At 46.3% G+C, this 57,671-nt stretch carries 53 protein-coding genes (2 of these 53 running past the window's edge); 24 read left to right on the top strand and 29 right to left on the bottom strand.

Annotation, left to right across the window (positions count from 1 at the left end; all coding sequences use genetic code 11):
• On the top strand, positions 1-737 hold the 3' portion of the coding sequence (locus ACLIIY_RS21100) for an AI-2E family transporter (protein ID WP_005436229.1). The gene continues 415 nt to the left of window position 1, outside the view; only the last 737 of its 1,152 coding nucleotides appear in the window; its start codon lies off the left edge, out of view; it ends in the stop codon at positions 735-737.
• Positions 738-930: 193 nt separating this feature from the next.
• A complete protein-coding gene (locus ACLIIY_RS21095; RefSeq protein ID WP_020195365.1) occupies positions 931-1,602 on the top strand; it encodes a DUF2057 domain-containing protein in 672 nt (223 codons plus the stop codon).
• A gap of 64 nt (positions 1,603-1,666) precedes the next feature.
• Here the strand turns inward: ACLIIY_RS21095 and ACLIIY_RS21090 are convergent, their stop codons facing one another.
• The 3 genes from ACLIIY_RS21090 to ACLIIY_RS21080 form a co-directional block, all read right to left on the bottom strand.
• Entirely contained in the window at positions 1,667-2,503 is an 837-nt protein-coding gene (locus tag ACLIIY_RS21090) for a DUF481 domain-containing protein (RefSeq protein WP_009706464.1), read from the bottom strand.
• Positions 2,504-2,629: 126 nt separating this feature from the next.
• Positions 2,630-3,073, bottom strand: a complete 444-nt coding sequence (locus tag ACLIIY_RS21085; protein WP_027726627.1) for an RDD family protein — start codon at positions 3,071-3,073, stop codon at positions 2,630-2,632.
• A gap of 121 nt (positions 3,074-3,194) precedes the next feature.
• Complete coding sequence (locus ACLIIY_RS21080) at positions 3,195-3,959, bottom strand: ferredoxin--NADP reductase (RefSeq protein ID WP_434529317.1); 765 nt, start codon at positions 3,957-3,959, stop codon at positions 3,195-3,197.
• 209 nt (positions 3,960-4,168) lie between these two features.
• On the opposite strand from ACLIIY_RS21080, the gene ACLIIY_RS21075 reads away from it, so the two are divergent.
• Positions 4,169-4,621: an acyl-CoA thioesterase gene (locus ACLIIY_RS21075; protein ID WP_005453229.1), complete on the top strand. Its 453-nt coding sequence runs from the start codon at positions 4,169-4,171 to the stop codon at positions 4,619-4,621.
• A 182-nt stretch (positions 4,622-4,803) separates the two neighbouring features.
• Here ACLIIY_RS21075 and ACLIIY_RS21070 read toward each other — a convergent pair whose 3' ends face one another.
• Complete coding sequence (locus ACLIIY_RS21070; protein ID WP_434529316.1) at positions 4,804-5,022, bottom strand: VF530 family DNA-binding protein; 219 nt, start codon at positions 5,020-5,022, stop codon at positions 4,804-4,806.
• Positions 5,023-5,154: 132 nt separating this feature from the next.
• On the opposite strand from ACLIIY_RS21070, the gene ACLIIY_RS21065 reads away from it, so the two are divergent.
• Entirely contained in the window at positions 5,155-6,084 is a 930-nt protein-coding gene (locus tag ACLIIY_RS21065) for a LysR family transcriptional regulator (protein WP_045390768.1), read from the top strand.
• Here ACLIIY_RS21065 and ACLIIY_RS21060 read toward each other — a convergent pair.
• Both ACLIIY_RS21060 and ACLIIY_RS21055 read right to left on the bottom strand, forming a co-directional pair.
• On the bottom strand, positions 6,081-6,371 hold the full coding sequence (locus ACLIIY_RS21060; RefSeq protein WP_005436210.1) for a putative quinol monooxygenase: 291 nt from the start codon (positions 6,369-6,371) through the stop codon (positions 6,081-6,083). The genes ACLIIY_RS21065 and ACLIIY_RS21060 overlap by 4 nt on opposite strands.
• Positions 6,372-6,376: 5 nt before the next feature.
• Positions 6,377-7,030 carry an oxygen-insensitive NAD(P)H-dependent nitroreductase NfsB gene (locus tag ACLIIY_RS21055; RefSeq protein ID WP_009699979.1) on the bottom strand — a complete coding sequence of 218 codons (654 nt, stop codon included), beginning with the start codon at positions 7,028-7,030 and terminating at the stop codon, positions 6,377-6,379.
• Positions 7,031-7,225: 195 nt separating this feature from the next.
• Between ACLIIY_RS21055 and ACLIIY_RS21050 the strand changes: the two genes are divergently transcribed.
• Both ACLIIY_RS21050 and ACLIIY_RS21045 read left to right on the top strand, forming a co-directional pair.
• The gene (locus tag ACLIIY_RS21050) at positions 7,226-8,662 is read left to right on the top strand and encodes a helix-turn-helix domain-containing protein (RefSeq protein ID WP_434529315.1); all 1,437 of its coding nucleotides are present in this window, start codon (positions 7,226-7,228) and stop codon (positions 8,660-8,662) included.
• Positions 8,663-8,791: 129 nt separating this feature from the next.
• The gene (locus tag ACLIIY_RS21045; RefSeq protein ID WP_434529314.1) at positions 8,792-11,449 is read left to right on the top strand and encodes an alpha-amylase family glycosyl hydrolase; all 2,658 of its coding nucleotides are present in this window, start codon (positions 8,792-8,794) and stop codon (positions 11,447-11,449) included.
• Positions 11,450-11,568: 119 nt separating this feature from the next.
• Here the strand turns inward: ACLIIY_RS21045 and ACLIIY_RS21040 are convergent, their stop codons facing one another.
• Positions 11,569-12,735, bottom strand: a complete 1,167-nt coding sequence (locus ACLIIY_RS21040) for a D-alanyl-D-alanine carboxypeptidase family protein (protein WP_045416179.1) — start codon at positions 12,733-12,735, stop codon at positions 11,569-11,571.
• Positions 12,736-12,988: 253 nt separating this feature from the next.
• On the opposite strand from ACLIIY_RS21040, the gene ACLIIY_RS21035 reads away from it, so the two are divergent.
• Positions 12,989-14,284, top strand: coding sequence for an alpha/beta fold hydrolase (locus ACLIIY_RS21035; protein WP_434529313.1), 1,296 nt, complete (start codon positions 12,989-12,991; stop codon positions 14,282-14,284).
• A gap of 100 nt (positions 14,285-14,384) precedes the next feature.
• Here the strand turns inward: ACLIIY_RS21035 and ACLIIY_RS21030 are convergent, their stop codons facing one another.
• From ACLIIY_RS21030 to ACLIIY_RS21015, 4 genes are all read right to left on the bottom strand, one after another.
• Complete coding sequence (locus tag ACLIIY_RS21030; protein WP_005441955.1) at positions 14,385-14,873, bottom strand: GNAT family N-acetyltransferase; 489 nt, start codon at positions 14,871-14,873, stop codon at positions 14,385-14,387.
• A gap of 231 nt (positions 14,874-15,104) precedes the next feature.
• Positions 15,105-15,347, bottom strand: a complete 243-nt coding sequence (locus ACLIIY_RS21025) for a glutaredoxin family protein (RefSeq protein ID WP_005529518.1) — start codon at positions 15,345-15,347, stop codon at positions 15,105-15,107.
• A gap of 25 nt (positions 15,348-15,372) precedes the next feature.
• Entirely contained in the window at positions 15,373-16,305 is a 933-nt protein-coding gene (locus ACLIIY_RS21020; RefSeq protein ID WP_434529312.1) for a ribonucleotide-diphosphate reductase subunit beta, read from the bottom strand.
• A gap of 49 nt (positions 16,306-16,354) precedes the next feature.
• Complete coding sequence (locus tag ACLIIY_RS21015; RefSeq protein WP_434529311.1) at positions 16,355-18,613, bottom strand: ribonucleoside-diphosphate reductase subunit alpha; 2,259 nt, start codon at positions 18,611-18,613, stop codon at positions 16,355-16,357.
• A 466-nt stretch (positions 18,614-19,079) separates the two neighbouring features.
• Here ACLIIY_RS21015 and ACLIIY_RS21010 point away from each other — a divergent pair, with 466 nt between their 5' ends.
• Positions 19,080-20,060, top strand: a complete 981-nt coding sequence (locus tag ACLIIY_RS21010) for a rhodanese-related sulfurtransferase (protein WP_009706477.1) — start codon at positions 19,080-19,082, stop codon at positions 20,058-20,060.
• A gap of 78 nt (positions 20,061-20,138) precedes the next feature.
• Here ACLIIY_RS21010 and ACLIIY_RS21005 read toward each other — a convergent pair whose 3' ends face one another.
• The 3 genes from ACLIIY_RS21005 to ACLIIY_RS20995 form a co-directional block, all read right to left on the bottom strand.
• Positions 20,139-21,308: a DUF1501 domain-containing protein gene (locus ACLIIY_RS21005; protein WP_434529310.1), complete on the bottom strand. Its 1,170-nt coding sequence runs from the start codon at positions 21,306-21,308 to the stop codon at positions 20,139-20,141.
• 8 nt (positions 21,309-21,316) lie between these two features.
• Positions 21,317-22,705 carry a DUF1800 domain-containing protein gene (locus tag ACLIIY_RS21000; RefSeq protein ID WP_434529309.1) on the bottom strand — a complete coding sequence of 463 codons (1,389 nt, stop codon included), beginning with the start codon at positions 22,703-22,705 and terminating at the stop codon, positions 21,317-21,319.
• 78 nt (positions 22,706-22,783) lie between these two features.
• The gene (locus tag ACLIIY_RS20995; RefSeq protein ID WP_009706480.1) at positions 22,784-23,089 is read right to left on the bottom strand and encodes a DUF6482 family protein; all 306 of its coding nucleotides are present in this window, start codon (positions 23,087-23,089) and stop codon (positions 22,784-22,786) included.
• Between the two features lie 109 nt (positions 23,090-23,198).
• Here ACLIIY_RS20995 and ACLIIY_RS20990 point away from each other — a divergent pair, with 109 nt between their 5' ends.
• From ACLIIY_RS20990 to ACLIIY_RS20980, 3 genes are all read left to right on the top strand, one after another.
• Positions 23,199-24,680, top strand: a complete 1,482-nt coding sequence (locus ACLIIY_RS20990) for a deoxyribodipyrimidine photo-lyase/cryptochrome family protein (protein WP_434529308.1) — start codon at positions 23,199-23,201, stop codon at positions 24,678-24,680.
• An 80-nt stretch (positions 24,681-24,760) separates the two neighbouring features.
• Positions 24,761-25,261: a fasciclin domain-containing protein gene (locus tag ACLIIY_RS20985; RefSeq protein WP_434529307.1), complete on the top strand. Its 501-nt coding sequence runs from the start codon at positions 24,761-24,763 to the stop codon at positions 25,259-25,261.
• Between the two features lie 41 nt (positions 25,262-25,302).
• A complete protein-coding gene (locus ACLIIY_RS20980) occupies positions 25,303-25,992 on the top strand; it encodes a flavin reductase family protein (RefSeq protein WP_038881353.1) in 690 nt (229 codons plus the stop codon).
• 17 nt (positions 25,993-26,009) lie between these two features.
• On the opposite strand, the gene ACLIIY_RS20975 is transcribed toward ACLIIY_RS20980, so the two are convergent.
• Both ACLIIY_RS20975 and ACLIIY_RS20970 read right to left on the bottom strand, forming a co-directional pair.
• On the bottom strand, positions 26,010-26,882 hold the full coding sequence (locus ACLIIY_RS20975) for a patatin-like phospholipase family protein (protein WP_434529306.1): 873 nt from the start codon (positions 26,880-26,882) through the stop codon (positions 26,010-26,012).
• 182 nt (positions 26,883-27,064) lie between these two features.
• A complete protein-coding gene (locus ACLIIY_RS20970) occupies positions 27,065-27,706 on the bottom strand; it encodes a MarC family protein (protein WP_005437917.1) in 642 nt (213 codons plus the stop codon).
• A 212-nt stretch (positions 27,707-27,918) separates the two neighbouring features.
• On the opposite strand from ACLIIY_RS20970, the gene nfsA reads away from it, so the two are divergent.
• Positions 27,919-28,641, top strand: a complete 723-nt coding sequence (nfsA, locus tag ACLIIY_RS20965) for an oxygen-insensitive NADPH nitroreductase (protein ID WP_434529305.1) — start codon at positions 27,919-27,921, stop codon at positions 28,639-28,641.
• A 78-nt stretch (positions 28,642-28,719) separates the two neighbouring features.
• Here nfsA and ACLIIY_RS20960 read toward each other — a convergent pair whose 3' ends face one another.
• The gene (locus ACLIIY_RS20960; protein ID WP_045414361.1) at positions 28,720-29,616 is read right to left on the bottom strand and encodes a hypothetical protein; all 897 of its coding nucleotides are present in this window, start codon (positions 29,614-29,616) and stop codon (positions 28,720-28,722) included.
• 460 nt (positions 29,617-30,076) lie between these two features.
• Here ACLIIY_RS20960 and ACLIIY_RS20955 point away from each other — a divergent pair, with 460 nt between their 5' ends.
• The 3 genes from ACLIIY_RS20955 to ACLIIY_RS20945 all read left to right on the top strand — a co-directional run bounded on the left by ACLIIY_RS20955 (position 30,077) and on the right by ACLIIY_RS20945 (position 33,958).
• Positions 30,077-31,195 carry a polysaccharide export protein gene (locus ACLIIY_RS20955; protein WP_078610011.1) on the top strand — a complete coding sequence of 373 codons (1,119 nt, stop codon included), beginning with the start codon at positions 30,077-30,079 and terminating at the stop codon, positions 31,193-31,195.
• A gap of 102 nt (positions 31,196-31,297) precedes the next feature.
• Positions 31,298-31,735, top strand: coding sequence for a phosphotyrosine protein phosphatase (locus ACLIIY_RS20950; protein WP_045414366.1), 438 nt, complete (start codon positions 31,298-31,300; stop codon positions 31,733-31,735).
• Between the two features lie 54 nt (positions 31,736-31,789).
• Positions 31,790-33,958, top strand: coding sequence for a polysaccharide biosynthesis tyrosine autokinase (locus ACLIIY_RS20945; protein WP_434529304.1), 2,169 nt, complete (start codon positions 31,790-31,792; stop codon positions 33,956-33,958).
• 74 nt (positions 33,959-34,032) lie between these two features.
• Here the strand turns inward: ACLIIY_RS20945 and ACLIIY_RS20940 are convergent, their stop codons facing one another.
• Together ACLIIY_RS20940 and ACLIIY_RS20935 are read right to left on the bottom strand one after the other, a co-directional pair.
• A complete protein-coding gene (locus tag ACLIIY_RS20940; protein WP_434529303.1) occupies positions 34,033-34,404 on the bottom strand; it encodes a hypothetical protein in 372 nt (123 codons plus the stop codon).
• A 4-nt stretch (positions 34,405-34,408) separates the two neighbouring features.
• Positions 34,409-34,717, bottom strand: a complete 309-nt coding sequence (locus tag ACLIIY_RS20935) for a monooxygenase (protein ID WP_199455141.1) — start codon at positions 34,715-34,717, stop codon at positions 34,409-34,411.
• Positions 34,718-34,827: 110 nt separating this feature from the next.
• Here ACLIIY_RS20935 and ACLIIY_RS20930 point away from each other — a divergent pair, with 110 nt between their 5' ends.
• The 3 genes from ACLIIY_RS20930 (at position 34,828) to ACLIIY_RS20920 (ending at position 38,594) form a co-directional block, all read left to right on the top strand.
• Positions 34,828-35,718 carry a LysR family transcriptional regulator gene (locus ACLIIY_RS20930; RefSeq protein WP_434529302.1) on the top strand — a complete coding sequence of 297 codons (891 nt, stop codon included), beginning with the start codon at positions 34,828-34,830 and terminating at the stop codon, positions 35,716-35,718.
• Between the two features lie 138 nt (positions 35,719-35,856).
• Positions 35,857-37,056: an MFS transporter gene (locus ACLIIY_RS20925; protein ID WP_434529301.1), complete on the top strand. Its 1,200-nt coding sequence runs from the start codon at positions 35,857-35,859 to the stop codon at positions 37,054-37,056.
• Positions 37,057-37,322: 266 nt separating this feature from the next.
• Positions 37,323-38,594: a DUF1835 domain-containing protein gene (locus tag ACLIIY_RS20920; protein ID WP_434529300.1), complete on the top strand. Its 1,272-nt coding sequence runs from the start codon at positions 37,323-37,325 to the stop codon at positions 38,592-38,594.
• Positions 38,595-38,630: 36 nt separating this feature from the next.
• Here the strand turns inward: ACLIIY_RS20920 and ACLIIY_RS20915 are convergent, their stop codons facing one another.
• A complete protein-coding gene (locus ACLIIY_RS20915; protein WP_199436275.1) occupies positions 38,631-39,227 on the bottom strand; it encodes a TetR/AcrR family transcriptional regulator in 597 nt (198 codons plus the stop codon).
• 281 nt (positions 39,228-39,508) lie between these two features.
• Between ACLIIY_RS20915 and ACLIIY_RS20910 the strand changes: the two genes are divergently transcribed.
• The 4 genes from ACLIIY_RS20910 to ACLIIY_RS20895 all read left to right on the top strand — a co-directional run bounded on the left by ACLIIY_RS20910 (position 39,509) and on the right by ACLIIY_RS20895 (position 44,151).
• The gene (locus ACLIIY_RS20910) at positions 39,509-40,315 is read left to right on the top strand and encodes a TonB-dependent receptor (protein ID WP_199481891.1); all 807 of its coding nucleotides are present in this window, start codon (positions 39,509-39,511) and stop codon (positions 40,313-40,315) included.
• A gap of 12 nt (positions 40,316-40,327) precedes the next feature.
• On the top strand, positions 40,328-41,452 hold the full coding sequence (locus ACLIIY_RS20905) for a BamA/TamA family outer membrane protein (protein ID WP_434529299.1): 1,125 nt from the start codon (positions 40,328-40,330) through the stop codon (positions 41,450-41,452).
• 9 nt (positions 41,453-41,461) lie between these two features.
• Complete coding sequence (locus ACLIIY_RS20900; RefSeq protein ID WP_434529298.1) at positions 41,462-42,526, top strand: DUF4056 domain-containing protein; 1,065 nt, start codon at positions 41,462-41,464, stop codon at positions 42,524-42,526.
• A 320-nt stretch (positions 42,527-42,846) separates the two neighbouring features.
• Positions 42,847-44,151, top strand: a complete 1,305-nt coding sequence (locus ACLIIY_RS20895; RefSeq protein ID WP_005437888.1) for a dicarboxylate/amino acid:cation symporter — start codon at positions 42,847-42,849, stop codon at positions 44,149-44,151.
• 98 nt (positions 44,152-44,249) lie between these two features.
• Here the strand turns inward: ACLIIY_RS20895 and ACLIIY_RS20890 are convergent, their stop codons facing one another.
• From ACLIIY_RS20890 to ACLIIY_RS20875, 4 genes are all read right to left on the bottom strand, one after another.
• A complete protein-coding gene (locus ACLIIY_RS20890; protein ID WP_434529297.1) occupies positions 44,250-44,624 on the bottom strand; it encodes a YkvA family protein in 375 nt (124 codons plus the stop codon).
• Between the two features lie 222 nt (positions 44,625-44,846).
• On the bottom strand, positions 44,847-45,971 hold the full coding sequence (locus ACLIIY_RS20885) for a M20 family metallopeptidase (protein ID WP_434529296.1): 1,125 nt from the start codon (positions 45,969-45,971) through the stop codon (positions 44,847-44,849).
• Positions 45,972-45,980: 9 nt separating this feature from the next.
• Complete coding sequence (locus ACLIIY_RS20880) at positions 45,981-46,448, bottom strand: YjiG family protein (protein ID WP_005374849.1); 468 nt, start codon at positions 46,446-46,448, stop codon at positions 45,981-45,983.
• Positions 46,448-47,188 (bottom strand): nucleoside recognition domain-containing protein, encoded by a 741-nt coding sequence (locus tag ACLIIY_RS20875; protein ID WP_005437881.1) that lies wholly within the window; start codon positions 47,186-47,188, stop codon positions 46,448-46,450. The genes ACLIIY_RS20880 and ACLIIY_RS20875 overlap by 1 nt, the downstream gene beginning before the upstream one ends.
• A 422-nt stretch (positions 47,189-47,610) precedes the next feature.
• On the opposite strand from ACLIIY_RS20875, the gene ACLIIY_RS20870 reads away from it, so the two are divergent.
• Positions 47,611-47,934: a hypothetical protein gene (locus tag ACLIIY_RS20870; RefSeq protein WP_078610023.1), complete on the top strand. Its 324-nt coding sequence runs from the start codon at positions 47,611-47,613 to the stop codon at positions 47,932-47,934.
• Positions 47,935-48,026: 92 nt separating this feature from the next.
• Positions 48,027-48,743: a DsbA family protein gene (locus ACLIIY_RS20865; protein WP_434529295.1), complete on the top strand. Its 717-nt coding sequence runs from the start codon at positions 48,027-48,029 to the stop codon at positions 48,741-48,743.
• Positions 48,744-48,855: 112 nt separating this feature from the next.
• Here the strand turns inward: ACLIIY_RS20865 and ACLIIY_RS20860 are convergent, their stop codons facing one another.
• The 5 genes from ACLIIY_RS20860 to ACLIIY_RS20840 form a co-directional block, all read right to left on the bottom strand.
• Positions 48,856-50,916: an alpha-amylase gene (locus tag ACLIIY_RS20860; protein ID WP_434529294.1), complete on the bottom strand. Its 2,061-nt coding sequence runs from the start codon at positions 50,914-50,916 to the stop codon at positions 48,856-48,858.
• Between the two features lie 180 nt (positions 50,917-51,096).
• The gene (gene mtgA / locus ACLIIY_RS20855; RefSeq protein WP_434529510.1) at positions 51,097-51,711 is read right to left on the bottom strand and encodes a monofunctional biosynthetic peptidoglycan transglycosylase; all 615 of its coding nucleotides are present in this window, start codon (positions 51,709-51,711) and stop codon (positions 51,097-51,099) included.
• 226 nt (positions 51,712-51,937) lie between these two features.
• Positions 51,938-54,166, bottom strand: a complete 2,229-nt coding sequence (glgB, locus tag ACLIIY_RS20850) for a 1,4-alpha-glucan branching protein GlgB (protein ID WP_434529293.1) — start codon at positions 54,164-54,166, stop codon at positions 51,938-51,940.
• Between the two features lie 226 nt (positions 54,167-54,392).
• Positions 54,393-56,573: a 4-alpha-glucanotransferase gene (malQ, locus tag ACLIIY_RS20845; RefSeq protein WP_434529292.1), complete on the bottom strand. Its 2,181-nt coding sequence runs from the start codon at positions 56,571-56,573 to the stop codon at positions 54,393-54,395.
• 117 nt (positions 56,574-56,690) lie between these two features.
• Positions 56,691-57,671 carry the 3' end of a glycogen/starch/alpha-glucan phosphorylase gene (locus ACLIIY_RS20840; RefSeq protein ID WP_009706505.1) on the bottom strand. Its footprint extends 1,473 nt past the window's final position, so 981 of the gene's 2,454 nt are visible here — the last part of the coding sequence; the start codon falls outside the window, past its right edge; the stop codon is at positions 56,691-56,693.

Raw genomic sequence — 57,671 nt, 5'->3', positions numbered from 1 at the left:
CAACCAACCTAGAAAAAGCCATCCAAACCTTTATGCCTCAAATTAAGGCGGGTCTGACTTCTCTGCTTGGTATGGTCGGTGGCGCACTGGGTAGCTTGCTACTGTCAATCATCTCTCTAGCAATTGCCGCTGGCTTTATGACTTACTCTGAGTCTTTGGCTTCAGGCTTGAAAACCATTGCAGTTCGTACTGCAGGGGACAATGCGAAAAGCTGGACAACGCTAATTGCTGCGACCATCAAGAGTGTGTTACTTGGCGTAGTTGGTGTAGCCGCTATTCAAGCACTATTGATTGGTGCGGGCTTCTTCATCTTTGGCGTTCCGGCAGCTGGTTTACTAACACTGGTGCTGATGATTCTTTGTATCGCACAGCTACCTGCTCTATTGGCAGTTCTGCCAGTCGTTGGCTACATGTACATGACGCAGGACACCAGCACAGCAACCATGTTTACTGTTTGGGTTGTGGTTGCAGCGTTGTCTGAAAACCTATTCAAACCAATGCTAATGGGACGTGGGGTTGATGTACCAATGCCAGTCATTCTACTAGGTGCCATCGGTGGTATGTTGTTCTACGGCATCGTTGGTCTGTTCTTAGGTGCGGTTATTCTTGCGATTTGGTACGAGCTATTTGTGTGGTGGTTGAACATTGAAAAAGCTCAACAACAGCAAGAAGCGTTAGCGGAAAATGCCGAACAAGCTTCAGAACAAAACGAAGCTGGACATGGCGCTGGTATCTAATCGTTCTATCAATTGAAACAAACCGCTGCCCTTTGCAGCGGTTTGAGCTATTTAGCTCACAGTTTCATAGTTTGGTATCCGATTAAAATGACGTTCTTGTTAAATTTTCAATCTTCTTACATTCGGGAGTTGCAATCGAACAATGAACGATGCACTCTCGATGACCACTAATTCAGTGCTTAGGATAAAAACAATGAAATTGATCAAGCCTTTAACTTGCGCGCTTGCTTTGGCTATGAGTGGCATGGCATTCGCGGATGTGACAGTAACCGTTCCTGACGACGTTTCTATTTTGGCGGCTAACGGCGAGAAGGTGAAACTATCTGGCGGCTTCTTTGCTTCAGAAAAATCATTCACGCTACCTGACGGCGTAAACCAAGTTGTGTTCCGCTACGCACCTTACTTCAGCCAAGGTAATGATCGCCTAAGCGTTGAGAGTGACGTTATCGTAACTCGCTTCGACGCAACGGACGCTGAACTAAGCCTACAAGTTCCTGAATATCGCGACCTTCGCCAAGCAGAAGACAAAATCAAAGACCTAGATTGGAAACTGGTTGATGCTTCTGGCAACGCAATTGCGGTAGAGCAAGACAAGCTAATCAAGCCTGGCATGCAAATCGGTCGTGATTACGTACGTGAAGTGGAAGACTACAACAAGACTGGCGGCGTCGCGGCAGTTGGTGTTGTAAGTGCAGCGGTTATCCAACCAGCAACACTTCCTGCAAAGATCCCAGCAGACATGAAGCAAACTAAGCCTGCGACAATGAAAGCAGATTCAACAGCTGAAGAAATGCTGCATTTCTGGTACCAAAAAGCAGACGCTGAGACACAAGCGCGCTTTAAAGACTACATCAACCAGCAATAATCCCGTTGGTTTAGTCGTACAGACTAGATGCAAAAAGCCACACTCAAGTGTGGCTTTTTTATTATCAGAATTTATACGCCAAGGTCAGCATCGGCCCATAGAATCGGTAGGTAACATCGAGCGCTGAATTGTCGCTTTCATAATCCACCCCGACTTCGTAATAGTTGAATGACCCAGTCATACTAAACTGGTCGGTGAAGAGGTATTTCGCGCCAAAATCGACTTCTAACAAGTATCCCTCAATATCGTCTACTGCTAGATAAAAGACTTGGGCGTGACTTTTCAAAATCCAATCTTGATTAAGCGAATACTCCGCCCGAATGCCTAAATCAGGCAACGGTGCCGTAACATCACTCAGTACCGTCTCGTCGACAAACATCACCGGAAACTCATCAACGCCACTTGCCTTAGCGCCAAGCTTGCCGTCCAAACCCAGCGACAGCCACATCACGTGTAATCCGGCCAACACATCGACTGCCCACTTGTCACTGGTGTAAAACTGGTAACCATAACCTAGGCGCGCAATATCGATATTCAGCTCTGTAGTCAGCTTTGAACCCGCCTGAACCGCGTAAGTCGTTCCATCTACCGTGACTTCAAAAGGCTTAGTCACTGCAGTGCGGGTCGCTTCTCGGTGTAGGCTTCGCCAATCCACATAGACGCTGTGTTTTTTATTGAAGTAATACTCGACCTCAACATAAGGCAGCACAGTAAACTCTTTCAAATCGAGATCCGATTCGAAATCAATAGTGCGTATTTGATCGAGGTAAGGGTCGTAAGCGTTCAGTTTGGTGTCAGTGCGAGAGAAAAATCCGCCCGCTTCAATCTCCCACTCACCAGCAATAGTGGCAAAGGAAGTAAGCGTGGCAAGGCACACTGTCCAACCAGCTTTGTTCATCATCCTTGAATCCTAAGCGATTGAATTTATGTCTGAAGTAAGTGTAGTGGTAAGAATAGAAATATGGAAAGTTGACTCGCTCGCAACTCTGTGTGAAACAACCGCTTTAATACAAGATCAGCGAGTAATTTAGCAGTTGACGACTTTGGTGCCAGAGAGCATGTCGTGTAACAAGCGACGTTCTGGGTGGCAAAAGAGTAAAATGATGTTCACTAGTGGCGTAAATGGAATCAGCATTTCAATTAAGTAGCTGATGCACAATCGAAGTGAAGCGGTGACTTTCGTCGTGTCGTGGCCGTTCTTCATCACCACTTTAATCCCCACTAAACGCATACCTATGGTTTGCCCTTCGCGAAGTAAATTCCAATTCACTAGCATCAACATGGGGATGGTAAGTACGTAGCTCGCCTTCGTATCCTTTACCAACTGAAGGTTCTCACTCACAGAGAGTTCAAAGTCGTTCACAAATGAATTGATGGTCAACGCAATCAGTAGTACTAACCCCGTTACGATCATCAGATCGATAAGACCACCAATCATCCTTCGTTTTCTATTGGCAATTGAACACCACATACCTTATCCCCTCAAATGCAAGCTGATGCATTCTAGGGATGAGGGTAAGTGTGCTCAATTAAGAGAAGTCATATTTGTGACCCTCTCTCAGAAGTGAGATGGTCTAAAAATTAATCAGCGCTTACCAATATCTCTCGTAAATGATATTGCCACCCGTTCGGGCACGATACTTTTCCAAGCCTATCTCTTGCAGTACTGGAGAGGTGTCTTTGATCATCTCAGGATTGCCACACATCATCACAAAGCTGCTTTCTTTAGAAAACGGTAAGTCCGCACGATTAACGAGTTCTCCCGACGCAATCAGATCTGGAATGCGGCCTTGAAGCTTACCCGGAACACTCTCACGGCTGACAATCGGCACATAACGAAGACGACCTTCATATCGCTGTTGGAGCTGCTCAATCAGGTATTTGTAAACTAAATCTCTTTCGTAACGCACACCATGCACCAACACAATGTGATCGCTGTGTGGGAGTAGATTGATGTCGTCTAACAAAGAGAGAAATGGGCCAATGCCTGTCCCCGTGGAAAGCAGCCATAGATCGTTTGCATGTTTTGGAATGGTATCGTGGATAAGATCGCCATGGGCCGCTTCACCAACATAAATGCTATCGCCGGTTTGAAGCTGCTGCAGCCTTGGCGTCAGTTGCCCTTCTGGGTTCGCGACAACTAAGAATTCGAGCCATTCAAACTGCTCACTGGGCGCATTCACCACCGAGTATGCACGGCTAATGGGATTGCCCTGTTCGTCGAGCAAGGCGAGTTTGGTAAATTGTCCGGCTTTGAAGGAGAGAGGCGCACCGGAAACTCGTAAACTGAACAGCTCACCTGTCCAGTCGATTCGTTTTTCTACTTTGGCAAGATTGAAACCTTTCAGTTCTGTCATTGGACATCTCCTTTTGGTTACGCTTACTTAAACCTACGCCTCACAACTGACTATGTAAAGTTTTTAGTTTACAAAAATAAGCATCTAATTCATTTCACATTTTAAATACAATTTTATTACATCTTAATCAGTTCCATCTAGAATAAATACTCAAAGTGATAAGTCGCTTAGCAAATTGCGGCAACGTCGATGAAAAAGGAACATGAGTAATGGATACGTTATTAAAAGAATTCCCAGTGATTACGGAAATCAAAGTCGCTTGGGGAGAGATGGATGCCCTGCAACACGTCAATAATGCGGTGTATTTTCGTTACTTCGAAACTGCGCGTTTGGACTACTTCAACAAGATTAATCTGTTGGTAGATTTGCAGACGTCTCACATCGGTCCGGTTTTAAGTGAAACCCAATGCCGCTATAAGCTACCCGTTACGTTTCCAGATACGCTTTTGATTGGCTCACGCGTAATCGACATGCAAGAAGATCGCATCACGATGGAATACCAAGTGCTGAGTAAGAAGTGGGGCAAGATTGCGACCATTGCGACCGCTACTGGTGTGATGTTTGATTTTAAGAACAATGTGAAAGCCGCGATTCCAGATCACGTCCGCCAGTCGATTTTAGACTTAGAAGGCACCGTGGGCAGTACGCATCATTTGGAGTAAGGAAAGAGGCGAGAAGCGAGATGCGAGATGCGAGATGCGAGATGCGAGATGCGAGATGCGAGATGCGAGATGCGAGAGATTAAGGTCTAAATAACCGACAACGCAACAAGAAATCAGCGTCATTCCGGACGAGCCCGAGCGAGCCATCCGGAATCTCTCTTTTAGACCAGCACCAAATCCGATTAGCAGAACGTCTCGATGTACAGCGCTTCCACTTTATCTCTTGCCCACTGCGTTTTGCGCAGGAACTTCAACGACGATTTGATTGAAGGATCTTTCTTAAAACAGTTCACACGAACGCGCTCATGCATTCCGTTCCACCCAAAGTACTCAACTAAACGGGTAAGGATTTTCTCTAAACTCAACCCGTGAAGTGGGTTATTCGGCTGCTGTTGGCTCATGCTATTGATCCGGTAAAGTGAAGTTGCGCGCTAATCTAACTCAAACTCGCCGTGCAACCTAATGTTTTAACCTTGAATTGCCCTGCGACTCTCCCCTATAGTAGCCCAAACTTCTTAAAAGCCCTTTTCATTATGAAAGCCCTCAACGATCTGAATATCTTTGTCGAAACCGCACGCCAAGGCAGTTTTTCGAAAGCCGCCAACAGCATGGACATGACACCAGCAGCCATCAGTGCATCGATCAAACGTCTTGAGGGACAAATTGGCTTTCCGCTGTTTGTGCGCTCCACTCGCAGCCTTCGCTTAACGTCGGAAGGTGAGCTGTTCTTAGACAAAACCACTCAAGCGCTCGCAACACTGCAAGAGGGGTTAGATCAGATCTCAAGCGCGCGTGGCGAGTTATCAGGTCAGCTGCACATCACCGCGCCATCTGATTTTGGTCGCAACATGCTGCTTGATTGGGTTGATGAATTTATTGATGTTTACCCGAACGTCTCTATCAAGTTAGAGCTGTCTGATAGCTTGACCGATATGTACACCAAACCTGTCGATATCGCGATTCGCTACGGCGAACCTGCTGACTCTAACCTCGTCGTATTGGCGTTGTGTGGCGCAAATGAGCGAATCCTGTGTGCCTCTCCAGAATACGTCGCAAATAATCCTGTGCTGACCAAACCGGAAGATCTAACCCAACACAACTGTTTGTGTTACATGGTGGCGGATTCGGTTTACAACAAATGGACGCTGACTCGCGGAGACGAAACAGAACAAGTTGTCGTAAGTGGCAAGCTACTTAGCAACGACAGTGACTTATCCCATCGCTTAGCAATCAAAGGCAAAGGCATCGCCAACAAATCACTGATGGACATCAGCCAAGATTTGATTGAGGGAAGATTAGTAAGAGTATTACCTGAATGGGATTGTGGCCCGGTACCGTTATACATGGTGTGCGCCGATCGTCGTTTGCTGACGCCAACCATTCGCACCTTCCGTGAATTCATTCATGAAAAATGCTGCCAACAACGTAAGAAAGTACTGGCAACATTTTGCTCAGAAGCTTAACCGACAAACGTCATTGGGCGAATCTGAGAATATTCAACCCAGTCGTTATCTTCTAGCGTCGAGATAAACTGCGCGATATGTGGGCTTTGTAGATGCTTATCTAACGCTTCTTGCGATGCCCAAATTTCTTGGAACATAAACAAGCCTTCGATCTTTTGATCCAAATACAGTTCGTATTGGCAACAACCCTCTTCTTCACGTGAAGGTTCTAGTAGACCAGAAAGTAAGTTGGTTACGTTGTCGATACTGTCTGGGTAGGCTTTAATTTCTGCAACTAAATGAATCATCTTGATCAGATCTCGGTAAATACAGTTTCTGCTTCCCAGCGTGACTTAGGCGTCTTGGCATTAAAGTCATCTTCCGCGTGGTAGCCAAGCGGCACAATCACAACGCCAGTGTAGCCTTTTTCACGTAGACCAAATTCTTCATCCAGCACTTTCGGATCAAAACCTTCGATTGGCACCGCATCAATTTCTAGTGTTGAAGCGCCCAACAACAACGTACCCACGTTGAGGTAAACCTGTTTCTCCATCCAATGATTAGCATCTTTTAGGTCAAAACGGTGCATGTTTACAAAGTAACTACGACCGCCACGTACCGCTGCTTTTGCCTCTTCGGTTGGGAATCGGCCATCTTTTTCTTCCTGCGCCAATAGCGCTTCAATGTACTCGTTATCGATGCCCGTTTTTGCACAGAACACCAACACGTGTGACGCATTCAAGATCTTCGCAGCATTGAACGCGTAGTTCTCTTGTGCTGCTTTTGCGATACGTTGCTTGCCCTCTTCTGTGCTTGCCAGAATGAAGTGCCATGGCTGAGAGTTCACACTCGATGGACTAAAACGGATCAGCTCTTTGACTGCGTCGATCTTTTCTTGAGGCAGCTTACGAGTTGGGTCAAAGACTTTGGTTGAGTAGCGAGATTTAGCAGCTTGAACGATGTCCATCGGGTTCTCCAGTCGAGTAGTTTATGCTGGTTATCACTTTAACCTTATGAGTTACAGGGAAAAACCGATTTCAGTTAAAAACATCTTCAAAATAAATTTGAAAATCGCCGATGTAACAAGCTTTGAGCACTCTCACTGAAGCAACACCTGGTTTAAGCAATAATGTCGCCTTTGCTCTGTTACCGAACCACTTTCATGCTGCCTCAAGACAACATCATCACGCCCTTTCTCTGCAAAAAACTTGGGCACAATCACCTAAGAATTGCTGGCGAATATTGGCATATTGAAAAGCTGGTTGCCTTGCAATCTATGATGTTGCAAGAGGCACCAACGCTGCGTGAAGGTCTGCTGTGGTGGAGTAAAAGTGTTTCGCTGTTCGATCGTCGCTTGTACATTGTTTTCGAACACAGTGATAACCAGGTTCAGATGCGGCTAGAGTGCAGAGCTACCGAAATGCCAAGCTGGGCGGAATCGGTTTATGACTTGCTGCTGATGCAATTGGAACAGTTAGGTTTGGGTGAATCGGTGCACATTCAGCTTCACAACCATGACCTTTACTCTGCTCATTTAGAACTAGAAAAAGACAGCAGCCCGAAGCAGAACTCGGTTGTGTTCGACTTGGTGAAACATGTTTATTTGCTGCTGTCTCACCAGCCAATTGAACAGCCAGAATTGTTGAGCGTGCTGAATGCTCTGTTCGTCAAAAACAGCAATTACGCACTGAAATTAGAACAAGCCGCACTGCAATTGGGCGTATCCAAGCGCACCTTGCAACGTCGCCTGCAAGAAAAACAAATGAGCTATTCGCAATGCGTCGACTTCGCCAAGAAAAAGCACGCATTAGCCCTACTTGCAGATACTCAACTCACAACGCAGCAAATCGCTTATCAGTTGGGTTATGAAGAGCCTTCCAACTTCCATAGAACCTTTCGCCGTTGGTATCCATTTTCGCCAATGCAATATCGCCAGCAGTGTTTGGATAACCGCACTCATCTCAATAACCAACCCATCCGCTTGTACTATGCCAAAGCGAATACTTTAGCCGATAACGACATTGATCAACCCGTCGGTAAAATCTGGATGGAAGTGGATAATATTGCGTTTGAAAAAGTGGTCTCCGTTGAGTGTCGAGATCGTGATGGCGCATGGCGTCGCTACCCTGCCTTCTTCGAGCGTTTTTTGAATAATGGCACCGAGCTATGGGCAACAACAGAGCTGCCTGTCGCTCATCCACTGACATTTAGACTGTGTTATGAAGTCGAAGGTGAGCGCTATATTGATAACAACCACCAGCGCGATTATGTGGTTTCTAAAGGGCTTTTAATTGGCGCAACGGAATACATTGTCCCGACAAGACAACTGATCCAACTCGGCACTCAGTACACCTTGTTTGTGGAACTCGCGTGTCGATTGAAAGACGTGGCGAAGATCGAGTGCTATGTCGGTGACACGCCAGCTCCGCACGCAATGAGCCTGACTCAGAACGCAGAAGATTACACATGCTGGGTACTGCAACTACCCCTCACCCAAACGGCTAAACAGTGCCGATTCCGACTCTATGATCATTCTGGTAATGAGTTAGCCAAAGACCATTACCCAATTCAATATCCAATTGTGCAACCACTCAGTTAAATATGTAGCACAGTTCAAATTCAGCACTTCGTGACATCATTTCACGTCTTTTTTGGCGTGAAATGACACTCTCAATTTCAAACCTTTGTTTTATCGTTTCCGCATTGCTGCACAACGGAGACAAAAACCGTGTTTGAAACCTTACCTAACCCTATGAATAAAATAAAAATACTACCTTTAGCGATCGCCTTAGCTCTTTCTGGCTGTGGTAGCGATGAAACTACGCCAGCCGATACAGGAAGCCACGTGGCATCTCCTGATTGGCAAGACCAGATCATTTACTTCTTGATGATCGACCGTTTTAACGACGGCGACAACACGCTTAACGATCAAGGTCAGAATGAGTACGATCCTACCTCAGACAAAAAATTCAGTGGTGGTGACCTTGTTGGTGTCAGTGACAAACTGGGTTACATCGAAGACCTAGGCGCCACCTCTATCTGGATTACACCGCCAGTGGCAAACCAATGGTGGGATGCAGAACAAAACTACGGCGGCTACCACGGCTACTGGGCGCGTGACTTCCAAAAAGTGGATGAGCACTTTGGTGACATGGAAAGCTACCAAGCGTTAGCGCGAGAAGTGCACGCTCGTAATATGTTCTTGATTCAAGACATCGTGACCAACCACGTTGGTAACTTCTTCACTTACGATGACCCATACAATTACGACCCTAGCCTACCTTGCCAAGGTTTCCGTTTGATTGAAAATGCGCTGCCAGCAGGGCAAGAACTGCCTTATCCACTTAACATGAATGAATGTAAAGAAGATGGCACGGGCATTTACCACTGGACGCCAAGCATCACCGACCACAACGATCCCGTCCAAGAAAAAACCTGGCAACTGTCGGATCTGGATGACCTAAATACGTCCGATCCTGAAGTACGCGCTTATCTAAAAGAGAGCTACCGTAAATGGATCCGCGAAGTGGGCGTTGACGGGTTCCGTATCGATACCGTGAAGTTTGTTGAGCACGATTTCTGGAACGACTTCCTGCATGCCGACGATGGTGTGATGACTCAAGCCGTTGATACCGGTCGCGATAACTTCCTGACCTTTGGTGAAGTCTTCGAAACATCTACGCCTTACAACACCGAAGGCGAAGAGAAGATGCTGACTTACATCGGCGAAAGCGGCTCACCGGAACAGTTAACCTCGGTGCTGAACTTCCCATTGCAAGCTACCATGACGCGCGTGTTTGCAGCAGGACAACCGACCGATTACTTACGCTTCCGTCTTGAGAAAATGATGGAGATGTTCCCGAATCCATACATCATGCCGAACTTCATTGATAACCACGATATGCCGCGTTTTCTATCGCAAGGCAGCGTCAACGATATGAAACAAGCGCTGATTACCATGATGGCGGTACCGGGCATCCCTGTGATTTACCAAGGTACTGAACAGGCAATGTCAGCGGCGCGCGATGCAATGTTTGCTGGCGGTTACCGTGAAGACGGCGATTACGTAGATTCATTCGACCAAAACAGCGAGATGTACTTGTTCATCCAAGAGCTTGCTAAGTTACGTACCGAAAACAAAGTCATGACTCGCGGCGAAATGAAAGTGATTGGCAGCGATAAAGCTGGCGCCGGTGTGTTCGCCTTTACCCGAACGTTGGATAACGACGAAGTCTTGGTGGTAATGAACACATCGAATTCCCCGATGTTGATGAACCAACTCGATGTAGAGCAAGCGGGCGGCACCGTCTTCCAACAACAAATCATGTCGAATTGGGCGGACGCTCCAGAGCAGTTAGTCGCCGATGAAAACGGTCACGTCACCCTTGAACTACCAGCCAAATCAGCAGTAATTTACTCAAAAACTAACGATACCCAATCGGTAGATACCCCAGACCTCAACATCCAACTGGCACAGGATTGGGAAGGACAAACCATCACTGATGACATCGTGATTGTTGGTACTGCTAACGCAAACGAGAAATTAAACCTTGTCGTCGACGGTAATCTAGAAACAGCACAAGCCATTACCGTAGGTGCTGACGGTCAATTTAGCGTGACTTTATCTACCCGTCACTTTGCGATTGGCGAACAGCAACACCGCTTCGCGATTTACTCCACTGAGAAAAAAGCAGGTATTGAAGATGTGAACTTTGTGTCGGACTTAAGCTGGTCAAACACGCCAGACGACACTATTGATGACGCAGGTGATGCGCAAGATGGCATGGGCGGTCCTAACGGTAACTACTCGCTACCAACGGATCCAACGTTCGATAAAGACAACAGCCAACTCGCAATCAACAAAGCTGAGGTATTTACCGTCGGCAGTAACGTGCGCTTGACCTTCACCATGGACAAGATCACCGATACTTGGTTGCCGCCAAACGGCTTTGACCACGTTGGTTTCACCATCTTCATTGATTTACCGGAAGAAGCAGCAAGCAACCTAACGGAACTGCCTAAGATCAACGCTTCTATGCCAAGCGGAACATGGAGTCGCAATGCTGTGGTCTTCGGCTGGCAAAGCTCCATTTACAACACTCAAGGCGCAAACGCGACAACATGGGGCGAAGCCGTAACACCAGCACCAATGGTCACGGTAGACAAAGCCAACAACACCATTTCGATGGACTTCGCGAGTGACGCGCTGGGTCGACCTGATTCACTGGATGGTATTCGATTCTATGTGACAACTTGGGACTTGGATGGATTGTCTGCCACTTACCGTCCACTGGAACAAGACAAAGGTCCTTGGAACTTCTCTGGCGGCGCCTCGGATGAGAGCAAGATTTGGGATGACTTACCAATCATCACCCTGTCTGAATAATCACTGAAACCGCAATAAACGCGAAAGCAAAAAGCAGCTCACCTTCGAGCTGCTTTTCTTTGTTTGAAATTCTGAAATTCTGAAATTCTGAAATCACTATTGCGAAACTCGCACTTGCGCTAGCTAAACAGAGACTTCACCCACAGCACTAAACTGTCCCATAACTTCCCAATCCACGAGCCCTCTTCCACTGCTTGGTTACTCACCAACGGATAGCTCGCCACGGTTTTATCGTCACTCTTCCACACGACTTTGCCAACCACATCCCCTTTTGCGATGGGTGCAATCAGCGGCTCATTCACGACCACGCTCTTGTCTAAACCAGCGGTTAGAGAGCGAGGGAGCGTCAGGTACGCATCTTGGGCAAAACCCAAATCAATCTCACTGACATCGCCTTTCCACACTTTTGCACTCGCCTGAACTTCGCCCTGTTTTGCCACTTGTTTGGTGTCATAGAAGCGGAAGCCATAACTGAGCAGGTTCTTAGACTGGCTAATACGCGACTGTTTGCTTGGCGTTCCCATCACTACTGAAATCAATCGCATCTTTCCTTGCTTAGCAGAACTGACCAAGCTGTACCCTGCATTGCTGGTGTAGCCCGTTTTGCCGCCATCGACATCCATCGATTTGTCCCACAACAGTTTATTGCGGTTGTATTGGGTGATCTTGTTCCACTTAAATACCTTCTCACTATAAAGCGCATAGACTTCGGGCACATCATTGATGATGGATTGCATCAGCGTCGCCATATCATTAGGAGAAGTTTGAATACCCTCGCTATCCAGACCATGCGAGTTAACGAAGTAGGTATCGTTCAAGCTGAGCTTATCCGCCCAACCATTCATCAAGGCGACAAACGCCCCTTCACTACCGGCAACATGTTCAGCAAGCGCCACACAAGCATCATTACCAGATTGAATGATCACACCACGCATTAGGTTGGCGACGGTGATTTCATCTTTGGGTTGGATAAACATTTTGGAGGAGTCTGGGAATTTGGCTGACCACGCGTTCTCACTCACCGTCACTTTATCATCCCATTGAAGCCGCCCGGATTTGATTTCTTGTCCCACGACGTAAGCGGTCATCAACTTAGTTAAACTGGCTGGGGCTAATCCAGCACGCGCGTTTTGCTCCGCAATGATGGCACCGGACTGAAAGTCCATTAACACATAGCCTTTTGCCTGTAACTGAGGCGGATTCGGCGTTACAACTGCCAATGCAGGGGCACTGATGGTCTGTAGTAATAAACAAGCGAGCGTGATTCGGGTTAGTGACGTGTTCATCAAGCATCCTCCATGGTCAATGACCGCCAAATGTCTCGTTTCATAAAAACGGTAAGACAGTGATGTCTAAACTGCACCTATCAGATCATAGTTCACTCAGTGCATACCAACACGGAAAGATCGAAGAGTTTCTGTTTTGAGTGCCATTCCTTGCCTTTCCCGCTTCAAAAATTGAGTTCTTACAACAAATCTATTGTTTCTAATAAGGAATTCGATATCGTAAAGCGACTATAAACAAGGACAGACCATAACAATGAACGCTCAATCATTTATCGACGCAGGACTGCATTACACGCCCCACTCGTTTACCGTGCCACTGGATTACCAAGATCTAAGCAAAGGCATGATCAACGTCTTCGCTCGCTCCGTTTATTTAGTCGGCGATGAAGACTCCGACAAACCGTGGTTAGTGTATTTTCAAGGCGGTCCGGGCTTCCCTTCTCCTCGTCCAAACGGAAACAACGGTTGGATCAAACGCGCACTGAGTGAGTATCGTGTATTGCTGCTCGACCAACGCGGCACTGGCAACAGCAGCGTGATTAATCACCAGACGCTTGCGCACCTCACGCCAAAGCAACAGGCAGACTACTTAAGCCACTTCCGCGCAGACAACATTGTTCGCGATGCGGAATTTATCCGTGAACAATTTGGTGTTGAGAAGTGGGCGATTTTGGGTCAGAGCTTCGGTGGTTTCTGCTCACTAACTTACCTATCGCTGTTCCCGAACAGCTTGCTGCAAAGCTACATTACAGGTGGTGTTCCTTCGGTTTCTCGCCATGCGGATGATGTATATCAAGCAACCTTTAAGCGCACCATGGAGAAGAACCAAGCCTTCTTCCAGCAATTCCCACAAGCGCAGCAGCTATGCCAGAACATTGCTGATCACTTATTGGAGCACGAAGAGTTTCTGCCAAATGGTCAGCGCTTTACTGTCGAACAATTCCAACAAATTGGGATTAACTTTGGTGTCAGTGATACCTTCTTGCCAACTTATTACTGGCTAGAAAGTGCCTTGATTGAAGTGAACGGTAAACCTCAGCTTCGTTATGAATTCCTCAACGACATGTTGGCGCAGCAAAACTTCCAGACCAATCCAATTTACGCGATTTTGCACGAGTCGATTTACTGCCAAGGGTTTGCTTCTCAATGGAGCGCGCACCGAGTGCGCCAAGAGCATGATGCGTTCAATTACGAACAAAATAAGCCGTTTTACTTCACTGGAGAAATGGTATTCCCTTGGATGTTCGACCAATACGTGAACTTAAAGCCACTGAAAGAAGCGGCAGAGTTATTGGCAGAGAAAGCAGATTGGACGCCGTTATACGATGCGCAGCAACTATCAAACAATAAGGTGCCTGTGAGCTGTGCCGTCTATGCCGACGATATGTTTGTAGAAATGGACATTAGCCGCGAAACACTCGCTGCAATACCAAACTCAAAAGCGTGGATCACCAACGAATATGAACACAACGGTCTTCGCGCAGATGGTGAACGCATTCTCGACAAATTAATTGCGATGGGTAAACAAACAGCAGCAACGTTAAAATAAGCAGCTAACGCTCAAGGTTCGCTAAAAACCTAGATAGAAAAACGCCTCTTTATCACGAGATAGAGAGGCGTTTTTGATTCGATTCACGTTTAAACTAGCACTAGTCTTTGACTCGCTTGGTCATCATTTTGGTGATCACACGGTAACCCATCTTATGGTAGAAATCTTCGCCTTCGTGATTAAATGACGCCACGGTTAAACCGAGCTCTTCAATGTCTTGGCTGCACAAATCACTCTCGATTTTATCCATCAAAGACAAGCCAATACCTAAGTTACGATGGCTTTCAGACACCACCAATTCATTGATATAACCGACGCGTCTTTCTGGAGAGAGAATCGAGTTGACCTCTCGCACGGTGCCAGAGATAAAACCAACCACCTGTCGGTTAGAACACGCGATAAAAGCCGTGATGCTGCCATCAAAATATTTATCGAAGATGTTGCGATCTTCCCTTAACTGCGCCATTTCTTCCGGAGAACGGTAGAAATCTGGCTCAGCATTATAATGAGAGGTGTCGAGTTCGACCAAGAGCGTTTTCAACAGTGGGACGTCTTCTTCTCTTAGTCTTCTGATATGAAACTGTTGCATGTTGAATTCCTTTGCCAACCGACCTGTATCAAGCACAGATCTTTGCTTCAACTGATTATCGGATAAGAAGTTTTAGGAATGTGAAGCGAATCAACAGTACAAATTTCGACCATTTATGTCGAGTACGTTTTCAACAGTTTTACGAGTTTTTACTGATAATTTGAACATCCACAAAATTTAAGTGGAAATAAAAATCCCCTTTTCTCAATAAAAGGGGATTAGAAACAAAGTTTAGAAAGCGGCATTTTGCTCAAAAGCGAGTGCCGATTTTAAGCGACTAAAATCACCAATCGGTTCGCCATCGAGCATAAACTGCGGGTAGCTTCTTGCGGTTGGGAATAACTCGAACAAGGTTTCCCGATCAAACTCCACATCTAACTTGAGCGTTGCCACGTTAAAGCCCTGATTTTGTAACCACATTGCTGCGGTTTCACATTGGGAGCACTGTTCCTTGCTGTACATTTCTATTTTCATCATTCTTCTCTGCTATTCCTTGCCGTTAGAAATCCGCATCAAAACTCAATTGGCGATCTTGAGGTCGTTTGTACTCAGTAACCCGTTTTTCGAAGAAATTGGTCTTTCCTTCCATGTCCAATAATCGCATGTAATCAAATGGGTTTTCAGCACCAAAGATCGGATTGAAACCAAACAAGCCAGCGATAACATCGGCAGTGTGCTCAATGTATTGGCACATCAGCTCAGCATTCATACCAATCAAGTCCACTGGTAAGGCTTCAGTAACAAACTCTTTCTCAATTGAAACCGCTTCACGGCAAATCTCTTCAAACTCTAGTTGTGTCACCTTGCCCTGCCCCAAGGTTTTGAATAGCAGCGCAGAGAAACTAAAGTGCAGCCCTTCGTCACGAGCAATCAAGTCATTGCTTGCTGCCAAACCAGCCAGCAAACCACGTTTACGGAAGTAGTAAATGGCACAGAAGCTACCAGCGAAGAACAAGCCTTCCACAAGACCAAAGGCGATCAAACGCATTGCCAATGGTTTATCGGAAGAGATCCACTTCATTACCCACTCCGCCTTACGCTTCACAGTAGGGACGTTTTCAATCGCATTGAACAAGCGCTCACGCTCTTCAATATCGGGAATGTAAGTTTCGAGTTGCAGTGCGTAAGTCTCTGCGTGAATGACTTCATTAAATGCCTGCAAAGCAAGGAAACAGCGCGCTTCTGCGATTTCAATTTCACCATAGAATCGCGTCAATAAGTTCTCGTTGATCATCCCTTCGCTCTGAGCAAAGAACGCCAACACATGTCGAATGAAGTGCTTTTCGCCTTCGGTCAGCTTGGCAAGATCAGCAAGATCTTGAGCAAAATCGAGTTCTTCTGTGGTCCAGAACGCCGCTTCGTGCGTTTTGTACGCTTGCCAAATCTCTTCGTATTGAATGGGGAACAAGCTAAATTTGTTTTTAACAATCATACCGTTTCCTTACTTTCGGTTGATGTGAATCTTTTTTTGACGAGATAGGTTATGCGCCGCAGTTTAGGCAATCTTCATCTTCGCTTTGCTGACCAACGGTCACTTTCACCGCATTCGTCGATGGCTTGGAGCGCAAGTAGTACATGCCGGTTTTCAGACCACGTTTCCACGCGTAGAAGTGCATCGCATTGATTTGGGCGAACGTTGGTGATGCGAGCCATAAGTTGAGGCTTTGCGATTGGCAAACAAACGGGGCGCGTTCTGCCGACATATCAATGATCACTTTCTGAGAGATTTCCCACACGGTGCGATACACGGATTGAAGATCGTCAGGAATAGCATCGATACCTTGTACCGAGCCGTTATTGAGAATAATGGCGTCACGGATTTTGCTCGTCCAAAGCCCGCGCTGTTCCAGATCGCTTACCAAATGTTTGTTGATGATGATGAACTCACCCGACAAGGTTTGGCGTTTATAGATATTGCTGGTTTGCGCTTCAAACGCTTCGTTGTTACCTAAAATTTGCGCTGTCGACGCCGTTGGCATTTGAGCAATCAGTAGCGAGTTGCGCACACCATGCTCTGCGATTTGGCGCTTGAGCTGTGACCAATCCCAGCGGCTGCTTGGTTGTTCACCCCACAGATCAAATTGGAACTGACCATGACTGATTGGTGAGCCGTCATAACTGGAGTACGCGCCTTTTTGCGCCGCGATTTCACAAGACGCTTCAAGGGAGGCGTGATACATGGTTTCCGCGATGTCACGGTTTAGCTGCAATGCTTCTTCGCTATCGAATGGAAGGTGCATTTTGAAGAACACATCCGCCAAGCCTTGAATACCCAAACCAACCGGACGATGCGCGTGGTTTGATTTTTCAATCTTATCGGTTGGGTGATAGTTCACATCGATAACGCGGTCGAGGTTTTTAATCGCAACTTTGGTGACTTGGTGAAGTTTGTCGAAATCAAACCCCGTGTCTGTAACGAACTTAGGCAATGCCATAGACGCCAAATTACAAGCCGCCGTTTCATCTGGCGTCGAGACTTCCATGATCTCTGCGCACAAGTTACTCGATTTGATGGTGCCGAGATTTTTCTGGTTCGACTTTTCATTACACGCATCTTTATAGAGCATGTACGGCGTACCCGTCTCAGCTTGCGACTCAATGATTTGCGTCATCAATTGGCGGGCTTTGATGGTCTTCACGCCCAAGCCCATACGTTCGTATTCTTGGTACTTCTGAGTAAATTCAGCGCCGTATAAATCAGACAAACCTTTGGTATTGTGTGGGCTAAACAGAGTCCATTCCGCGTCGTTTTCGACACGTTCCATGAACAAGTCTGGCACCCATAGAGCGAGGAATAAATCACGTGCGCGGAACTCTTCTTTGCCGTGGTTTTTACGTAAATCGAGGAAGGATTCGATATCCGCATGCCAAGGCTCCAGATAAACCGCAAACGAGCCTTTGCGCTTACCGCCACCTTGGTCGACATAGCGAGCGGTTTCATTGAAGACTTTCAGCATTGGCACGATGCCATTCGACACACCGTTAGTGCCAATAATTGGCGCACCCGTCGCTCGAATATTGTGGATGTGTAGCCCAATGCCACCCGCCGATTTAGAAATCAGCGCACAATCCTTGAGGGTATCGTAAATACCGTTAATGGAATCTTCTTGCATCGCTAATAGGAAACACGAAGACAGTTGCTGCATCTTACAGCCAGCATTAAACAACGTTGGCGTGGCGTGGGTGTAGTAACCAAGGCTGAGCAAATCGTATAGCTCTCTAATTTCTTCAAGATCGTCACCCGCGACAGCGACTGCCACGCGCATGAACATATCTTGTGGTCGTTCAACCACCACACCTTTTACTTTCAATAGGTAGGAACGCTCGAGAGTTTTGTAGCCGAAATAATCAAACTGATAGTCACGTTTGTAGTCAATCATCTCTTCGAGCGCAAACTGATTCTTGGCAACAAAGTCGACGTAAGCATCGGAAAGAATACCGATTTCAGAGAGCTCACGTGTTGCAGTTGCGTATCCGCTGGTTTCTTTTTGCAGAGAACTCACCATCACGCGAGCCGCAAGCTTGGCATAATCAGGGTGTTCCGTCGCAAGGCTTGCTGCCGTTTCAGCGAGGAACACATCGATTTCCGTCACCTTAATGCCGTCGTACAAACCGCTTACCACACGTTGTGCAACCGCAATAGGTTCGACTTTTAGTCCATCAGCCAGCGCTTCGGCTCTTCGAGTCACCTTATCTAGACTGGCTTTTTCTTTCCGTCCATCTCGTTTTATAACGTCCATAATCTATATCTTGTGTGTAGTTTAAATATTGAGTACCATATGCACGCAATAGATCTAGATGATAATAGTTATCATTACAAGTAAGTTTTTTTAAAAGTTAGAACTGAAGATGGAGAGGGTAAGGAAACATATTGACACTGACACCAAGCTCGACAGGAACTGCAATCAGAGACGAGCACCGCAAACCTGATAAAGTGATGAAGTTTTCCACAAAGCTTTAATTTTCATTAACTTAGTTCATTTCTAGAAAAGAACTACAAATGTGATCTTGTTCAAACTTTAACGTCCTTGAGTTTCCAATGATATCCGCCAAGATTTGTTGAAAAAATGGCCGAGTCAATATGACTGAAAATATCCGCATAGTTTGTCCGTATTTCCGACTAAATTACTCAGGTATACTCCGAGCCGCTAAAATTGTTAGGTATCGAGTCGTCGAACCATCGACCTTTTAAAGTAAGGAATAATCATGAGTCAGTATGTTGTCTGCGCCCTGTATAAATTTGTGGAACTGGAAAACTACCAAGAGTTACGCGAGCCATTGCTTGCCCTAATGGAAGCCCACGGTGTACATGGAACGTTGCTACTGGCGAGTGAAGGTATTAACGGTACGGTTGCAGCGAAACGCGAAGGTATTGATACACTGCTTGCATGGCTAAATGCCGAGCCTCGCCTTACGGGTATTGTTTACAAAGAGTCGTACTCAGACACTCAGCCGTTTAACCGCACCAAGGTAAAACTCAAGAAAGAGATCGTGACACTGGGCGTTGAAGGCATCGATCCTCGCCATGTGGTTGGTACTTACGTGAAGCCGCAAGATTGGAACGATCTGATTGCTGATCCAGAAGTATTTGTGGTTGATACTCGTAATGACTATGAAATTGAGATCGGAACATTTAAAGGTGCAGTTAACCCAAATACGGACACGTTCCGCGAGTTTCCTGACTATGTAAAACAAAACATGGACCCAGAGAAACACAAAAAAGTCGCGATGTTCTGTACTGGTGGTATTCGCTGTGAAAAGTCGACTGCTTACATGAAAGAGCAAGGCTTTGATGAGGTGTACCACCTAGAAGGCGGTATTCTGAAATACCTTGAAGAAGTCCCAGAAGAAGAAAGCTTGTGGGAAGGCGATTGTTACGTATTCGACGGCCGCGTTGCGGTGAACCATCAGCTAGAAAAAGCGGACTACGACTTGTGTAATGCTTGCCGACTGCCTATCACAGAAGAAGACAAACAATCAGAGCAGTTTGAGCAAGGCGTAAGCTGCCCGAAATGTTTTGGTAAGCACAGTGACGAACAGGTAGCGCGCTTCCGCGAGCGTGAAAAGCAAGTGTCATTGGCAGCGGTTCGTGGCGAACAACACGTCGGTGGTGAAAGTGCTAAACAACGTGAGCAGCGACGCGCGGAAAAACTGGCGAAGAAAGACGCACAGCGCAAACGAGCGTAAGATTCAAACACATTAAACACAAACGCCCCGTTTCTGGCTTGGAGACGGGGCGTTTTTGTTATCGTTGGAAGGTAAAAACTAAGATGTTCTGATAAGGCCTGCGTAAGCTTTATCTGAGTCGCTGTCAGGAAATACGCTTTCTAGCGCACTCGATTCTATGCGCATGTGTTGTTGTAGAACGGCTTTGATCACCGCCCTCATATCATTAGCAGGGGCTAAGTCTCGCCCTTCATAAAGCTCAGCTTGGGCAAGACCCGGAAATTCTCCCAACACCTTGCCACCTTCGATGGCTCCACCAGCAATAAACATGGCGTTTGCTGTTCCATGATCGGTGCCTTTGGTTCCGTTTTCCGCTGCGGTGCGTCCGAATTCACTTGCCGCCATCACAACGGTTTTTGACCAGTTATCCCCTAACGCTTTCTTTAGGTTGGCAAGACCGTTATCCAATTTACGCAATTGATTGGCAAGCCTCCCTGTTTCTGCGCCTTGGCCAGCATGAGTATCCCACCCTCCCAGTTCCAATACCGCGATGTTTGGACCGCCTTCAGCTGAGAGAAAAGTTCCCGCTTGAGACGCCAACACAGGAAACTGCTTACCGGGACGATTTCGATTCGACATCATTTCAATCTTTAATGCTTCTTCAAAATTACTCGCAAGCTTCTCATCACTTTGAAACAACGCCTCTAACAGCACCACTTGGCTGTCTCTCGCTTGCAAATTATTTGGATACCAACTGCTGACCGCCTTCTCTCCTTGAACAATCAAAGGTAACCCTGAATCGATCGCCAAACCTTTCGACTTCGCATCCAGCTGTAGCAACCGGTTTAACCATCCATCACGATGTAACGGATTGTCTGTACCGTTTTCTAACACCTTTTGCCCATCAAAATGAGAGCGCTCACGATACGCGGTAGCACAAGCGTGCACCATCGCCATCTGCTTATTTTGATACCACTCGAAGCTGGTTTTCATCGCCGGATGCAAACCATAAAACTCATCGAGTTTATTCAGTTTTTCTGTTGCTAAACCAATCGTCGGACGGAGAGCTAAATACTGCTTATCAGCATAAGGAACCACAACGTTTAACCCATCCATCGCACCACGCAGAGTAATCCAAACAAAGATATTTGGAGAGCTAGATTGAGCAAAGACTGCATTAGGCAACAAGCTTGTTGCGCCCACGGCTAAAGCGGATTTCAAGAATTGTCGACGAGTCGATGTTAAGTTCGTTTGTTTATCTATTGTCATCACTCACCTCATCGATACTGAAATTGCGGGCTAAGCCAAAGTAGAGAAAGCTTCATCTCTGCCGATGGGGCTTTGTTCATCACCAATTTTGTGTGTTCGTCCAACGCATCACCGTAGAGCTGTTGGCTAATTTTCTCAACAAAAGCTTGTGGTTTCACACCTTGGGATTTCGCACTTTTCACCGCCAGTCGAGCGATTCGATTCGCTAACTGCCACCGCTGAGTTAACGCAGAAGGACTGTTGTAATCCGCGTCTTTGTCTGGCCAACCAGCAGGAGAACCCGCCATAAAAGGAGGCTGTCCTAAGCTTCTTTGTGCACCGAGTAATTTATTCCCCGATTTGCTCATTTGCATGTCATTCGATTCAGGAAAACGGACATCAGCACTGCGCAAAACCGCGAGTAACCACTCTTGAGAAGTGCGAAAACGCACCGCCTCTGCCGATTGGCTCAAAGCGCTTTGAATCAACACTCGATAAACCGGAAGCAAATCCCCTTTACCTTTTAGATAAGCTTGGCTGAGCGGTTCAACCAGGGCTTCACCGGAAGGGCCTAAGAAATGCTGCACTAACTTACGTGCAATATGTTTTGCGGTATCAGGATGAAGCGCAAGATCTCTCAAACACGCTCGGCCTTGGTCAATGCCTTGTTGAGAATAGCGCTTGCCTAGCAGAGTTATCGAGCCTGGTTCATGGGTTCTTGAATTAAATTGGAAACCAACTTTTGGTGCTTTGAATCCAACGCTCCAGCCAGTAATGGCTTTTGCCAGCTCAATTACGTCTTGTTGTGTATATTGGCTATCGACACCGAGCGTGTGCAACTCCATGATTTCTCGCGCGAGATTTTCATTGAGTCCTTTACCCTGTTTGAGCCCTTGTTTGGAGTTCGGCCCTACCGACAAGTTGTTATCCAGAAACATCAGCATGGTTGGGTGCTGACTCACCGCTAAGAGCATCTCAACAAAGTTGCCATTCCAGTGAGCTCGAATCACTTCATTTTCGACGCTAGCCACAATCGGACGCACCTTTCGAGTATCTGCCGATATGGCAAAGTGGTTGCTCCAGAATTGAATCAAGCGTTCCTGAAATCCATACGGGGTGTGCAACGTCTGTTGGTTGCGAGCCTCGACTTGTCGCAAATATTGCTCACGAAAGAACGCACCGATTTGCTTTTGCACTTCACGCTTTTTGGTTGGGGATTGTTTGAGCTCTCGTTTGGTGTCATTGAGCTTTCTCAGCTCCAACAGCACTTCGTTTGTACTCGGCAACTTGGTTACTGCCTCATGCCAATAAGTCTTACTGCTTAGTTGCTTTTCTAAACTTGGCGAACTGTGTTGATAAAGGGGCCCAAAGCCGAACCGCTGCTCAGAGATAATGTCTTGAGTTGGGTAATACTGCATAGCCGATTCCGTGTGATGCTTTATGTCAGTCTAGCAAGCATCACATGGCGTCGAGTTCAATTTTTGGTTATTTCTCAGTCAGTAAAGCTGGTTATCACGCAGAGGAACCTCTAATTCATTAGTACCATCTTTGGATGACTGTCCAACCATTTCGTCATAGGCACTTTGTTGGCGAAGCACCTGCTGTTTCGCTTTCAAGTGACGACATTGCTTTTGCAACTCCAGTATCGAATGCGCTCTCAAAAACTTGCCTTTATCATCGGTAACAAAGTGTTCCTCTCCATCGACTAAGACGGAGACTTGATACAAAGCGAGATCGAGAGAGTGAATAACGAGCTTGTCGATGTAGAAGAATTTTTCCAATTTACTGAGTGGCATAGACATATAGCACCTCCTTGCTCCGTGCCTTTACGTCAACCGTAATAAAATCGATCACCGAGTGAGAAATTTGCCTCCCTAATGCGTAGAAATCGGAAAAACAGTGAGGGGCACAATGCAAACAATCAACTTAGTGTGGCTAAAACGCGATTTACGCCTGACCGATCATACGCCTTTACAACGCGCTTTATCTTCAGAACATCCAACTGTGCTGCTTTATATTGTCGAACCCATGTTACTGGATGACCCACATTACTCTGCTCGTCACTGGCGTTTTATTTGGCAATCACTCCAAGATATGAACGAAACACTCTCGGCTCTTGGCCATCAAGTGTCCGTAATGTCGGGTAGCGCAATAGACTGCCTCAGCGCGATTCAAAACCAGTTCAACATCAATGCTATTTTCTCCCATCAAGAAATCGGATTGGATTGTACGTTTGAGCGAGATCAACAAGTATCAGCATGGCTTCAAGCACATAGTATTCCGTGGCACGAATTTGAACATGGCGCCGTCATTCGAGGAGCAAAAGATCGACTCGGCTGGGATAAGCATTGGGATACGGTTATGCGAGCAGAGATTGAAGATATCGACCTTAAAAGTGCTTCTCTTATTGCCCTTGATGCCAAAGCACTCGGTTGTTTGTTTACTCCACCTCCTTCTTGGTTGGAAAAAATCAAAGGCATGCAAACGGGCGGAAGTTCGCTCGCTTGGCAAACCATGGAAGACTTTTTTCAACGTCGGGGACGAGATTATTACCGAAGTATTTCCAGCCCGACAGCTTCTCGAACCGCATGCACTCGCCTCTCTCCCTATCTCGCATGGGGCAATATATCGCTTCGAGAAGTGTACCAATACCTGTTGCAACATTGGCAAGTGGCTGGGTTTCGTCGCAGCTTAATAGCACTGTCTTCGAGGTTGCATTGGCATTGTCACTTTATGCAGAAGTTTGAATCCGAATGCGAAATGGAGTTTCGTTGTGTCAATAAGGCTTATGAACCTTTATTACAGCAAGCAAGCGTCAGAGATGCGGCACTCTTGGACGCTTGGAAGTCAGGCACAACCGGGATTCCGCTCATCGATGCTTGCATGCGTTGCCTTCATCACACCGGATACATCAACTTTCGCATGCGCGCGATGTTAGTGAGCTTTCTAACGCATCATATGAACATGGATTGGCGCGATGGCGTGACTCACTTAGCTCAGTTGTTCCTCGACTTTGAGCCGGGTATCCATTACCCACAATTTCAGATGCAAGCAGGCGTGACCGGCACCAATACGATTCGCATCTACAATCCAACGAAACAAGCACAAGAGCACGATGCTGGCGGTGAGTTCATTCATAAATGGATTCCAGAACTTGCAATGGTTCCCACGCCCTTGTTGTTTGAGCCATGGAAAATGACCGCAATGGAAACCGTCATGTACCAACTGGATCCCGATTCCCGATATCTCGCGCCCGTCGTAAATGTAGAGGCAAGCGCAAAAGCAGCAAGAGAGCGATTGTGGGCATGGCGCAAACGCACAGAAGTGAAAGTAGAAGGAACGAGAATTTTGGCACAGCACGTTCGGCCTTCGAACAAAAAGAAAGCCAGTTGATCGCCTAGAAAGAAGCGTGCGTACAAACAGGGACTTTTATCAGGGAGAGAGCGGTCCCCAAACAACTAAAGGAATGCACTATGTTGAAACGTATTTTGGTTACGACCACGGTTTTGTTTGCCACCTTTTCATTTTTACTGCCAGCAAAAGCCCACGAACACGGAATGATGAAAGAAGACATCGTTGATGTGGCTGTTGCAAATGGCTCTTTCAATACTCTGGTAGCAGCAGTCAAAGCCGCAGGCTTAGTGGACACACTGAAAGGCGAAGGCCCATTCACGGTGTTTGCACCGACTGACGAAGCATTTGCTAAGCTTCCAGATGGTACGGTGGATATGTTGCTGATGCCAGATAACAAAGACAAGTTGGTCGCGATTCTTACTTACCATGTGGTTCCGGGGAAAGTGATGGCCGCAGACGTAGTGAAAATGGATAAAGCGACGACAGTCCAAGGGCAAGACGTGATCATCAAAACCATGGGCGATAAGGTGATGATCAACAACGCTACCGTGATCGCCACTGACGTCAAAGCAAAGAATGGCGTGATTCATGTAATTGATGAAGTCATCATGCCGAAATAAAATCAACAAGGAGGGCGGGCTCACCCGCCCCTTTCAAGGATATGGAAAACATCAAACTTTCGAAACACGACATTCAAGCGATGGAGCAACGCCAACGCACCCGATTGATCAACTCTCTAGCGGGGTACAAGAGCGCTAACCTCATCGGCACAAGAGATAGACAGGGGCAAGAGAACCTTGCAGTGGTGAGCTCGGTGGTTCATTTGGGTTCGCATCCACCTCTATTCGGCTTTATCGTTCGTCCACGTAAAAGTCGCCGTCACACGCTAGAAAACATCCTCGATACCAAGCATTTCACTATCAACGCTATCGGCGTCGACTTTGTGCAAAAAGCCCATCAAACCTCCGCGCGCTACCCAAAGCATATCTCAGAGTTTGAAGCAGTAGGCCTCACACCTTATTACGATGATGCTTTTCCTGCGCCTTTTGTCCTTGAAAGTAACCTCAAGATGGGCCTAGCTTTGAGAGAGCACATCAAGATTGAGAGTAATCAAACAGAGATGCTGATCGGTGAAGTGTTAATGGTGCACGCACCGGAAAGAGCGATCATGCCAGATGGTTATCTTGATTTGGAACTGCTCGACTTGGTGACCATTTCCGGGCTAGACAGCTACCACGTGACACAGCGCCTACATCGGTTAAGTTATGCCAAACCTGACTCTCGTCTGTTCCCATTAACAAGAGAAGGAGAACCTTCATCTTGGGGAGCGCTTGAAGTCGATTTGGACTAACTCCTCATACTCGAGAACTAAATACAAAAATGGCAGTTTTCTCTGTCTAAGCCGTGTTCACCAGCCCGGTTCATAAGGTGAGCGCGTCCTGCTTCCAACCCCATTTCATAGCCTTCGAGCAAGACAGATTGACGCATAGACAATCGCTGAACGTTGAATTCATCTGGTGGAGCAACCACGCGAACACGCGTTCCTTTGGGAGGGTTGCGAATAAACTCAAGCGACTCATTATAGTTCTCTGAGCGATGAAGCATTGCCTCTGCCATTTGTGGGTGTTCAGCGAACAACTTCTTCATTAACCAAGGTGTTTTCACTGGCTTTTTCTCATAAGCCAAAGGATGTGAAAGAACAACCGTGATATCACGAGCACCACGACGGTAAGCTTCTCGTACAGGAATGGAATCCGCCACACCACCATCGGTATAGCAACCACCGGAGAAACACGGAGTATGCTTGTAAGCAATAGGCAGAGCGGTTGTTGCTTCCATCGCATTGTGGAAGTTATGACGATTCACTCGGTAGTAATCCGCTTTACCTGTATTGATGTTCGTCGTTGCCGCTAAGAAAGGAATGCCTTCAAACAGTTTCGCTTCATCGACTGGGTACAAACGATTTGACTCTTCAAATAACCATTTCACGTCGATCAAATCTCCACCTTTCAAAAAGCGGGTAGGATCGAAAAAGCGTTTGCTGGTTGCTAATTTAGTGATGACGTTGATGCTACGGTGCGGGTAATCAGTTAGATAACCGATCAAGTTTGAAGCCCCGGCTGAAACGCCAATCGCAAAATCAAATGGTTTGTAGTCTTGCTCTAAGAATGCATCTAATACGCCGCTAGCAAAGACGCCACGCATTGCGCCACCTTCGACTACGATTGCTTTTGTTGCCATGTTTCCCCCCAATAAAGACGTTAAAAAGATTACTGAAATTCGTGCTACAGCAACAATCGGTTATTCTTATTATTGAGATAGGCGAAGTCTATGTGTTTCTTGCATTTTAAGTGGAAACTTAGGATCAAAAAATCCACATCAACCAAAGCGTTGATGTGGATTTGCAGTCGTTCAATCAGAGATTACGCAAAGACGGTTTTATACGCCTCGGCAGCACCTTCAATAAACATTTGTGTGCCAATCACCGCAAGGATCAAACCCATCATTTTAGTGATCACATTCAGTGCGCTTGGACCAACGGCTTTCACTAACTTGTCACCAAACAAAAACAGAACATAAGTCATCACACAAAGGACTGCGAATGAAGCAATGGTAATGATGGTTTCGGTGATTCCCCCCGTTGTTGCAAAGTTCATCGCCGTCGCAAGAGTTCCTGGCCCCGCCAATATCGGCATGGCTAATGGTGAAACGGCAATGCTCAACGCAGCTTGTTCTTGCTCCGGAGAATAAGCCTTTTCCTTAGTCTTCTTGTGTGTCGATTCCCCTTGCAACATGTGGAAGCCAATGAGGAATACTAAGATACCGCCTGTAATGCGCAGTGCGTAAAGGGTAATACCAAACAGATCGAAGATGACTTTGCCAGCAATAGCGAATACAGCAACGATAACAAAGGCGATAAACACAGAGCGAAACGCAATTGAGCGCACGGTTTGCTTGTCTTCATCCGCGGTCAGACTTAAGAAAATTGGGATATTAGCGATTGGGTTCATGATGGCAAAAAAGCCCATGAATACAGTGACGGTATGAAGTATCAGTTCTTTCATGTTTTCTACATTTGGTAAGTTATTGATTATTAAAAATCATTATATACCCAACTTTATAAATAACGTCACTTTATGTTCACTGTACTTTCCAAGCGCCTCACCTTTTGCTCATCGCCACGGTTTGAAGCGCATGCTGGTTTACGCTCAATATAAATAGCGTTATGGTGAAGATTCAGCCAATACTAAGAACAAACTAAGGAAGTTGATTGATCATGAACAGTACGATTGAAACCATTCTCGGTCATCGCTCTATTCGTAAGTTCACCTCTGAGCCTATTGCAAGTGAACAACTACAAACGATTCTCCAATCTGGACTAGCCGCCTCTTCTTCTAGCATGCTTCAGGTGGTCTCTATCATTCGTGTGACAGACACAGAAAAACGTAAACTGCTGGCACAATACGCTGGCAATCAGGCTTATGTTGAAAGTGCCGCAGAATTTTTGGTGTTTTGCATTGATTACCAGCGTCATGCAGCCATCAACCCAGACGTTCAAGCCGACTTTACTGAGCTGACCCTGATTGGTGCCGTAGATTCCGGCATCATGGCGCAAAACTGTTTGTTAGCTGCCGAGTCTATGGGGTTAGGTGGCGTATACATTGGTGGTTTAAGAAACAGTGCTGCGCAAGTCGATGAGCTACTCGGTTTACCTAAAAACGCCGCTATCCTGTTTGGTATGTGTTTGGGCCACCCTGATCAAAATCCAGAAGTAAAACCCCGCTTACCCGTTAGCGTTATTGTTCACGAAAACCAATACCAAGCGCTGAATGTAGACGATGTACAAACCTACGATCAAACCATGCAAGAGTACTACGCGAGCCGCACAAGCAATCAAAAGCAGAGCGCATGGTCACAAGAAACCGCCGGAAAGCTATCAGGAGAATCGCGCCCGCACATCCTGCCTTATCTAAATAGTAAGGGATTGGCTACGCGATAATGAGAAAGACCGTTTAATCGACCGAAAGATCAAAAAAGGCCTCAGATGAGGCCTTTAGTATCAATTTGTTCCTAGCGATTAGTTACCGCCTGTACCACCTGTACCTGTTGGTGGATCTTCAGGTTCGATAGGTTCACCTACTTCAGGATCAGGGATAGTTGGTACGTCAGGTTTGATGTCTTCAACAGGAGTACCAGCATCGATAGCGTCTTGTACATCACCAACTACCTGTTGCGTATCTTCTGCTGGGATCTCTACGTAAATCACATCGCCAGTTTCGCTTTGTGGGTAAGTAGGGTTTGCAGCAATGACTTCTTCAGTGATTGCTTTAGCAGCGACAGAAATTGCCTCAGGTGACGCGTCTGGGTTCGCCTTGATGACATCTGAAACAACGTTTGCTGTTGCGATTAGCTGTGTAGCGATAGCCGATGCGCCGTCATCGCCCTGCTCTTGTAGATCTTGAACCACTTGCTCAGTGTTCAGTAGAAGCTCATCCACTGAAACACCGATTGCGTTGATATCAATACCAAGGTCTGAGAACACTTTCTCTGCAACTTCAGGAGAGTAAACTTCACCTTCTTCAAGAGAGCCAGCGATAAGCGTAGTAAACGGAGAACCCGTAACTAGGCCATCTACTTGTGCTAAACCTTGAGGAATGGTGTATTCCGTTGTGATTGGTTTGCCGTTAGACGAGTCACGACTTGTCGCTGTAGGACTAAGTACAAATTCACACTCGTGTGGTGCTGTCACTACATCAATGTGGCTAATACGAGCTTGACCAACCATGCCTTTGTAGTTTGTCGTTAACTCATCCGCCTCACCTGTAAGATCGCCACAGGTGTATGTCACTTTCATGTCAATAACTGCTGGATCGTAAGCCTGAACTGAATAGGTTTTCACTACAGGATCGCTGTCACTGCCACAGCCAGCCAGTAGCACCGCCGCCACACTTGCCGTTAAAAGTTTGATTTTCAAAATTAGCTCCAATATTTTTTGTTATATCCGACCGCATCGGAAAGCATAACGGCAGTTGCATATAGTGTAAATAGGATGCATAAAACTTTGGTATGAGTTTTTTCACATTAATAGTTGTTTTCATGTGCAAAACGGCGCATTTTCACTATTAACTTGAGATAGCCCCATTTTTGTCAGGTATTTGTCAGTATTTTTTAAGGTTCTGGTTGCCTTCATTGCAACAAGATGGATAATAGTTGTCTATTTTTTGATGGTCAGATTTTCAACCTTCATAAATAAAAATGAGGACTCTGAATCGTCAAGTGCGTTTTTGGAGCATTTATTACATAAATAATACTGAATGGAATCGTTTTATAAAGGCTAAAGACGATGAGAGAAACGCTATTTATAGGCGTACTCACGTCATACAAAAAGTGAACCAATTTCAGTCGGCAAATTTTCTTTCGGTAGCTAGAAACCAATGAATACATTTAACAAAGTTTTGGGGATTACGTTTCTTCCAATCGTTCTAGCTGGGTGTACCGTACCTGGCAGCCACCTTTCCACCAGTGACAAAACGGTAATGACTACCGAAGCAACAGACATTGAGTCTCAGGTCACGGTTTATCCCCTAACGTTAGATCGCGTCAGTTCTTTAAATGCAGCAGAACCATTTTCTAAACCTAACCCAGAACTCGACATCGAGATCGCTAAGTACGAGTACGTCGTTGGTCCTGGTGACATTCTGAACATTACTATTTGGGATCATCCAGAGCTTACTATCCCAGCAGGTTCTTACCGTAGTTCTGCCGAGGCAGGTAACTGGGTTCATGCAGATGGCACCATCTTTTATCCGTACATCGGTATTGTAGACGTTGAAGGTAAGAACGTTCGTCAAATTCGAACAGACATTGCGAAGCGCCTAGCTAAGTATATTGAAAGCCCACAAGTTGATGTGAGCGTCGCGGCTTTTCGTTCAAAGAAAACCTATGTAACTGGTGAAGTAAACAAACCAGGACAACAAGCCATCACAAACATTCCACTGACCCTTCTTGATGCGGTTAACCGTGCAGGCGGTCTAGCGCAAGATGCAGATTGGCGCAACGCAACATTAACGCGTGGCGGTGAAGTTCAGGACGTTTCTCTTTATGCATTAATGCAACAAGGCGATCTCACTCAAAACCGTCTACTTCAGTCAGGTGATATTGTTCACGTGCCGCGTAATGACGCACAAAAAGTATTCGTGATGGGTGAAGTTAACGATCCAAAGCTACTCAAGATCGACCGTGCGGGTATGAGCCTAACAGAAGCGTTAAGTAACGTCGGAGGCATCAGCCAAATCTCAGCTGACGCAACTGGCGTTTTTGTCATCCGTCGTTCAAAAGAAGAATCTAAGATGGCTGATATCTACCAGCTCGATGTGTCAGATGCCTCTGCACTTGTGATTGGTACCGAGTTTGACTTAAACCCTTACGATATCGTTTATGTCACGGCAGCACCAATTAGCCGTTGGAACCGTGTTATCGCACAGTTAGTACCAACAATTTCTGGCTTCAACGAATTGACGGAAGGCGCACTGCGTATCCGCAACTGGCCTTAAACCGAATATGTCTAGAGGGAGTAACTTAACTCCCTCTAAAACATCAATTTTTAAGCAGCAAACGTTATTCGTAACATTTGTTCACTTAGAAAGGAAAAGAATTTGTTTTCTAACATTTTAGTGGTTTGCGTAGGTAATATCTGTCGTTCACCAACAGGAGAGCGACTTTTACAGTCTCTTTTGCCAAATAAAAAGGTGGCATCTGCTGGTATTGCCGTAGAAAAAAGCCACTTAACTGGCAAGTCTGCTGATGAAATGGCAACTAAAGTTGCACTTGAACACGGAATAAGTTTAGAAGGGCATTGCGCCCAGCAATTAACCCCTGAGTTATGTGCACAATATGATCTGATTTTAGTCATGGAGAAAGGCCACCAAGAAGCCTTAACCAAGATTGCTCCAGAAGCTCGCGGCAAAACAATGTTGTTTGGCCAGTGGATTGGAAAGAACATACCCGACCCATATCGCCAGAGCAAAGAAGCATTCGACCACGCTTATGCTCTCATAGATGAAGCGGCACAAGCTTGGACTAAAAAACTATAAGCCGAAAGGCTCATTTTCAAACGCCTATGGCAAGGTATTTAAGAAGTTAATGTAATGACAACACAAACTATTAAGCAATCACGTCAAGTCGACGATGAAATCGATTTGGGGAAGCTATTTGGGATCATCCTTGATGCCAAGTGGTTTATATTATGTACCATCTTCCTATTTTCTGTTGTAGGTGTCGGTGTTGCCATTCTATCGACACCCATATACAAAGCTGACGCACTTATTCAAATTGAGAAGAAGAGCTCAGGTGGCATTTCAGCAATGGTTGGTGATATGGGCGAATTATTTTCTGCCGAATCATCTGCAACGACCGAAATTGAGATCATCAAGTCACGTATGATCCTTGGGGATACCGTTGATAAATTCAACTTAACCACCGTGGTAACCCCAAACTACCTACCTTTCATTGGTAAAGGACTTGCTCGCCTTCAAGGTGAACAAAACCGCCTTTCTGTTTCGCGCTTTAACATCCCATCATATGCGGTCGGCATCCCACACACGCTAGAAGTGCTCGATGCAGAACAAAAAACGTTCAAACTGCTTCAAGATGATGGCCGCGTGGTTCTGGAAGGTAAAGTTGGTGAATTGATCGACAAAGACGGTTACCAATTTATGGCAAATGAGATGTTTGCCCAAGATGGCGCTACCTTCACCGTTAGCAAAATCAGTAAGCTTGATGCAATCAACCAGCTTCAACAAAACTTGTCTATCAGTGAACGAGGCAAGCAAACCGGAATTATATCTTTAAGCTTCTCCGGCGAAGATCGTGCTCGTATCCAAGCTATTTTGAATGATGTTAGTCAAAATTACTTCTTACAGAACGTTCAGCGTAACTCTGCAGAAGCAGAACAAAGCCTAGAGTTTTTAAAGGGTCACCTGCCAGACATCAAAGTCAAGCTGACTGCTTCGGAAGATATCTTGAACCGATTCCGTCAAGAGAACGAATCTATTGACCTTGGCCTTGAAGCGCAATCAACACTGAAAGTAATGGTTGAGTTAGAAGCACAATTGAATGAGCTTACTTTTAAAGAAAGTGAAATCAGCCAACGCTTTACTCAAGACCACCCTGCGTATAAGTCGCTTCTCGATAAGCGCCAAACACTTCTAAAAGAGAAAGAACGCTTAAACAAACAAGTACAAAAACTGCCTAAAACACAACGTGAAGTACTTCGTATGACACGTGACGTTGAAGTAAACCAACAAATTTACATCCAGCTTCTAAACAAGGTTCAAGAACTGAACATTATTAAAGCAGGCACCGTTGGTAACGTACGTATTCTAGACAGTGCGCAGTCATTCTCTAAACCAATTAAACCGAAGAAGGCCCTGATTGTTGTATTAGCCACATTGCTTGGTGGTATGGTAGGTGTAGCGTTCGTTCTTATTCGCGCGGCTTTCCATCGCGGCGTAGAAACACCTGACCAAATCGAACAAATGGGTATGCCTGTATACGCGAGTGTACCGAAGTCTATTCAACAACTTGAATTCGCAAATAAACTGAAACGCAATAAAGGTAAAGCGAATAAAGAACTTGTTCTGCTGGCTGAAGCAAACCCTGCAGACCTTTCTATTGAAGCACTTCGTAGCCTTCGCACAAGTTTGCACTTCGCAATGATGGAAGCAAAAAATAACATCTTGATGATTTCAGGCCCTGCTCCGTCTATCGGTAAAACATTTGTTTCTACCAACTTTGCGGCTGTTGCTGCGAAAACAGGTCAAAAAGTTCTGCTTATCGATGCGGATATGCGTAAAGGCTACTTACAGCAATGTTTTGGTCTGCGTTGGGACAACGGCCTATCAGATCACCTAAGTGGTAAAGTAACCGCCGATGACATCATCAAAGAAACATCAATTGAAAACCTTGATGTTGTCACTCGCGGCCAAGTACCACCAAACCCGTCAGAACTACTAATGCACCCACGCTTCAAAGACTTCATCGAAGCGATGTCAGAAAAATATGACTTGGTTATTATCGATACACCACCAGTGCTTGCTGTAACGGATCCGAGTATTGTTGGCGCGCTAGCAGGTACAACCTTGATGGTTGCTCGTTTTGACCAGACGACATTGAAAGAGATTGAAGTAGCCCAAGGCCGATTTGAACAATCAGGCGTAGAGGTAAAAGGCGTGATTCTGAACGCAGTCGAGAAGAAGGCATCAAACTCTTATGGATATGGCTACGGTTACTACAACTACAGTTATAAAAGTGAGTAACATCTAGCTAAAAACACAAAGCCCCGCTATATCGCGGGGCTTTTTTATTTGTGCAGCAGTAACCGTTTATATTCTTATTGCTTCTTCCATTGAAGAAAAGTGAGCGCACTCAGTAATAAGAAGAAAGCAGGGTCACTCCACCCAAAGCCAACAAACACACCTGTAATGCCAGCGTAAGTGGTGATCACCACGCCTAAGAGGTTAGTGACCAACAAAGCTTTGAACAGTTGTTTCGCCGTGTTGCCAGATTCAACATCACGCAGCATCAAACTGACCGCAGCAATCCCACCTAAAAAGATCGACGTGTGCTGCGATAAAAACAGCGCGTATTGGTCATTAATTTGTACGCCATACATCGGCCACATCATGGCTGGAACAAAAAACAGCGCAAAAGCAAATAACGTATAAATGACTCCATGAACGGTTAGAAAAGTGCGGTTAGTCATAATGTTACTCTCCGATTGGGCCTTGGTTGATACTGCTCAGTGGCGCGTTGATATCAAATATCTGTCCTCTTACTTCTTCTACACCCATCTGTTTCAAACGAGCAGTGTGCATTTCCAGATAAGCTTGCGCCGTTGCTTCATCTTCAAAAAGATAGATGCCGCCGCCAAGTTTGTCTTTCTCGCTTTCCGTCCAGATTTTCCAAATCATGCCAGGCTCTTGGTTAATTGATTGAGCTAGATCTACCAGTACGTTCGACATCTCTTCACCAAATGGGCCATGAAATTCAAAATCAACTTGCAGTAATTTCGCCATCTTGAGTCTCCTCTTCTTTTTTGACTCGCTTTCGATGAGAGGATTATTATCTTTATAAAACTGACAAAAAAGTTCATAATTTTGCCATTACCTGTCAAAAAAACTGACCAATGAGACTCAAAACAACCCTAGAGCAGTGGCAAACATTACAAGCGATTGAACAAGCTGGAAGTATTCAGTCAGCCGCAGTGACGCTCAATAAAAGCCACACTACGCTGATCTATTCAGTGAAAAAGCTCGAGGCCCAACTGGGCATCAAACTGATAGAAGTGAAGGGCCGAAAGGCTGGTTTAACCGAACACGGTAAGACTATGTTGCGCCGCGCGCAATCTATGCTCGAACAAGCCCATGAACTGGAAATGATCAGTGAACAGCTAAGTAATGGTGTGGAATCGCAAATTACAGTGGCGATCGACCATCTGTGCGATCCAAGCTGGCTCTATGCACCACTTAGTGTATTTTTGGCACAAAACAGTACGACCTCCGTTCAAGTCGTGGAAACTTCGCTAAGTAAAACCACCGATATGGTAGTCAGTGAGTTAGCAGATATCGCCATTATCAATCTTCCGATCACCAACTATCCAGCAGAAGCCTTTGGCACAACAACCATGGTGCCCGTTATTGCAGTTGAGCACCCATTGGCAAAGAAAGAACACGTTTCATTAGCGGACTTTGCGACCACCAGCCAAATTGTGGTTCGAGATCTAGGTGAGTCAGACAAAGCGAAACGAGACGTGGGCTGGTTGCGCGCGCGTCAAAGAATCACGGTGGATAATTTCGACCACGCTTTTAGAGCGGTAGAGCAAGGCGTTGGCTTCTGCCGACTCCCTAAACATCTCGTAGAGTACCGCCACAGTGCAGGCATTAAGGTATTAGACCTTGAACATTCAAACCAATATCAAGTCGCACTACACCTCACGCTACCAAAAGGCGCGAAGAGCGGACCAGCCACACTCGCTCTTTATCAAGCACTGCTTGATAGTGCAAAAGACCGCATTTAACTGGCCATACAACTGTTGTTAAAACCACAAAAGTCATTTGTGTTAAGTGCTATTTTTTGCAAAGGCCAATTTCCTCATACTCTCCCTCACTGATAGCGCATCTGAGACGTGCGCTTGAACAAAATGAGAGAGTAAATTATGCCAATCGCATTATTAGCATTAACCCTAAGCGCCTTTGCGATAGGGACAACTGAGTTTGTTATCGTTGGATTAATTCCAACCATGGCAGCAGACCTTAACGTTTCTTTACCTTCTGCAGGTTTGCTGGTGAGTTTGTACGCATTAGGCGTGGCTATTGGCGCGCCAGTTTTAACTGCACTTACAAGCAAGATGAATCGCAAGCACGTGCTTCTCGCTGTGATGGGCTTGTTCGTTGTCGGTAACCTGTTAGCTTGGCAAGCTCCGGGGTACAACACTCTGATCGCCGCACGTATTTTAACGGGCTTGGCTCACGGCGTGTTCTTCTCTATCGGTTCGACGATCGCCACTGGCTTGGTCTCCAAAGAAAAAGCCGCAAGTGCCATTGCAATTATGTTCACTGGTCTAACCGTTGCGCTAGTAACTGGCGTGCCTCTAGGCACTTACATCGGACAACATTTTGGTTGGGAAACCACATTCTTAATTGTGGCCATTCTTGGTTTGATTGCCTTAGTCGGTAGCGCTTTACTCGTTCCGAACAACTTAAAGCAAGACGCGACGGCTTCTTTAAAAGATCAGCTAAAAGTACTCACCCAACCTCGCTTGCTATTAGTTTATGCCATTACTGCGCTAGGTTACGGCGGCACCTTTACCGCGTTCACTTATCTTGCGCCAATTTTGGAGCAAGTATCCGGCTTTGATGCGAGTGCGGTTGGTTTGATCATGCTGGTGTATGGTGTCTCCGTAGCGGTGGGTAACATCCAAGGCGGCAAAATGGCAGACAAATTTGGCCCCGTAAAAGCACTGACGATCATCTTTGCTGGCTTAGCCGCAATCTTGTTTGTGCTCAACTTTACCGCATACAACCCAATTGCTGCTGTGATTACTATTTTGGTTTGGGGTGCATTTGCTTTCGGTAATGTACCTGGGCTGCAAGTTTATGTCGTAAAACTGGCAGAGAAATACGCACCTAATGCCGTTGATGTTGCTTCAGGTTTGAACATCGCCGCCTTTAACGTAGGTATTGCGCTCGGTTCATGGAGTGGCGGTTTGATCGTAGAGCGAGCAGGCTTAATGAATACGCCATGGGTCGGTGGTGTGGTCGTCATCTCTGCACTTCTATTGACTCGCTTAAGCGGCGCGTTAGATAAGCGCGAAAACAAGCAAATTCAACAAATAGCCTGCGCTGAGCTTTCATAAACAGCCTTTAGGGCCCTAACTTAAACGTTGGGGCTTTTTTATGTGAGATCAAAAGCAGTTTTGCTTGTTTATATGATTCTAAGTTGCGAACCCCATTTCGATTACATACCATTGAAACAGCTCAAGCCTAAAGCACCCAACACTCGCGGAAAGAACTCGGTTCATGGCAACTCAACTTCCCTGCTTTTGTTAGCAGGAACAATCTGTTTTTACCTTCTTTTTAACTTCTAATAAGGCGAGTGTGGAAGAGATAAGAAAGGTGAAAAATGCAATCTCACAATAGCTTCTCTATTAACCTTAACCAGCAAAAGTCTGTCGCGAAAAAGCGCTTAAAAGCAATCCGCCACAATGACACCAACGCACTTGATCAGGTTAAGCAATTTCATTCCCAACCCGAAACCCTCACGCCAGAGTCTATCCAGCTTGCAGATGTTCAACACGCCCTAGCTAGAGAGCTTGGCTTACCCAGTTGGAGCAAGTTAAAAGCTCATGTGGAAGAGCTAGAAAGTCACAAGCTCGCCATCAATAACCAAGAAAATCCACTTGATGCCGAACTAACAACACTGCATGTCCGCTGTGGGCACGATATACAACAGCAACTAAAGACATGCGGGTTCGAAGGTGACTTTTTACCTATGATTGATCCATTATGCATTGGTCCCATTCCGAGCAATGAAAAAGGATTTGTCGCGATTCGAGCACAATACATTGTAGACACATTACTGCCTGCTATGGGGAGAAAAGACTCGGTACAAGAAGTAGCTCAGTTTGAGCAAGGCAATATCCATACCCTGCTCGACCAGCAATATGAACGCATCGTTTTTTGGGTTGAACATGATGCCTACGATCAATTCATGCTACTTCGAGGGCTCTCTCTGCTAGAGGAAACCGAAAGCAAAATCATTGAGATCATCGAATTCAATCAGTTTCCGGGAACTGAGCGGTTTATTGGCTTCGGGCAACTTCCTGCTGAAGCGATTCGCTCATGTTGGCAGCATAGAAAGCCAGTGACAGCCAAGCTTTTTAGCCAAGCCAAACATTGCTGGCAGGCCATACAAGCTCCTACACCACAGCCACTCGTTAATCTATTAGAACAACATGAACTAGATTGCTTGCCGAACATCAAAGCAGTGATGAAACGACATCTTCAAGAACTGCCACATTCAGAATCAGGATTAAGCTTCACACAACATTTGGCTTTGCAGATATTGAACGAGCAAAACGAACCAATCAAAGTGAAAGATTGGTTTCAGAAGCACCAACAACAAGAACCACTCCCTACTCTTGGCGATGTCATGTTTTATGCATTACTGCTGCCACTCGCGCAAACAGAAAACCCACTGTTTACCGTTGATTCATTGGATAAGAATTGGTGGGAACAACAAGTGAATATCAGCGAGAAAGGCCGTGCATGCCTTAATGGACACTCAACTTTTTTACAAGATTACTGGGTAGGCGGAATCCACAACCAAGCAAATCACCGCTGGACATGGAACCACATCCAGCTTTCATCTTTACATCACTTAATCACCGCTTAGGTACATAATCACCACTTCGGTAATAAAGCGAAGAAGCTAGCAACGGTAGCCATCGAAAAACAGCGTGAGAATATCTTCGACGATTTTCTTGCGCTGCTCGGCACTTGGTACTGCTTGATTGGCAACCAGTTGCGGCCATAAGCAGTTCCCCTTTAATAAACACATCAACATACAGCTCATCATCGCAGGGTCGAGCGCTTTGACCTTGTTATCCGCAATAGCCTCTGTAAACCAGTTCTCCAACAACTCGTCTTGACGTTGAAGTTGATGCAAGTAGTTCTCTGCCAGTTCTGGTGTGCGCATAAATTCACTGATCACCATTTTGGCCAATGGCAAGCCGAAGTCCTCATACATGGAGTCCAGTTTTGCATGCAGATAAGCTCTAAGCTGGGTTTCGACATCAATGTCTGATGTGTATTTAAGCTGTAAACGCGCACGCTGAGTTTCGAGCACAGTTTGAATAGACTCGATAAATAGCACGTCTTTACTTTCAAAATGGCGATACAAGGTGCGCTTTGACGCCCCTGCTCGCTCGCATACTCTGTCCATATTGGCACAACTGAAACCGTGCTCAATAAATTCCTGTTGAGCCGCTTCAATCAGCGCTAAGCGTTTTTTTTCTGACAGTTTCATCGCTCTAGATTCACCAACCTCATGTAAGTGGACGCAGAGTATAGCGCACAATAATCAAAAGTATACTTTGAAGTTTACTTTTTTAATTTTAGGAGTAAGATGCGCTCGCCGAAGTTAAGATCCTAAGAAAAATATCAAAATAGAATCACTCTTAACTCACGCTGTGGCGCTTTATCTGCCAGATAAAGCTGTGATTTTTCCGTGACACAAACTCCAGAGTCGATGCCCTTATTACAAGGCCCCTGGTGTTGTTGTGATCGTCACGTTTAATGAAGTAACTTATGAAATTACGCTCCTTGCTCGTTGCCGTTTCCTGCCTACTTACTGGTGCGGCAAACGCTGATTCGATTTCTCTGCCAATCTGGAAAGATAAAGCAGAAGCACTCGGTTATGACTTACCAAAACCCTTTGGCGTCAACCTGAGCTATATGAGTATGGAACAAGGCATCAACGTCGACTCCATTTCTCTGAGTGGACTACATGGCTTAGAAAAACTATTAAAGATGGAAGCCAGCGGGGGTAAACAAGCCAGCGATGTCATGACACTTCGTGGTGACGTTTGGTTGTTCCCATTCTTAAATGTTTATGGCTTGGTGGGGACGCTAGATGGCTATTCAGAAACCAATGTAAAAGTCAGCTTGCTTGGCAAGCAGTTGGGTGAATTCCCTTTCCGTCTCGATCTCGATGGTTACACCTATGGGGGCGGTTTTGTCCTAGCGGGCGGTTATGATCAAATGTTTGCTCTTGTTGATGCCAGCTACACCCAAACGAATTTGAATGTTATCGATGGTGCCATTGATGCCATCGTAGTCTCTCCACGAGTCGGTTACGACTTCCATAAAAATGGCGTCCCTTTGCGTTTCTGGGTCGGTGCCATGTACCAAAACGTTGAGCAAGAATTATCCGGAACATTAAAACAAGCGGGCATCAACCTCTCTGGTCGCTTTGACGTTAAGCAGCGCTTGGAATCTGAGTGGAACACCCTTGCCGGCATGCAATACCAGATTAATGACGACTGGTACTTATTGGGCGAAGCTGGCTTTGGCGACCGTCAAAGTATCTTCTTCTCTCTCGATCGCCGTTTCTAAGGTAAAGAGAAGATGAAAGCTTCTTATTCCCTAGTAATTGCAGCACTGTTTTGCACACCACACGTTTTTGCTATGCAGCAAGACGAAAGCAGTTTGGTGGATGACATCCTAACCAAACTAGGCTCTAGCGAAACCGTGGATGAATCGAAGCTGATCGACTGGGGCATCTTACCGGGACCATTCGTCAATCCAGAGCAAGGATTTGGCATCGGCGTTGCCGCGGTGGGCTTGTACACCCCTTATGACTGGCAGAAAGGCGATCCGTACTCAACCGTCACCGTCACATCTTACGGTTCAACTTCTGGCTCTTACGGCTTGGGGTTAAACAACCGTACCTATTTGAAGGGTGACAAAGTACGTCTACTTGGTGAAGCGTGGATCAGCCATACTCCCGGATACTATTGGGGTATCGGCAGCCAAGCAGCCGAGAATGATAGTAATAAAGTGCAATACGAAGGCCAACGGTTGCAGCTGAGCCCAAAAATTGCCGTAGAAATTGCGCCAAATACTTACGCCAAGCTCGGCTGGCAGTGGCAATCATTCAACAAAGTAGACGGTGTAGATGGCGATATTCTTCCTTCAGAAGTTACCAATGCCACCAGCAGCGGTGTGTTACTGGGGATGGAATACGATACACGCGATTTCGAGCCGAACCCAATGCGAGGGCAGTTTCTCGATATTGAATGGATTGCCAACCGCGATTCACTAGGTAGTGATGAAGACTACGACAACCTCGTGGCCAACTATCGTCTCTATCAACAATGGTCAAAAAGTACCATCATCGCGATGGAAGTTTACTCGCAATCGATTTTTGGTGACGCCCCTTGGTTTGATTACGCCCAGTTAGGTGACGATCAACGTATGCGTGGCTACTACCAAGGGCAATATCGCGACAAACATCAACTCTCCACACAAATAGAAATCCGCCACACCATTGCTGGTCGTCATGGTGTTGTGGGTTGGTTGGGTGCAGGCAATATCGCACCGACTTATCACGACTTATTCGCAAGCAGTTGGCTACCAACTGTCGGGGTTGGTTATCGATTTGCCTTTAAGGCACGTATTAACGTGCGCGTCGATTTAGGGGTAGGTAAAGACAGCACCGGTTTTTATTTCCAAATTAATGAAGCATTCTAGGAGTAGGGTTTGAAGAAAGCAGCACTATTACTACTGAGCCTTTGTAGTGGGTTTATCCAAGCACAAGAATTGAAAGCACCGGTTGGCGTCAGGCCATGCTGTGCCTTCGGTGTAGACCTCAAAGCGCAACTAGGAAGCGTACCTGTTCCTTTCTTCTCCCTCGAGAATGTCTTATCCAGCAACGAAGTGGGTACTCACCACTATAATGATGGCAGTGAATCGGTGCCAGGCAGCCTACTTGGATTAAATGAAGAAGCGAATGGAATAATCTTTACCGAGCTTGGTGGGTTTATTGATACGGCACACGTTCGCGACACGGCCGATTACACCTACTATTTGTTTACTCTCAACCAACATTATCTCGGCCGTGCGGCACATCTGGATTTACCAGAAGAACTTCGTGTTCGCCGCATTCGTTGGTATGAACAAAAAGAAAAGCTTAGTGAAGAAGAGAAGCTCGACCGCAGCGCTCAGGCAGCAGCGCTAACGGCATTTCGTCTTGCTCAATGGCACGAGATCGCTCAGTGGTTTGGCATGGTATCGGTGAGTGGCTTTAAAGAACTGGCGTCCGCCTTCTCATCCGAAGACCTCTACTCCAACATGCTTGGTGCCAACTTAGCCAAACAAGTCCTGTTGGATAATCCCGAACTCGATCAAAAAGGCTTTTCTCAAGCCATGGACACCGCTTTTAAACAAGCCTTAAAAGAACTAAAAGCGCAACCGAAAGCCGTCGCTAAACAGAAAATTCAGCAGCTTGATGGCGATTGGTGGGACAGTTCAAGACGCCTACCGGATAAGTGGGTAGTGCGATTCCGCGATTATCATATGGCATTGAGTTTGACGCCAAACTACCCAGGCGCAAACCATCAACTTTCATTGTCTAACACCTTTGATGATCAACAAGCAATCGACCAATGGATGAGTGTCGAGTTTAGAGCAAGCGACAATGAAAAAGCGTTTTCTGCACTACCTAAGTCATTGACCTCAAAATCAATTTGGACACCCGCAGATTATCAGCAGATTTCAGATTTTGCTCGTGCCATCGACGAACAGACTCGCCCACCGCTGAAGTAACTTCGCAATCAGCAAGTGAATAAAAGATGCCTAGTTATGCACTTGGCGTCTTTTACCACATCGTTATGCATCCAGTTTTCTACCATTTGAGAATGTAAGAAATCATTTCTATCGGTTGTAAATTCGATAAATTTGTTAATCAGCAAACTTTTCAACCAGTCAAATCGTTACAATTTGGTTAATATTCTATTTTTTAAAGTGACTAACTTCACATCTATCGACCATTCAGAGGATTATTCTTTCGTATTTTCGCACTCCGCTGCTAATCTGCACGCCGCCTTGAAGTGAACTCAAGGTGCATAACTATAAGGAGTGTTCTCATGAATACCAAGAAACCGATGTCGCTCACCAGCCGCGTAATTTTGGGTATGGTAGCGGGTATCTTGACAGGATTTGCAATTCGCACACTTTTTGCCGACAACGGATTTGTCGACGCATACATTGTTAATGGATTATTCGAAGTTGGTGGACAGATCTTCGTTGCCAGCTTAAAAATGCTTGTTGTACCGCTAGTATTTGTTTCGCTAGTTTGTGGTACCAGCTCTCTAAAAGACCTATCTACATTGGGTCGCATGGGTGGTAAAACCCTTGCTTTCTACGTAGCAACGACCGCTATCGCAATCACACTTGCTCTAACCATGGGTACGCTATTCCAGCCAGGTGCTGGTGCAGACCTAACCGCAGCAAGTTCATTCAAATCAGCAGAAGCGCCATCTTTGGGTCAGGTGATCATTGATATGTTCCCGACTAACCCAATCAGCGCAATGGCAGAAGGTAAAACCCTGCAAGTTATCGTGTTCGCCGTCCTATTCGGTATCGCGATCAGTGCAGCAGGTAAGCCAGGCGAGCGTATCGCCGCATTCTTCTCTGATCTGAATGAAGTAATCATGAAATTGGTTGCGATTCTGATGAACCTAGCGCCTTACGGTGTGTTCTTCCTAATGGCGAAGCTGTTTACAGGCCTTGGTCTAAGCGCAATCTTCAACCTTGCTGAATACTTCGTTGTACTAGCAGGTACGCTATTGCTGCACGGCCTTGTAACTTACAGCCTGATGCTAAAAGGCTTCACTGGTCTAAACCCAATTACGTTCCTACGTAAGATGGAAGACGCAATCATGTTTGCTTTCTCTACAGCATCATCGAACGCGACCATTCCAGTGACAATGGAAACAGCTAAGCATCGCATGGGTGTTGAGAACCGCGTATCATCGTTCACAGTACCACTAGGTGCAACCGTGAACATGGACGGCACGGCGATCATGCAAGGTGTGGCGACAGCGTTCATCGCACAGGCATTCAACATCGACCTAACTATGGGTGACTACCTAATGGTTATCATGACGGCAACATTGGCGTCTATCGGTACCGCAGGTGTTCCTGGTGTTGGTCTAGTAATGCTAGCAATGGTATTGAACCAAGTAGGTCTGCCGCTAGAAGGTATTGCACTTATCATGGGTGTTGACCGTCTACTTGATATGATTCGTACCGCAGTTAACATCACCGGTGATAGCGCAGTGACTATCATTGTTGCTAAATCGGAAGGCGCACTGGATGAAACTCGCTTCAACGATCCAAAAGCTGGGGTCGCAGAAGAAGAAGTGCATCTGAAACGCGCGGAAGCTTAAACCCTTCCAAACTCAATTATCCTGTCTAAATGAAAGCCCCGATGGAAACATCGGGGCTTTTGTTTTATCTGCAATCAAAAGAATAGGTAATAGCCACCCTACTCCGTCATCGAACTCAGTTTTTCTCTCGCTTGTTCTTCATGCTCTTCGGTGATGGCATTGCCGACAGAATTCGCCGCTAGAGTCAGTGCTGCCATATCATCGGTAAAGCCGACACCAGCGAGTACGTCTGGCACCATATCTGTTGGTAGGACGAAGTAAGCCAACGCGCCACCTAAGATAGCCTTGTGGCGAACGGAGGTATTGGAATCTGCCATCGCGAGCCATGATTTAATGCCCATAACCGCAATCTCTTCACCTGCTTTCTTGACGGAGTTTTTCATTTTACGCCAAAAGGTTTTCTCATCTGGCGCTTGCATCGTTTGGTCTAAGACGTCATCGGACGCCGAATTTACAGACATGCTTGTGGTCATCGTGCCTCCTAAATTTATGACTGTGGCAAAGATATTAAGACGATGAACCTGAACGTAGGATTAATAGCGAGTAATGATAATGAAGAAAGGAAACAAAATGGCTAGATAAAAAAATCCCCAAACCGAAGTCCGGGGATTATTGCTTTGGATACCAAAAGGTTTTTAAACCAGAAGTCTTGGAAACCAACAGCTTTGGGAACCAAGCTTTAGAAGCAGAATGCCTTATTGAGCAATCTTCTCCAATACACGCATCAGCATTTTGATACGTGGTTCAATAGACTCAAGCAACAAGTACTCTTGGTCACTGTGGAAGCCTGCACCGATAGGCCCTAGACCATCCAAAGTTGGAACGCCTAGAATCGCCGTGTTGTTTGCATCAGAGCCGCCACCGACTTCCTTCCAATTGATGTCGATAGCCAGTTCACTTGCCGCTTCTTCAACTAGCATCATCAGGCTTTCTGTTTGTGGGCTTGGCACCATAGAAGGCTTATACGCTTCACGAACCAACTCAATGCTCACGCCATCAACGAATGGTGTTTCCAGCATGCCATTTAGCTTGCTATCGACATCATCGTATTCTTCGTTGCTCCAGAAACGCACATCCACGATCGCTTCAGCGTGCTCAGGGACGATGTTCGCACCGTTGCCGCCAGAAACAATACCGACGTTCAGAGTAGTACCAGATTCAAAGTTGGTCATTGCGTTGACTGCTAGAATCCAATTCGCCATCTCAGTGATTGCGCTGCGACCATTTTCTGGCTCGTTACCTGCGTGAGCTGCAACGCCATTAAAGGTCATTTTGTAGCGAGCCATGCCTTTGCGCGCTTTCACTAAACCGCCGTCTGCACGTGCTGCTTCTGCAACCAGTACATTCTTTGCGTTTTTCGCTACTGATTGAATCCAATCCACAGAGTCCAGAGAACCCGTTTCTTCATCTGGGTTCATGCAGATAGCGATAGACAGCTTATCCAACACCGCTTGGTCTAGATTGCGCATCGCGTATACGATGTTCAGCAAGCCAGATTTCATGTCCGAGACGCCCGGACCGTAAGCTTTCTCTGCATCTTGAGACATTGGACGAAGCTCAGCAGTACCCACAGGGAACACGGTATCCATATGACCAATCAGCATCACATCGATTTGCTCAGCTTCCGGCTTATTTCGAACTTCGAGACCGATGCCCGCTCTGCCACAGTCGATGCGTTTTACGCTCCAATCTGACATCGCTTGGTACTTCTCTTCAAATTGAGAAGCGATAAACTCGATACCATCAGTCGTGTAAGTGCCACAATCCACATTAATTAGCGGACGTAGCTCTTCTAGATATTCATTTAGAGAGAATTGCATGACTCACTCCTAGACAAACAGATTCATCACCAGCATTGCGCCAAACGCGTTCAATACTGAGATTGCAATCATAACTGGGATGTAACGACCTTCAGTACCAATTGGGCCCATGATACGACCCATGTACTGAACTTGAGAGCCCATTAGGTAGATAGCAGGCGCAAGAATCGCAATGTGCGTGCCGTTAAGGATACCTTGGTCAAACAGCGTGATAACCACACCCACTGCGCCGCCCATCGACATCCAAGCACCGATCAATACCGCTGCTGCTTCACCCGGAAGACCAAACACCGCCATGATTGGAGAAAACACAGTGCCCATCAGATCCAACGCGCCAGTGATTTGCAGCGCTTTGATGATTACGAACGCCATCAATACGTTAGGAACCGTAGAGGTAGTCGCAATCACCCAGCCTTTCTTAGCACCTTCGACGAAGATATCCGTCACCATTGGTTTTTTCGCTTTAACGTCACCCATTATGCCGTCTCCTCTTTTAGGTTCTCTGATTTGTTTTGGTCTTGCTTGTCTTCTTTACCTTCCGTCATGTTTAGGTAGATACGGAATAGGTTCGCACCGATGATCTTAAATGCGAACATCACCACAACCGCTAAACCAATAGAAGACGTTACCGCTAGAGAGCCGTCAGCCATTGTCAGCGTGAACAGCACAGCACCTGATGAGAAGAAGTTCACGATGGTTGCACCCGCAGTGAACTGGAACATGGTAAATACGTCCGTTTCACGCTTAGTTAGGTGACCTTCATCTTTTAGCTGACGCGTCATTGCCGCACCAGCATCGGTACTTTGTAGAGAAGCAATCAGAGCCAGACCAGAGTTACCAGGGATACCCATTAGAGGACGTAGAAGAGGAGTAAGAAGCTTACGAGCGGCTTCAAGTGCACCGTAGTGCTCAAGTACGTTGATCATACCTAATGCGAACATAACGGTTGGAATCAAAGTAAGTGCGAAAATGAAACCGTCACGAGCACCGCTACCGCCAGTACCGCGAAAAGAGGTAGTCGCAGCTTGTACCGCGCCATCCGCACCTTCCGTTACGCCGTAAGCCACTTTACCGAAAGAGCCATTAAGCGTTGTAAAGTCGAATACACCGTACCATTCGTTGGATTGCATCAGACCAGAAAAGAACACAACCGCAAACGCGAGTGCAATGTAACACCCGATCGTCACCTTACGTTCAGCATGAACAGGGCTTGTCATAAATTCACCTATGTATGTGGAACAGAACGCATAGATGATCCCTTGAACGACGTGCTAGAGAGATGATCAAAATCAATCCATTTACCGAACAATCATGCCACTCAATTATGAAGTTTTATTTTATGATTTGAATCACATTTAAAAGATAATAAATATTTATGACCAAGATAAGGTAGATTTATCTAACTATCAGCGAATCTCATCCATTAACAAAACAAACCAAAATTATGAACAAGTTTGTCATTAGCCACACCTTCGACGTGCTTCATGGTTTGTTGCTTATTTGAGATTTCTTGACCAAAAATTAACAAAAGTTCTGTGTAATTTATTTTAGGGTGGTTCGGTCATTACTTAGAGACTTACTCAGGGTTTGCCTTTTGCTTCGATCACAATCCTACATCGCTCGATGGACACTTGCCCTTGTGGCTTGGGTTATCGTGATCTGTTTAAGTAAAAATGCAGGCTTCTACCAATCTTGCCCTCTGATTGGCGCGCAAGTGACATCTGAGCACGCCACTGCGCAGCAACAAAAGAGCGAGAAAGGGCTGACTAAGCAGTGTGAACTGTCTGAAAAGCTGATTCAGGTTTCACAAAACCATCTCGACAGCTTCATTGTGCCCTTATTCCTATTTGCGTTCGTCTTGCTATCTATCACTAGCACCGAGCGTAATGCTTTCCGCCACCATACCGAGCCGATACCCGACAAATATCGGGTGCACCTCAAGCTATGTGTGTTTAGAGAATAAAACCCGATTGCTATTCATCCCCAAATCAATTGTTTTATTTTTTAATCACTTCGCGACAAAAACCGCGAAGAAAGAGAGTTTTAGGAAATATCATGAAATTCACATGCACACTATTAACTGTGGCTATCGCGCTGGTACCTCTATTTTCACACGCAGCAGAAAAAACATCAGAAGAGAAGTTGCAAGAAATTACTCAACTGCTGAAAGAAAACCCGCAGATCCTCGATTCACTGCATCAAAACCTGCAAGACTACGTCGCTTATCAAAAGACGTTTAACGCGACTTTGGATGAAGCGCGCGCCTATCTTAACGATGGCAAGCACTCTTACTTCGGTGCAGAGAACCCAGAGCTGACGATCATCAACGTGACCGATTACAGCTGTCCTTTCTGTAAGCGTCTTGAAGGTGAATTAGTGAAGGTAGAGAAAGAATACCCGCAGGTAAAAGTGCTGAACATGACGGTATCGTTCAAAGAACAGTACGAGAAGAACGGTTACAACTCGGCAAGTTACGCATTGAACGTATGGCAGAACCAACATGACAAGTACAAAGAAGTGCACGACTTGTTGGTGAAGAAGCCGGGTCCACATGATGCAAGTTCACTACAAAAAATCGCTAAGAAGACTGGCACAGAAGCACAGCTTGTCGACGACAAAGAAACCAAAGCGTTGTTGGATAAAAACTACGAGTACTTCACTCGCTTAGGTCTACGAGGCACACCTGCGATCATTATTAATGACCAAGTCATTCCGGGTTATGTACCTTTCGAGGAGCTTGAGAAAGTCATCGACCAAGAGCTAAAGAAATAACTATCGAAATAGATAGCTATTGAAATAGTAAGTAAACATCAAAAACAACAAAGCCCTTCCCTGAGAACTCAAGGAAGGGCTTTTTCTATCTAGACTTAAAACGAAGCTCTAACTACTTGTCACGCCCCACAAACGCCACAACGACTTTGTCATTGCCAAGCGAACGAGAGAACACGTACGCGCCTTCTTGTTCAATTACTTGATGTTGACCCGCACCAATCGCTGGATGCGCTTTCCGGAACTGACCAAGGGTTTGCCAGTGTTTGAGCAACGCTTGCTTCTCATCCGATAGCTTCCACACCATGTCAGAACGTGTGCCTTGGTGGAAATCATCCGCGTAAGGACCAATGTTACGACCAACTTCATCACCATAATAAACCTGAACAGCACCAGGGCTTAAAAGTAGTGCATTCGCGGCGTTACGCTGCATGCCGTAATCTTTGAAGCGAGAGAAGAACAGCTCCGTATCGTGAGAAGACATGTAACTCACCGGGTTGAAGTCTTTCTCATTGGCGATAGTATCTGCGTAACTTTGGTAGGTGTCTGCCATTTGGCTGAAACACGCCGCGCCTTTGTCTAACTTCTTCTGCATGTCGAAGTTAATCAACGCGTCAAAGCCATCGTCAAAGTAAGGGCTGCGATAAGCGGTATGTCCCCATACTTCACCCATCATCCAGAATGGCTGACCTGACTTGCCGTTCTCTTTACGCCACTGCTCAAGACTGCTTGATGCCTCTTCTTTCAAGCGTTTCCACACATCGCCTTCAACGTGCTTCACCGTATCGACACGGTAGCCATCAATACCAAAGCGCTTCACCCAATCAGTTTGCCACTCAATCAAGTAATCCGAGACGGTGTAATTGTCACGCGCCTCTACGCGAGTACCAGGGTTATCCAATAGCCACTGCGCAGGCTTCACGGCTTTGTCTGATTCGGTAATAAAATCAGGCAAACCCGCCAATGACATAGTGATATCACTGCTGCCCGGAGCTGGGTATCCCGGTAGACCTGTTCTTACCCAGTCACCGCCCCACCATTTCGCCCAGTTTGGACTCTGGTAATCAATATTCTGGTGGTAGCTATGCCAGTTTTCGCCCGCTTTTGGTTGCCAGTCGCCCCACTTCTTCGGTAAATCAGCGTTTGGTTTTAACACCTCAATACCGTCAAATTGCAAATCGGCTAACGTTGAGTAACCGGTGTGGTTGATTACCGCGTCCATCAAGACTTTAAGGCCACGTTTGTGTGCCTCTTCCACCAGCTTTTTCAGATCATCTTCGTTACCGAAGTTCTCATCAATCTTTGTGAAATCACGCGTCCAGTAACCGTGGTAAGCATAGAATGGGAATGAGCCGCTATCGCCGCCGCCAACAAAGCCGTGTACTTGCTCAACGATTGGCGATAACCAAATCGCATCTGTACCTAGGCTCTTGATGTAATCTAGCTTTTCGATCACGCCTTTTAGGTCACCACCGTGAAAGGTGCCGATCTCTTCTTTGCCATCTTTCTTGCGACCATAGCTGTTGTCGTTGCTGGTATCGGCATTGTTGAAACGGTCGACCATCACGAAGTAAATGTTGGCATTACGGTAATCAAACGGTACTGCTTCTTTGGTTTTCTTCACTGGCTCTAGTAGCACCAAACCGCCTGAGTCTTTGCTTGGCGTCAGCGATACTTGCTGATCTTTTACTTCAACCAGTTGCCCAGAGTAAGCATCACGCAACTTGGTGCCATCGGGGAAACTGTCACCTAACGCAATGGTGACTTCGCCGCCTTGGTAAACCTCACATTGCACTTGTGGGATTGGGCGTTTGAATTCTGTCTTCGCGGCTTTCTTAGGTTCACGCTTGAAGCGCAGTGTTTTCGCTTCCGCATCAAAAGCAAAAGAGTAATCGCCAGTAAAGCGGATTTTTAACGGCAGTTCTGTTGGTTTTCCGCAGTTCAGCGCGATAGGTTTGTTGAATTTGACCTTCTGACCATCAGGCGCGACACAGTCGCCTTCAACACCCGTGATTTTGAGCGTATAGCCATCTTTGGTTAAGGGCACAACCAAAGGCTGCTCTGCACTTAACGGAAAGTCACGGCTGTTGGTCGTGGTAGAGATGGTAATGTTTGGCTCGGCGATGGCACTTGCCGATGCAAGCAATAAGGTAGTCGTAATCAGATTCAGTTTCATCGTTCAGTCCATTGGTTGCGCATAGGCGCAGTATTCGTGTTGTAGTTTTATTCACACTAATAGTAAATGGATGAAAAACTGAGCACATCATTCTGAAAGGCTACGCCCTAAAGCTTGTGACGCTTCACATTTTGCTTTTATTGGGGCGTAGTTCTATTTATAAGCAAGGTAAAAGGGAGTTTAAAGCTGAACGCTACCAAGGTTGCGCATTTGTCTCATCGCCCAATTGACGCGGCTGATGGTGTAAGAAGTCTGAGGATAGACTTTGATGCGATACGGATTTGGCAGCACCACCGCAAGCCTTGCTGCTTGGCGCGTCGAAAGTTGTTTAGCAGGAATACCAAAATAGTTTTGCGCAGCGGCTTCCGCGCCATAAATACCCGGGCCAAACTCCACCACATTCAAATACACTTCGAGAATGCGTTCTTTACTCCACATTGCTTCCATCAGCAGAGCAAAATAAAGCTCATACGCTTTGCGCACATAAGAGTGTGAAGGAAACAGAAACACGTTCTTTGCAGTTTGCTGAGTAATCGTGCTCGCACCGCGAGAAGGGCCGTTCTCGCCAGACTCTGAGATCACTTTAAACAAGGAATCAAAATCCACTCCGTAATGGGTCGGGAACTTTTGATCTTCTGTCGCAATCACGGCCAATTGAATGTGCTTAGAAATGTCACTCAAAGGCATCCATTCATTTTGACTCTCTTCAGGGAATCCCTCAGGAGGAGAAATCATGCGGCTGATCTTCCATCCCCAAATTGGTGGATCGATGAATTTCACTATGCCAACGAGCATCACTGGTAAAAGCAAAAGCACCAATAAGATATTGAACAGAAGGGATTTAATCTTTCTCAAAGTCCGACCTAGCTTGATTTCATAAAACAATATGATGCAAGTATAGAGTATGCAGTCTGTTTATCGTTAGTGAAAACTTGGTCAAAAAAAGCCCGATTTACATTGTAAAGCGGGCTTGGGATTGATTATGTGTTTTGGCTAGTTACGTTTGTTTTGCGAACTCAACTTACTTTGCCAGTTTGTAGAATACGGTTGATAGTGGCGGTAAACGCAACTCAAGAGACTGAGGCAGCGATTCGCTTTCTACTTCTTCTGTTTCTACGCTGGTTAGCACTTCAAAATCGCTGCCATCGTATTTCACATCATCAGTATTCAACAGAAGCTCGTATTTACCTTCCATTGGAACACCTAAACGGAAACGCTCATGCGGCACTGGTGTGAAGTTACTGATCACCAATACACGCTCGCCGTTTTGGCTAATACGTTCATGTGCAAGAATGCTCAAATCGGCTTCGTCTTGAAGGCGCCATTCAAAACCTGCTGGGATACAATCTTGATCGTGCATCGCCGCTTCGTTGCGGTACAAGTGGTTTAAGTCACGAATCAATGCTTGCACGCCTTGGTGACGACCAAACTCCAGCAAGAACCATTGTAGCTGGTCATCGTGGTTCCATTCTGCGGTCTGACCAAGCTCTGCACCCATGAAGTTTAGCTTCTTACCCGGTTGACCGTACATGTAACCGAAGTAAGCACGTAGGTTCGCCGTTTGTTGCCACTCATCACCCGGCATCTTGTTGTGGATAGAGCCTTTGCCGTAGACCACTTCATCATGAGAAAGCGACAATACATAGTTTTCGCTGTGTGCGTAAACAAGCGGGAACGTGATGGTATTGTGGTGGTATTTGCGGTGAATAGGATCTTCTTGGATGTAAGAAAGACTGTCGTGCATCCAACCCATGTTCCACTTAAAGCCGAAGCCTAAACCGCCCATAAAGGTCGGTGCAGATACACCTGGGAATGCGGTTGATTCTTCTGCAATGGTCATTGCATTCGGGAAGTGTTTGTACACTTCTTCGTTCATCCACTTCAGTGTTGCGATCGCATCATAGTTCTCGTTGCCACCATCTGCGTTCGGGATCCACTGATCATGGCTGCGTGAGTAATCTAGGTAAAGCATCGACGCAACAGCATCAACACGGATACCATCAATATGGAATTGCTCGAACCAGTACAGCGCGTTAGACACTAGGAAACGACGTACATGTTCACGACCTAGATCGTAGATGTAAGAGTTCCAATCTTGGTGCCAACCACGGCGAGGATCTGGATCGTGGAACAGTGGCGTACCATCAAAATTCGCTAAGCCATGATCATCCGATGGGAAGTGTGCAGGTACCCAATCCAGTACCACGCCCAAGCCAGCTTGGTGACATGCATCAACAAAGAACTTGAAATCATCCGGCGAGCCATAGCGGCTGGTCGGCGCAAACAAGCCAACAGGTTGGTAACCCCAAGAGCCAAAGAACGGGTGTTCTGAAACTGGCATCAACTCAACGTGGGTGTAGCCCATGTCTACAAGGTAAGGTACTAATTCAGCGGCCAGTTCACGGTAGTTTAGGAAGTCGCCCTCTTCGTTGCGTTTCCAAGAGCCCGCGTGCAGTTCGTAGAAAGACAACGCTTCATCACGTTTCTGCGTCACTGGACGGTTTTGCCATTTTGCATCTTGCCATTGGTAACGGTTGTGATCGTAAGTGATCGATGCGAAAGATGGGTATTGCTCTGAGTAGAAGCCCCAAGGGTCTTGTTTATGAGGAAGCCCTTCCCCATTCGGACCTTTGAGTTCAAATTTGTATTGTACGCCCTCTTCCAAACCAGGAATGAACAAGCCCCAGATACCGTAGTCTAGGCGTTGCATTGGATGACGACGGCCATCCCACTGGTTAAAGCTACCCACTAGGCTGATAGCTGATGCATGAGGTGCGTAAACAAGGAAGCGCACACCAGAGATATTTTCGCCACCGCGCTCGATGGTCACAAATTGTGAACCCATGTAGCGGTACATGTCTTTTGGTGTATGTAGGTGTTCGTATTCTTGGTAGATGTTGTGGTATTGGTAAGGGTCGTCGATGAGCTGTTCTACACCATTCCAGTCGACTGCAAGTTGGTAATGCGTTAGATGCAAGTCGCGCTTGTCTTTTAAGATGAAGCCGCTTTCATCTTCACGCTCTAGCTCAATTCGAGGTTCGCCGCTGATAACCAATTCAACTTTGTCTGCACCCGGCATCCAAACACGTAACGATCCTTCGCCGTCAGCAATGAATGGACCAAGTGACGCAAACGGGTCTGAGTAAGCCGCCTCAGCTAGTAATTCGTAGGCGCGTTCGTATTTTTTCTTTACCTTGGTTTTCAAATCTTTCTCCCTAGCACCGATATTCTCCTTATGGTTTTTGAACATCGGATTTCCTCAGCCAAACGTTGTGAATTCACACAATTATAAAAGACCCAATCCTATTCAAACATTGAATAAAACGGCGTCAAAAAACAAAAATGCCCGCTATTGTTGCGGGCATAATAACGGTACTTCATCCTAACGGATTGTGCCGATTTAATGAGTGACCTAGGCTGTACTTTCGTACCTTGGCGCAATTAAATTCGCGAATTCCTACATCACTCATTCCACCTTATTTGCTCGCTTTCGCGCGCACTTCAGTGAGGCGCTTAGAAATACGGTTTACGTCTTCGCGGCTGAAGATTTCATCTAGGTTCATCGACAGTTTACGACGCCAGTTTGGATACTCATCTACCGTTCCAGGAATGTTGACCGGTTGGTCCATTTCTAGCCAGTCTTCAAGCTGAACACTCAGTAGTGCTGAGTCACCCGCAGCAACGTGCAATTGAAGCGCTTCGCTTAGGTGGCAATCCATTGGAACGTACTGTGCGTCATGGCCGATGCCTTCTGGTAGGTAACCGTGCCAACGAACGCTGTCTAGGATGCCTTGCTTACACTTCAGGCGGTCATCAAACAGACCTTCTAATTGTTGCTCGTCTGGGTATAGACCAATCTCACGACCCATCTTCAAATCATCACAGTGCCAGAAGCCACGTAGTGTTGGCATATCGTGCGTACACAGTGCCGCCATAGACTGCTCAGCGTAGTGCTTCGGAGAAATAAAGCCGCCGTCGTCTTTTGATGTTTCGAAGAAGAACACTTTGTATGAGTGAACGCCTGCGTCACGTAGGATATCTACGATTTCATCAGGCACAGTACCCAAGTCTTCACCGATTACAGAACATTGATGACGATGAGATTCTAGCGCTAGGATTGCTAGCATGTCTTCAACTGGGTAGTACAGGTAAGCACCTTCTGTCGCTTTCTCGCCTTTTGGAATCCACCATAGACGAAGTAGACCAAGAACGTGGTCAATACGCAGCGCACCACAGTGTTTCATGTTTGCACGCAGTAGCTTGATGTACGCATCGTAGCCTGTTGCTTCCAACACTTGTGGGTTTAGCGGTGGTAGACCCCAGTTTTGGCCTAGTGGACCAAGCACATCTGGTGGCGCACCAATGCTTGCATCCAATACTAGCGCACCGTCATCAGCCCAAGTCTCGCTGCCTGAATCTGCAACACCTACAGCAAGGTCGCGGTACAGACCAACTGTCATGCCTTTTTCTTCAGCTAGCGCTTGCGCCTCTTTGATTTGATCGTCTGCGATCCACTGTAGGTACATGTAAAGATGAACGCGGTCTGCGTTGTCTTTGATGTATTTCTGAGTGGCTGCAGAGTCGAACGTGCGGAATTTCTCAGGGAATACCGGCCAGCCCCAGACGCTTGAATCTTCAGCGTGCAATTCACCATGTAGCGCATCAAATGCTGCTTGGTGAAGTAGGCTCTCGCCGCCAATTTCTACGAACTCTAGGAACGCACGAGCACGGTCTGTGTTCTTGTCTAGATGACGCGCTTTAAACTCGCTAAATAGCAGCGGAAGAATGCTCATCTTAAGCTCAGACACTTCGGTGTAGTTCACCCAGTGTGATTCACGTGCTTTTTGTAGACGTTGCTGGAATTCAGCGCTGCCAACACGTTGCTGTGCTTCTGCACTTAGTGCGAACTCAGGCACAGAGCTTACGTCGATGTACATGATGTTCAACCAACGACGAGAAGACGGGCTGTATGGGCTCGCACCTTCTGGGTTCGCTGGGAACAATGAATGAATCGGGTTCAAACCAATGAAGTCACCGCCACGAGATGCGATGTCACTCACCAACTGCTTCAGATCACCGAAGTCACCGATACCCCAGTTGTGCTGAGTACGCAGTGTGTAAAGCTGGATGCTTGGGCCCCATAGCTTTTTGTGTTGGTTTAGGTCTTCTTGTTTGAAACACGCTTTAGGTGTGATGATCAGCGACATTTCGTAAGGGGTCTTGCGACGCTTACGGCTGATGATCAGTTTGTGGTAACCCCATGCCAAGTTCTTTGGCAATGCAAACACTAGAGGGCCACCCTCAGCTCGTTCATCACGAACAATTTGCGACTGAAGATAGCCTTCAAGTACCTCTCCTTGTTCTGTTTCTAAACGCCAGCTAAATTCGCTCTCGCGAGCACTCGTACCTAGGTTTAGTTCCACTTCGACTGGTTCGCCGTCGCGTAAAACAAGAACAGGGGCTAGTACGTCTTTCTTATGTTTTTTCTCAGCAGAAGCCAATAGCTTCTCATCGCTGCTAGTATCGTAGCCAAGTGAAGTGAGCAAGCGGCGCAGTGTTTCTTCAGAAACTTTTGCCTCGTCTCCCCACGCGCTGACGTAGCTATCAGCTAATCGCGCCATGTCTGCGACTTTCTTTAGTGCTGTTTGTTCTTTCATCGCTTTCTCCGAAGGTAATACCAACACCTTCCATGTAGGGTTTTATTGTTATCAATAACTAATCTTTGAAAATGACCAAAGGTAGCGCTCGGCTACCTTGGTCTTAACTGGGTTCTATTAGCGTTTCACCGCTTCAAGTTTCCAGATGTTGTTCACGTAGTCGCGGATAGAGCGGTCTGATGTGAACTTACCAACTAGGGCAGTGTTAAGAATCGCTTTCTTAGCCCAGCCTGCTTGGTCTTTGTATTGTTTGCCCATTTCTTCATGCGCTTTCACGTAAGATGCGAAGTCAGCAAGACATAGGTATGGGTCACCGCCATCTAGTAGGCTATCGAATGTAGCGCGTAGTAGGCCTGGCTGACCTGGCGTAAACTCTTCACCTGTTAGTAGGTCTAGAGACGCTTTCAGTAGGTGATCGGCGTTGTAGTAGTCGTAAGGGTTGTAGCCAGCTGCTTTAACCGCTTTCACGCCTTCAACATCAAGGCCGAAGATGTAGATGTTCTCGTCGCCCACTTCTTCACGAATCTCAACGTTAGCACCATCCATCGTACCGATAGTTAGGGCACCGTTAAGAGCCATCTTCATGTTACCTGTACCAGATGCTTCTTTACCCGCTAGCGAGATTTGTTGTGAAACATCTGCTGCAGGGATGATGATCTCAGCCATGCTCACGCGGTAGTCAGGGATGAATACCACTTTCAGTTTGTTACCGATGCGAGGATCGTTGTTGATCTTCTCTGCAACCTTGTTCACTGCGAACATAATTTCTTTCGCTAGGTGGTAGCCCGGTGCTGCTTTCGCTGCGAAGAAACATACGCGTGGCTCACACTCGAAACCAGGTTCGTTCAGGATGCGGTGGTATAGAGACAGAATGTGTAGCAGATCTAGGTGCTGACGCTTGTACTCGTGTAGACGCTTGATTTGAACGTCGAAGATAGCGTTTGTATCTAGCTCGATACCCATGTTATCTAGAACCCAATCAGCAAGACGCTGTTTGTTTTCTTTCTTAACAGCCATGAATTCTTTTTGGAATTTCGCGTCTGTTGCGTATTTAGCGATGCCTTCTAGCTGCTCTAGTTTCGCAGGCCATTCTGGACC

It is taken from the genome of Vibrio sp. K4 (genome assembly GCF_051122595.1).
GTDB lineage: Bacteria > Pseudomonadota > Gammaproteobacteria > Enterobacterales > Vibrionaceae > Vibrio > Vibrio owensii.
Note: the sequence above shows the minus strand (reverse complement) of the source record. Positions and strands in the feature narration are given on the sequence as shown.

What these genes read in the sequence shown, in the direction of transcription:
- ACLIIY_RS20975 (WP_434529306.1), bottom strand. Translation starts at nt 26,882, where the DNA reads ATGGCAACAAAAGCAATCGTAGTCGAAGGTGGCGCAATGCGTGGCGTC.
- ACLIIY_RS20885 (WP_434529296.1), bottom strand. Translation starts at nt 45,971, where the DNA reads ATGCAATTCTCTCTAAATGAATATCTAGAAGAGCTACGTCCGCTAATT.
- ACLIIY_RS21090 (WP_009706464.1), bottom strand. Translation starts at nt 2,503, where the DNA reads ATGATGAACAAAGCTGGTTGGACAGTGTGCCTTGCCACGCTTACTTCC.
- ACLIIY_RS21015 (WP_434529311.1), bottom strand. Translation starts at nt 18,613, where the DNA reads ATGGACGTTATAAAACGAGATGGACGGAAAGAAAAAGCCAGTCTAGAT.
- ACLIIY_RS20920 (WP_434529300.1), top strand. Translation starts at nt 37,323, where the DNA reads ATGCAATCTCACAATAGCTTCTCTATTAACCTTAACCAGCAAAAGTCT.
- ACLIIY_RS21050 (WP_434529315.1), top strand. Translation starts at nt 7,226, where the DNA reads ATGCTGCCTCAAGACAACATCATCACGCCCTTTCTCTGCAAAAAACTT.
- ACLIIY_RS21080 (WP_434529317.1), bottom strand. Translation starts at nt 3,959, where the DNA reads ATGACAGAACTGAAAGGTTTCAATCTTGCCAAAGTAGAAAAACGAATC.
- ACLIIY_RS20925 (WP_434529301.1), top strand. Translation starts at nt 35,857, where the DNA reads ATGCCAATCGCATTATTAGCATTAACCCTAAGCGCCTTTGCGATAGGG.
- ACLIIY_RS20930 (WP_434529302.1), top strand. Translation starts at nt 34,828, where the DNA reads ATGAGACTCAAAACAACCCTAGAGCAGTGGCAAACATTACAAGCGATT.
- ACLIIY_RS20980 (WP_038881353.1), top strand. Translation starts at nt 25,303, where the DNA reads ATGGAAAACATCAAACTTTCGAAACACGACATTCAAGCGATGGAGCAA.
- ACLIIY_RS20895 (WP_005437888.1), top strand. Translation starts at nt 42,847, where the DNA reads ATGAATACCAAGAAACCGATGTCGCTCACCAGCCGCGTAATTTTGGGT.
- ACLIIY_RS20860 (WP_434529294.1), bottom strand. Translation starts at nt 50,916, where the DNA reads ATGAAACTGAATCTGATTACGACTACCTTATTGCTTGCATCGGCAAGT.
- ACLIIY_RS20910 (WP_199481891.1), top strand. Translation starts at nt 39,509, where the DNA reads ATGAAATTACGCTCCTTGCTCGTTGCCGTTTCCTGCCTACTTACTGGT.
- ACLIIY_RS20905 (WP_434529299.1), top strand. Translation starts at nt 40,328, where the DNA reads ATGAAAGCTTCTTATTCCCTAGTAATTGCAGCACTGTTTTGCACACCA.
- glgB (WP_434529293.1), bottom strand. Translation starts at nt 54,166, where the DNA reads ATGTTCAAAAACCATAAGGAGAATATCGGTGCTAGGGAGAAAGATTTG.
- ACLIIY_RS21070 (WP_434529316.1), bottom strand. Translation starts at nt 5,022, where the DNA reads ATGAGCCAACAGCAGCCGAATAACCCACTTCACGGGTTGAGTTTAGAG.
- ACLIIY_RS21025 (WP_005529518.1), bottom strand. Translation starts at nt 15,347, where the DNA reads ATGAAAATAGAAATGTACAGCAAGGAACAGTGCTCCCAATGTGAAACC.
- ACLIIY_RS20985 (WP_434529307.1), top strand. Translation starts at nt 24,761, where the DNA reads ATGTTGAAACGTATTTTGGTTACGACCACGGTTTTGTTTGCCACCTTT.
- ACLIIY_RS21060 (WP_005436210.1), bottom strand. Translation starts at nt 6,371, where the DNA reads ATGATTCATTTAGTTGCAGAAATTAAAGCCTACCCAGACAGTATCGAC.
- ACLIIY_RS21030 (WP_005441955.1), bottom strand. Translation starts at nt 14,873, where the DNA reads ATGCAACAGTTTCATATCAGAAGACTAAGAGAAGAAGACGTCCCACTG.
- ACLIIY_RS21040 (WP_045416179.1), bottom strand. Translation starts at nt 12,735, where the DNA reads ATGAACACGTCACTAACCCGAATCACGCTCGCTTGTTTATTACTACAG.
- ACLIIY_RS21065 (WP_045390768.1), top strand. Translation starts at nt 5,155, where the DNA reads ATGAAAGCCCTCAACGATCTGAATATCTTTGTCGAAACCGCACGCCAA.
- ACLIIY_RS21095 (WP_020195365.1), top strand. Translation starts at nt 931, where the DNA reads ATGAAATTGATCAAGCCTTTAACTTGCGCGCTTGCTTTGGCTATGAGT.
- ACLIIY_RS20915 (WP_199436275.1), bottom strand. Translation starts at nt 39,227, where the DNA reads ATGAAACTGTCAGAAAAAAAACGCTTAGCGCTGATTGAAGCGGCTCAA.
- ACLIIY_RS20990 (WP_434529308.1), top strand. Translation starts at nt 23,199, where the DNA reads ATGCAAACAATCAACTTAGTGTGGCTAAAACGCGATTTACGCCTGACC.
- ACLIIY_RS21085 (WP_027726627.1), bottom strand. Translation starts at nt 3,073, where the DNA reads ATGTGGTGTTCAATTGCCAATAGAAAACGAAGGATGATTGGTGGTCTT.
- ACLIIY_RS21000 (WP_434529309.1), bottom strand. Translation starts at nt 22,705, where the DNA reads ATGCAGTATTACCCAACTCAAGACATTATCTCTGAGCAGCGGTTCGGC.
- ACLIIY_RS20995 (WP_009706480.1), bottom strand. Translation starts at nt 23,089, where the DNA reads ATGTCTATGCCACTCAGTAAATTGGAAAAATTCTTCTACATCGACAAG.
- ACLIIY_RS20940 (WP_434529303.1), bottom strand. Translation starts at nt 34,404, where the DNA reads ATGACTAACCGCACTTTTCTAACCGTTCATGGAGTCATTTATACGTTA.
- ACLIIY_RS20865 (WP_434529295.1), top strand. Translation starts at nt 48,027, where the DNA reads ATGAAATTCACATGCACACTATTAACTGTGGCTATCGCGCTGGTACCT.
- ACLIIY_RS20945 (WP_434529304.1), top strand. Translation starts at nt 31,790, where the DNA reads ATGACAACACAAACTATTAAGCAATCACGTCAAGTCGACGATGAAATC.
- ACLIIY_RS21005 (WP_434529310.1), bottom strand. Translation starts at nt 21,308, where the DNA reads ATGACAATAGATAAACAAACGAACTTAACATCGACTCGTCGACAATTC.
- mtgA (WP_434529510.1), bottom strand. Translation starts at nt 51,711, where the DNA reads ATGCTCGTTGGCATAGTGAAATTCATCGATCCACCAATTTGGGGATGG.
- nfsA (WP_434529305.1), top strand. Translation starts at nt 27,919, where the DNA reads ATGAACAGTACGATTGAAACCATTCTCGGTCATCGCTCTATTCGTAAG.
- ACLIIY_RS20875 (WP_005437881.1), bottom strand. Translation starts at nt 47,188, where the DNA reads ATGACAAGCCCTGTTCATGCTGAACGTAAGGTGACGATCGGGTGTTAC.
- ACLIIY_RS20880 (WP_005374849.1), bottom strand. Translation starts at nt 46,448, where the DNA reads ATGGGTGACGTTAAAGCGAAAAAACCAATGGTGACGGATATCTTCGTC.
- ACLIIY_RS21075 (WP_005453229.1), top strand. Translation starts at nt 4,169, where the DNA reads ATGGATACGTTATTAAAAGAATTCCCAGTGATTACGGAAATCAAAGTC.
- ACLIIY_RS20935 (WP_199455141.1), bottom strand. Translation starts at nt 34,717, where the DNA reads ATGGCGAAATTACTGCAAGTTGATTTTGAATTTCATGGCCCATTTGGT.
- ACLIIY_RS21020 (WP_434529312.1), bottom strand. Translation starts at nt 16,305, where the DNA reads ATGATTGTTAAAAACAAATTTAGCTTGTTCCCCATTCAATACGAAGAG.
- ACLIIY_RS21035 (WP_434529313.1), top strand. Translation starts at nt 12,989, where the DNA reads ATGAACGCTCAATCATTTATCGACGCAGGACTGCATTACACGCCCCAC.
- ACLIIY_RS20955 (WP_078610011.1), top strand. Translation starts at nt 30,077, where the DNA reads ATGAATACATTTAACAAAGTTTTGGGGATTACGTTTCTTCCAATCGTT.
- malQ (WP_434529292.1), bottom strand. Translation starts at nt 56,573, where the DNA reads ATGAAAGAACAAACAGCACTAAAGAAAGTCGCAGACATGGCGCGATTA.
- ACLIIY_RS20970 (WP_005437917.1), bottom strand. Translation starts at nt 27,706, where the DNA reads ATGAAAGAACTGATACTTCATACCGTCACTGTATTCATGGGCTTTTTT.
- ACLIIY_RS20890 (WP_434529297.1), bottom strand. Translation starts at nt 44,624, where the DNA reads ATGACCACAAGCATGTCTGTAAATTCGGCGTCCGATGACGTCTTAGAC.
- ACLIIY_RS21055 (WP_009699979.1), bottom strand. Translation starts at nt 7,030, where the DNA reads ATGGACATCGTTCAAGCTGCTAAATCTCGCTACTCAACCAAAGTCTTT.
- ACLIIY_RS21010 (WP_009706477.1), top strand. Translation starts at nt 19,080, where the DNA reads ATGAGTCAGTATGTTGTCTGCGCCCTGTATAAATTTGTGGAACTGGAA.